This window comes from Pontibacillus yanchengensis (genome assembly GCF_009856295.1).
Lineage (GTDB): Bacteria > Bacillota > Bacilli > Bacillales > BH030062 > Pontibacillus > Pontibacillus yanchengensis_A.
On the sequence record NZ_WMEU01000004.1, the window covers coordinates 57,672 to 115,342 of the forward strand.

Annotated in this window: 48 protein-coding genes, 3 tRNA genes and 3 pseudogenes (1 of these 54 only partly in view); 42 read left to right on the plus strand and 12 right to left on the minus strand. The window is 39.2% G+C overall.

Annotation, left to right across the window (positions count from 1 at the left end):
• From ychF to GLW08_RS13005, 20 genes are all read left to right on the plus strand, one after another.
• A protein-coding gene (ychF, locus tag GLW08_RS12910) for a redox-regulated ATPase YchF (RefSeq protein WP_160849073.1) crosses the window boundary here: on the plus strand, positions 1–417 show its 3' portion. The gene continues 684 nt to the left of window position 1, outside the view; 417 of the gene's 1,101 nt are visible here — the last part of the coding sequence; its start codon lies off the left edge, out of view; the stop codon is at positions 415–417.
• Positions 418–539: 122 nt separating this feature from the next.
• Entirely contained in the window at positions 540–830 is a 291-nt protein-coding gene (rpsF, locus tag GLW08_RS12915) for a 30S ribosomal protein S6 (protein WP_036818149.1), read from the plus strand.
• An 11-nt stretch (positions 831–841) separates the two neighbouring features.
• Positions 842–1,324, plus strand: a complete 483-nt coding sequence (ssb, locus tag GLW08_RS12920) for a single-stranded DNA-binding protein (protein WP_160849074.1) — start codon at positions 842–844, stop codon at positions 1,322–1,324.
• 25 nt (positions 1,325–1,349) lie between these two features.
• Entirely contained in the window at positions 1,350–1,577 is a 228-nt protein-coding gene (rpsR, locus tag GLW08_RS12925; RefSeq protein WP_036818145.1) for a 30S ribosomal protein S18, read from the plus strand.
• Positions 1,578–1,865: 288 nt separating this feature from the next.
• On the plus strand, positions 1,866–2,813 hold the full coding sequence (locus GLW08_RS12930; RefSeq protein WP_160849075.1) for a YybS family protein: 948 nt from the start codon (positions 1,866–1,868) through the stop codon (positions 2,811–2,813).
• A gap of 21 nt (positions 2,814–2,834) precedes the next feature.
• Positions 2,835–4,805, plus strand: coding sequence for a DHH family phosphoesterase (locus GLW08_RS12935; protein WP_160849076.1), 1,971 nt, complete (start codon positions 2,835–2,837; stop codon positions 4,803–4,805).
• On the plus strand, positions 4,805–5,251 hold the full coding sequence (rplI, locus tag GLW08_RS12940) for a 50S ribosomal protein L9 (protein WP_160849077.1): 447 nt from the start codon (positions 4,805–4,807) through the stop codon (positions 5,249–5,251). Before GLW08_RS12935 ends, rplI begins: the two co-directional genes overlap by 1 nt.
• Before the next feature lie 38 nt (positions 5,252–5,289).
• The gene (gene dnaB / locus GLW08_RS12945) at positions 5,290–6,651 is read left to right on the plus strand and encodes a replicative DNA helicase (protein ID WP_160849078.1); all 1,362 of its coding nucleotides are present in this window, start codon (positions 5,290–5,292) and stop codon (positions 6,649–6,651) included.
• Positions 6,652–6,870: 219 nt separating this feature from the next.
• Positions 6,871–8,160 carry an adenylosuccinate synthase gene (locus GLW08_RS12950; RefSeq protein ID WP_160849079.1) on the plus strand — a complete coding sequence of 430 codons (1,290 nt, stop codon included), beginning with the start codon at positions 6,871–6,873 and terminating at the stop codon, positions 8,158–8,160.
• A gap of 398 nt (positions 8,161–8,558) precedes the next feature.
• Positions 8,559–8,630, plus strand: a tRNA-Glu gene (locus GLW08_RS12955).
• 22 nt (positions 8,631–8,652) lie between these two features.
• Positions 8,653–8,729 (plus strand) — tRNA-Asp (locus GLW08_RS12960).
• Positions 8,730–8,794: 65 nt separating this feature from the next.
• Positions 8,795–8,867, plus strand: a tRNA-Phe gene (locus tag GLW08_RS12965).
• Between the two features lie 501 nt (positions 8,868–9,368).
• The gene (locus tag GLW08_RS12970; protein ID WP_237458441.1) at positions 9,369–10,832 is read left to right on the plus strand and encodes a M23 family metallopeptidase; all 1,464 of its coding nucleotides are present in this window, start codon (positions 9,369–9,371) and stop codon (positions 10,830–10,832) included.
• A 311-nt stretch (positions 10,833–11,143) separates the two neighbouring features.
• A complete protein-coding gene (yycF, locus tag GLW08_RS12975; protein WP_160849080.1) occupies positions 11,144–11,848 on the plus strand; it encodes a response regulator YycF in 705 nt (234 codons plus the stop codon).
• Between the two features lie 5 nt (positions 11,849–11,853).
• The gene (gene walK, locus GLW08_RS12980; protein WP_160849081.1) at positions 11,854–13,704 is read left to right on the plus strand and encodes a cell wall metabolism sensor histidine kinase WalK; all 1,851 of its coding nucleotides are present in this window, start codon (positions 11,854–11,856) and stop codon (positions 13,702–13,704) included.
• Positions 13,701–15,014 carry a YycH family regulatory protein gene (locus GLW08_RS12985; protein ID WP_160849082.1) on the plus strand — a complete coding sequence of 438 codons (1,314 nt, stop codon included), beginning with the start codon at positions 13,701–13,703 and terminating at the stop codon, positions 15,012–15,014. Before walK ends, GLW08_RS12985 begins: the two co-directional genes overlap by 4 nt.
• Positions 15,014–15,871 carry a two-component system regulatory protein YycI gene (locus GLW08_RS12990; RefSeq protein WP_160849083.1) on the plus strand — a complete coding sequence of 286 codons (858 nt, stop codon included), beginning with the start codon at positions 15,014–15,016 and terminating at the stop codon, positions 15,869–15,871. The genes GLW08_RS12985 and GLW08_RS12990 overlap by 1 nt, the downstream gene beginning before the upstream one ends.
• 1 nt (position 15,872) lies before the next feature.
• On the plus strand, positions 15,873–16,667 hold the full coding sequence (locus GLW08_RS12995) for an MBL fold metallo-hydrolase (protein ID WP_160849084.1): 795 nt from the start codon (positions 15,873–15,875) through the stop codon (positions 16,665–16,667).
• Between the two features lie 114 nt (positions 16,668–16,781).
• Positions 16,782–18,017, plus strand: coding sequence for a S1C family serine protease (locus GLW08_RS13000; protein ID WP_160849085.1), 1,236 nt, complete (start codon positions 16,782–16,784; stop codon positions 18,015–18,017).
• 102 nt (positions 18,018–18,119) lie between these two features.
• A complete protein-coding gene (locus GLW08_RS13005) occupies positions 18,120–18,299 on the plus strand; it encodes a CxxH/CxxC protein (protein ID WP_160849086.1) in 180 nt (59 codons plus the stop codon).
• 453 nt (positions 18,300–18,752) lie between these two features.
• Here GLW08_RS13005 and GLW08_RS13010 read toward each other — a convergent pair.
• The 3 genes and pseudogenes from GLW08_RS13010 to GLW08_RS13020 form a co-directional block, all read right to left on the minus strand.
• Positions 18,753–18,983: pseudogene (locus GLW08_RS13010) on the minus strand (hypothetical protein); the annotation flags it as partial.
• Positions 18,984–19,498: 515 nt separating this feature from the next.
• A complete protein-coding gene (locus GLW08_RS13015) occupies positions 19,499–20,992 on the minus strand; it encodes a Na+/H+ antiporter NhaC family protein (protein WP_160849087.1) in 1,494 nt (497 codons plus the stop codon).
• 95 nt (positions 20,993–21,087) lie between these two features.
• On the minus strand, positions 21,088–22,485 hold the full coding sequence (locus GLW08_RS13020; RefSeq protein ID WP_237458443.1) for an NAD-dependent malic enzyme: 1,398 nt from the start codon (positions 22,483–22,485) through the stop codon (positions 21,088–21,090).
• Between the two features lie 150 nt (positions 22,486–22,635).
• On the opposite strand from GLW08_RS13020, the gene GLW08_RS13025 reads away from it, so the two are divergent.
• On the plus strand, positions 22,636–23,943 hold the full coding sequence (locus GLW08_RS13025; RefSeq protein ID WP_160849088.1) for a Glu/Leu/Phe/Val family dehydrogenase: 1,308 nt from the start codon (positions 22,636–22,638) through the stop codon (positions 23,941–23,943).
• A 300-nt stretch (positions 23,944–24,243) separates the two neighbouring features.
• Here the strand turns inward: GLW08_RS13025 and GLW08_RS13030 are convergent, their stop codons facing one another.
• The gene (locus GLW08_RS13030; RefSeq protein WP_160849089.1) at positions 24,244–24,696 is read right to left on the minus strand and encodes a DUF2269 family protein; all 453 of its coding nucleotides are present in this window, start codon (positions 24,694–24,696) and stop codon (positions 24,244–24,246) included.
• A gap of 333 nt (positions 24,697–25,029) precedes the next feature.
• Between GLW08_RS13030 and rlmH the strand changes: the two genes are divergently transcribed.
• From rlmH to GLW08_RS13045, 3 genes are all read left to right on the plus strand, one after another.
• On the plus strand, positions 25,030–25,509 hold the full coding sequence (gene rlmH / locus GLW08_RS13035; RefSeq protein ID WP_160849090.1) for a 23S rRNA (pseudouridine(1915)-N(3))-methyltransferase RlmH: 480 nt from the start codon (positions 25,030–25,032) through the stop codon (positions 25,507–25,509).
• Positions 25,510–26,527: 1,018 nt separating this feature from the next.
• Positions 26,528–28,243 (plus strand): diguanylate cyclase, encoded by a 1,716-nt coding sequence (locus GLW08_RS13040; RefSeq protein ID WP_160849091.1) that lies wholly within the window; start codon positions 26,528–26,530, stop codon positions 28,241–28,243.
• Between the two features lie 634 nt (positions 28,244–28,877).
• The gene (locus tag GLW08_RS13045) at positions 28,878–29,816 is read left to right on the plus strand and encodes an aldo/keto reductase (RefSeq protein WP_160849092.1); all 939 of its coding nucleotides are present in this window, start codon (positions 28,878–28,880) and stop codon (positions 29,814–29,816) included.
• Between the two features lie 278 nt (positions 29,817–30,094).
• Here the strand turns inward: GLW08_RS13045 and GLW08_RS13050 are convergent, their stop codons facing one another.
• Entirely contained in the window at positions 30,095–31,093 is a 999-nt protein-coding gene (locus GLW08_RS13050; protein ID WP_160849093.1) for a tRNA dihydrouridine synthase, read from the minus strand.
• A gap of 332 nt (positions 31,094–31,425) precedes the next feature.
• On the opposite strand from GLW08_RS13050, the gene GLW08_RS13055 reads away from it, so the two are divergent.
• Positions 31,426–32,958 (plus strand): malate:quinone oxidoreductase, encoded by a 1,533-nt coding sequence (locus GLW08_RS13055; RefSeq protein WP_272917088.1) that lies wholly within the window; start codon positions 31,426–31,428, stop codon positions 32,956–32,958.
• Between the two features lie 151 nt (positions 32,959–33,109).
• Here GLW08_RS13055 and GLW08_RS13060 read toward each other — a convergent pair whose 3' ends face one another.
• Positions 33,110–33,604, minus strand: coding sequence for a hypothetical protein (locus GLW08_RS13060; protein ID WP_160849095.1), 495 nt, complete (start codon positions 33,602–33,604; stop codon positions 33,110–33,112).
• A gap of 160 nt (positions 33,605–33,764) precedes the next feature.
• On the opposite strand from GLW08_RS13060, the gene GLW08_RS22270 reads away from it, so the two are divergent.
• The 4 genes and pseudogenes from GLW08_RS22270 (at position 33,765) to GLW08_RS13075 (ending at position 37,325) form a co-directional block, all read left to right on the plus strand.
• Positions 33,765–33,899, plus strand: a complete 135-nt coding sequence (locus GLW08_RS22270) for a hypothetical protein (protein ID WP_337193936.1) — start codon at positions 33,765–33,767, stop codon at positions 33,897–33,899.
• A 204-nt stretch (positions 33,900–34,103) separates the two neighbouring features.
• On the plus strand, positions 34,104–34,274 hold the full coding sequence (locus GLW08_RS22275; RefSeq protein WP_337193937.1) for a hypothetical protein: 171 nt from the start codon (positions 34,104–34,106) through the stop codon (positions 34,272–34,274).
• A gap of 210 nt (positions 34,275–34,484) precedes the next feature.
• A pseudogene (locus GLW08_RS13070) lies at positions 34,485–35,662 on the plus strand (lactate 2-monooxygenase).
• 139 nt (positions 35,663–35,801) lie between these two features.
• Complete coding sequence (locus GLW08_RS13075; protein WP_160849096.1) at positions 35,802–37,325, plus strand: glycine betaine uptake BCCT transporter; 1,524 nt, start codon at positions 35,802–35,804, stop codon at positions 37,323–37,325.
• 282 nt (positions 37,326–37,607) lie between these two features.
• Here the strand turns inward: GLW08_RS13075 and GLW08_RS13080 are convergent, their stop codons facing one another.
• The 3 genes from GLW08_RS13080 to GLW08_RS13090 all read right to left on the minus strand — a co-directional run bounded on the left by GLW08_RS13080 (position 37,608) and on the right by GLW08_RS13090 (position 40,557).
• The gene (locus tag GLW08_RS13080) at positions 37,608–38,207 is read right to left on the minus strand and encodes a response regulator transcription factor (protein WP_160849097.1); all 600 of its coding nucleotides are present in this window, start codon (positions 38,205–38,207) and stop codon (positions 37,608–37,610) included.
• Entirely contained in the window at positions 38,204–39,340 is a 1,137-nt protein-coding gene (locus GLW08_RS13085) for a sensor histidine kinase (RefSeq protein ID WP_160849098.1), read from the minus strand. The genes GLW08_RS13080 and GLW08_RS13085 overlap by 4 nt, the downstream gene beginning before the upstream one ends.
• Before the next feature lie 152 nt (positions 39,341–39,492).
• The gene (locus GLW08_RS13090; RefSeq protein WP_160849099.1) at positions 39,493–40,557 is read right to left on the minus strand and encodes a fatty acid desaturase; all 1,065 of its coding nucleotides are present in this window, start codon (positions 40,555–40,557) and stop codon (positions 39,493–39,495) included.
• Between the two features lie 308 nt (positions 40,558–40,865).
• Here GLW08_RS13090 and GLW08_RS13095 point away from each other — a divergent pair, with 308 nt between their 5' ends.
• The 7 genes and pseudogenes from GLW08_RS13095 to arcC all read left to right on the plus strand — a co-directional run bounded on the left by GLW08_RS13095 (position 40,866) and on the right by arcC (position 48,007).
• Positions 40,866–41,570: a Dps family protein gene (locus tag GLW08_RS13095; protein ID WP_160849100.1), complete on the plus strand. Its 705-nt coding sequence runs from the start codon at positions 40,866–40,868 to the stop codon at positions 41,568–41,570.
• A gap of 293 nt (positions 41,571–41,863) precedes the next feature.
• On the plus strand, positions 41,864–43,096 hold the full coding sequence (gene arcA / locus GLW08_RS13100) for an arginine deiminase (RefSeq protein WP_160849101.1): 1,233 nt from the start codon (positions 41,864–41,866) through the stop codon (positions 43,094–43,096).
• 19 nt (positions 43,097–43,115) lie between these two features.
• Positions 43,116–44,153 carry an ornithine carbamoyltransferase gene (gene argF / locus GLW08_RS13105; protein ID WP_160849102.1) on the plus strand — a complete coding sequence of 346 codons (1,038 nt, stop codon included), beginning with the start codon at positions 43,116–43,118 and terminating at the stop codon, positions 44,151–44,153.
• Positions 44,154–44,425: 272 nt separating this feature from the next.
• Positions 44,426–45,040, plus strand: a pseudogene (locus tag GLW08_RS21655) (M20/M25/M40 family metallo-hydrolase); the annotation flags it as partial.
• Positions 45,037–45,468 (plus strand): M20/M25/M40 family metallo-hydrolase, encoded by a 432-nt coding sequence (locus GLW08_RS22165; protein ID WP_202410172.1) that lies wholly within the window; start codon positions 45,037–45,039, stop codon positions 45,466–45,468. The pseudogene GLW08_RS21655 and the gene GLW08_RS22165, both read left to right, overlap by 4 nt.
• A gap of 22 nt (positions 45,469–45,490) precedes the next feature.
• Positions 45,491–46,972 carry a YfcC family protein gene (locus tag GLW08_RS13115; RefSeq protein ID WP_160849103.1) on the plus strand — a complete coding sequence of 494 codons (1,482 nt, stop codon included), beginning with the start codon at positions 45,491–45,493 and terminating at the stop codon, positions 46,970–46,972.
• A gap of 72 nt (positions 46,973–47,044) precedes the next feature.
• The gene (gene arcC, locus GLW08_RS13120; protein WP_160849104.1) at positions 47,045–48,007 is read left to right on the plus strand and encodes a carbamate kinase; all 963 of its coding nucleotides are present in this window, start codon (positions 47,045–47,047) and stop codon (positions 48,005–48,007) included.
• A 33-nt stretch (positions 48,008–48,040) separates the two neighbouring features.
• Here arcC and GLW08_RS13125 read toward each other — a convergent pair whose 3' ends face one another.
• Complete coding sequence (locus tag GLW08_RS13125) at positions 48,041–48,739, minus strand: Crp/Fnr family transcriptional regulator (protein ID WP_160849105.1); 699 nt, start codon at positions 48,737–48,739, stop codon at positions 48,041–48,043.
• Between the two features lie 304 nt (positions 48,740–49,043).
• Here GLW08_RS13125 and GLW08_RS13130 point away from each other — a divergent pair, with 304 nt between their 5' ends.
• The 5 genes from GLW08_RS13130 to GLW08_RS13150 all read left to right on the plus strand — a co-directional run bounded on the left by GLW08_RS13130 (position 49,044) and on the right by GLW08_RS13150 (position 55,279).
• Positions 49,044–51,386, plus strand: coding sequence for an immune inhibitor A domain-containing protein (locus GLW08_RS13130; RefSeq protein WP_160849407.1), 2,343 nt, complete (start codon positions 49,044–49,046; stop codon positions 51,384–51,386).
• 420 nt (positions 51,387–51,806) lie between these two features.
• Entirely contained in the window at positions 51,807–52,121 is a 315-nt protein-coding gene (locus tag GLW08_RS13135; protein ID WP_160849106.1) for a hypothetical protein, read from the plus strand.
• A gap of 492 nt (positions 52,122–52,613) precedes the next feature.
• Positions 52,614–53,786 (plus strand): IS200/IS605 family element RNA-guided endonuclease TnpB, encoded by a 1,173-nt coding sequence (tnpB, locus tag GLW08_RS13140; protein ID WP_160849107.1) that lies wholly within the window; start codon positions 52,614–52,616, stop codon positions 53,784–53,786.
• A 317-nt stretch (positions 53,787–54,103) separates the two neighbouring features.
• A complete protein-coding gene (locus GLW08_RS13145; RefSeq protein WP_160849108.1) occupies positions 54,104–54,697 on the plus strand; it encodes a hypothetical protein in 594 nt (197 codons plus the stop codon).
• An 18-nt stretch (positions 54,698–54,715) separates the two neighbouring features.
• Positions 54,716–55,279, plus strand: a complete 564-nt coding sequence (locus GLW08_RS13150; protein ID WP_160849109.1) for a hypothetical protein — start codon at positions 54,716–54,718, stop codon at positions 55,277–55,279.
• Here GLW08_RS13150 and GLW08_RS13155 read toward each other — a convergent pair.
• Both GLW08_RS13155 and GLW08_RS13160 read right to left on the minus strand, forming a co-directional pair.
• Positions 55,264–55,371, minus strand: coding sequence for a DUF4023 family protein (locus GLW08_RS13155; RefSeq protein WP_160849110.1), 108 nt, complete (start codon positions 55,369–55,371; stop codon positions 55,264–55,266). The two genes, GLW08_RS13150 and GLW08_RS13155, sit on opposite strands and share 16 nt — an antisense overlap.
• 80 nt (positions 55,372–55,451) lie before the next feature.
• Positions 55,452–56,126, minus strand: a complete 675-nt coding sequence (locus tag GLW08_RS13160; protein WP_237458445.1) for a VC0807 family protein — start codon at positions 56,124–56,126, stop codon at positions 55,452–55,454.
• A gap of 161 nt (positions 56,127–56,287) precedes the next feature.
• On the opposite strand from GLW08_RS13160, the gene GLW08_RS13165 reads away from it, so the two are divergent.
• The gene (locus GLW08_RS13165) at positions 56,288–57,640 is read left to right on the plus strand and encodes a dipeptidase (RefSeq protein WP_160849111.1); all 1,353 of its coding nucleotides are present in this window, start codon (positions 56,288–56,290) and stop codon (positions 57,638–57,640) included.
• The last annotated feature ends 31 nt before the right edge of the window (positions 57,641–57,671 follow it).

The following is a 57,671-nucleotide window of genomic DNA, read 5'->3' on the forward strand; positions in this document are numbered from 1 at the left end:
GCTGCAAATGAAGGTGCGCAAGTCATTGTTGTTTGTGCTAAGATTGAATCTGAAATTGCTGAACTTGAAGGAGAAGAAAAGGAAGAATTTCTTGATGATCTAGGCATTGAAGAGTCTGGATTGGATCAGCTTATTAAAGCAACTTATAATCTTCTAGGCTTAGCAACCTATTTCACGGCTGGTGAACAAGAAGTAAGAGCGTGGACATTTAAAGAGGGCATGACCGCCCCTCAAGCCGCTGGAGTTATTCATAGTGATTTCGAACGAGGCTTTATTCGCGCCGAGACCGTAGCGTATGATGATCTAGTAAATGCTGGTAAAATGTCAGTTGCAAAAGAGCAAGGTAATGTTCGATTAGAAGGCAAAGAGTATCTTGTAAAAGATGGAGATGTCATCCATTTCCGATTTAATGTATAGCGTGTACAGGAATCCTATTGTATTTTCTTGTCGAGTTTGATATAATACAACATTGTGAGTAATCGAAATGAATTACTCCTTGCCCTTAGAAGGGCCGTAAGTCCAAAAGGAGGTGAAGACGGATGAGAAATTATGAAATCATGTATATCATCCGCCCAAACATTGATGAGGAATCTCAGAAATCAGTAGTTGAGCGTTTCAATAACGTTCTTACTGAAAATGGTGCGGAGATCAAAGAAACCAAAGACATGGGCAAGCGTCGTCTTGCATACGAAATCAACGATTTCCGTGATGGTTTCTACGTGGTAATTAAATTCCAAGGCGATCGTGAAGCAATCAACGAATTTGACCGCCTAGCTAAGTATTCCGACGATATTATGCGTCATATCGCTGTACGCGAAGATGATCAATAAGGAGTGGTTCTGTGTTAAATCGTGTCGTTCTTGTCGGCAGATTAACTAAGGATCCTGATTTGCGCTATACACCCAACGGAGTTGCCGTTGCGAACTTTACAATTGCTGTAAACAGACCTTTTACAAGTCAACAAGGTGGCAAAGACGCAGACTTCATTAACTGTGTTGTTTGGCGTCGAGCAGCCGAAAACCTTGCAAACTTCATGAAAAAAGGTAGTATGGTAGGCGTTGATGGACGCTTGCAAAGCCGTAGTTTTGATAACTCAGAAGGAAAAAGAGTATTTGTCACAGAAGTTGTCGCTGATAGTGTACAATTCTTAGAAACAAAAGGCTCTTCTTCAGGTGGCGCGGGTTCACAAGGATACCAGTCTAATCAGAACCAAAATTATTCGAACAATAATCAAAACAACCAAAACAACCAATCCAACCAAGAGGACCCATTCTCAGACAATGGGGAACCGATTGATATATCTGATGACGATTTACCGTTTTAATTAAATATAAAGGAGGTCATACCCTATGGCTCGTCGTGGTCGCGCGAAACGTAGAAAAGTGTGTTATTTCACAGCGAATGGAATTACACACATTGATTACAAAGATGTAGAACTTCTAAAGCGTTTTGTTTCTGAACGTGGAAAGATTCTTCCTCGTCGTGTAACAGGAACTTCTGCAAAATATCAACGTAAACTTACAAGAGCGATTAAACGTGCACGTCAAATGGCATTATTGCCTTACGTGAACGATTAATAGATAGCTTGTAAGAATAGGAAAAGCACAGCATTTAGCGCTGTGCTTTTTTCATAACGTCAAAAACCAGTCTCTTACTCATAATGATGAGAGTTTCTTGAAAGAACATAGGCTATCCTATATAAAAATGGAGCCGTGTTCTTTCATCATGTTAAATAGTATGTATGGTACGTATTCTTAACCAAATACCTATTTTCTACTATAGATGAGAATTGAATAGGTAGTTTCCATTTGGTATCTTTAAATCGTAACTGATATGTACGAGTTAGAAGAGGAGAGCAGTGTACAATGAAACAATCAAATGTACTAAAAGATGGAGTTCTATATACAGCTATCTATTTACTGATTTTAATGGTAACGGTATTCATACCTGGAATTGAAATCATTACGCTGTTTTTACTCCCTCTACCGTTTGTACTATTCGCAAGCCGCTATGGTTGGAAGGCTACGTTAGCTTTTTCAGCTGGAGCGGTTATCCTATCTTTGTTTGTAGCTACTATTTATTCGCTACCTCTCACAGCAATAGCTGCATTGGGTGGTGTAGCAGTTGGGCTAGCTATCCATCAAAGAAAATCGCCTTATGAAGCATGGGCTCAAGGGGCAGTTGGCTATGTAATTGGTATATTAATGTTTTACGTTTTATCTCTTTGGTTGTTCAATATCAATTGGATAGAAGAAATAGATGGTTATATACAAGAATCGATACAAACTTCCAAACGAGTAATGGAGTCTGTTGGTAGTTCTGTTTCTGAAGAGCAATTGCAGTTATTAGAAGAACAATTCTCTCAAGTTACTGTCCTATTACCGAGTTTTATGGGAATATTTGCAGTCGGATTAGCCTTTATAACTCTTTGGCTAGGGTTTAAAATGATGAATAAACTATATAAGGAATCATTTTATTTTCCTCCGATTAGAAGCTTGTCTTTACCGAAAGTGTTATTATGGTATTACTTAATAGCTGTAATCGCAACGTGGTTCGATTTCGAACAAGGCACGATATGGAAAGAAGCGGTACAAAATGCGTACACATTTACTGGCTTTTTTATGACGCTTCAAGGGCTATCTTTTATGTTTGCTTATGCCTATGAAAAGAAATTATCAAAGGCATTTCCGATTACTGGTGTAGTGCTCACCCTAATATTACCATTCTTATTACTTTATCCTGTACGAATCTTAGGTATAATTGATTTAGGCTTTTCTTTACGAGAGCGTCTTTCAAATAAGAAAGATCGATAATTAGTTTAGGAGATGACGGTCATGCCGAATTTCTTTAAGAAACCAAAATTGAGCAGTCACTTATGGGTGATTTATACGCTTTCCGTATTATTTCTTGGGCTCATCTTTTACTTCGAGTGGAAGCTCGGTTTAGTTATGACCGCATTTTTGGCTGCATCGATCTATTATAGTGTTCGAACGGAACAATATTTAATCAATGAAACAGAAGAATATATATCGACCCTCTCTCACCGAGTGAAAAAAGTAGGAGAAGAAGCGTTGATGGAGATGCCCATTGGCATTGTGTTATTTAGTGAGGATTTTAAGATTGAATGGGCGAATCCATTTATGAATAAATTTTATCCTCAAGACACGCTTGTAGGTGAGTCTTTAAATGAAATATCGGATAAATTAATCCCAAACATTAAAGAAGAAAAAGATGAAGTTTGGATTTCTGTGGAAAATTACCAACTTCAAACCGTCATCAAAAAAAATGAACGCTTACTTTACCTATTTGATCGCACGAAACAGACAGAAATACAGAGCCTCTATCAAAATGATCGAACCGTATTAGCCATCATCTTTTTAGATAACTATGAAGAAATTACCCAAGCTATGGATGACACAGCAAAAAGTCATATCAATTCTCAGGTAACGTCTATATTAAATCAGTGGTCACAAGAAAATGGTGTTTACTTAAAACGTTCCTCACAGGATAAATTTTTTGCGGTCATGAACCAACAAATACTATCCAAACTAGAACGTTCCAAATTTGATATTTTAGACGAAGTGAGAGAACTTATTTCAGATAAAAATGTTCCTCTTACGTTAAGCTTTGGTATTGGCGTCGGAGAAGCATCTTTACCTGAATTAGGAGAATTAGCTCAATCTAGCCTCGATTTAGCCTTAGGGCGTGGGGGAGACCAAGTAGCCATTAAAGATGAAAATGGTAAGGTTCGCTTCTATGGTGGGAAAACAAATCCAATGGAAAAACGGACAAGAGTACGTGCACGTGTAATCTCACATGCATTGAAGCAGTTGGTTCAAGAAGCGGACAAGGTTCTTGTTATGGGACATAAGAATCCAGATATGGACTCCATTGGTGCCTGTATTGGCATATTAAAAGTAGCTCAAGCGAATGATAAAGATGGTTTTGTTGTATATGATCCTGATGAAATGAACACAGGTGTGCAACGCCTAATGGAAGAAATCCAAGATAATGACCAACTGTATTCATGGTTTGTCTCTCCTGAAGAGGCACATGAGGTCGTCAGTAAAAATACGTTATTAGTCGTAGTTGATACGCATAAGCCTTCTCTTGTTATTGAAGAAAGGCTTTTAAGTCGGACAGAGCACGTCGTTGTCATTGATCACCATAGACGTGCAGAAGAGTTCATTGAAGATCCAACGCTCGTATATATGGAGCCATATGCTTCATCTACTGCTGAATTGGTTACGGAAATGTTAGAATATCAACCAAAGAAACTTAAGTTAAACATGCTAGAGTCAACGGCATTACTTGCTGGTATTATTGTGGATACAAAGAGTTTCACACTTCGGACGGGGTCTAGAACCTTTGATGCGGCAAGTTACTTACGCTCAAAAGGTGCAGATACCGTGCTTGTCCAGAAGTTCATGAAAGAAGATCTGGATGTCTATGTAAGGCGTAGTCGTCTCATAGAACGTGCTCAGGTGTATCGAGAAGGGATTGCCATTTCCAAAGCAGAATCTGGTGAAACATATGGGCCTGTTATCATTGCTCAAGCAGCAGATACACTGCTTACAATGAGCGGTATCGTCGCTTCTTTTGTTATTTCGGAACGCTCAGATGGTAGAATCGGTATTAGTGCACGTTCACTTGGTGATGTGAATGTCCAGGTAATCATGGAAAGCATGAATGGTGGTGGACATTTAACGAACGCCGCCACTCAATTATCTGATTCATCTATAGAAGATGCAGGAGACCAACTAAAAGAAATTCTAGATGACTATTTAGAAGGGGGAACGGAATAATGAAGGTAATCTTTAATCAAGACGTTAAAGGTAAAGGGAAAAAAGGTGAAGTGAAGGATGTTTCTGAAGGATATGCACGTAACTATCTACTAAAGCATAACCTTGCAGTTGAAGCTACAAAAGGGAACTTAAAAGCGTTAGATGCGAAGAAAAAGAAAGAAGAAGAACGTGAGCAAGAAGAAGTAGACGAAGCAAAGCGTCTGAAAGAAACGTTAGCTAATATGACTGTTGAACTTCAAGCTAAATCAGGAGACAAAGGAAGTCTATTTGGCTCCATTACAAGTAAGCATATTGCAGATGAATTGAATAAGACCCACGGTATCAAAATTGACAAACGTAAAATTGAGATGGATTCTCCTATTCGTACGCTTGGTTATACGAATGTTCCTGTTAAGCTTCACCAAGATGTTACAGGTACAATAAAAGTCCATGTTTCAGAAAAATAATAGATCCATCCTCTGAATAGGAAAAGGAGGAAGCGCTCTTGAGCGACTTTATGAACGATCGAACACCGCCTCATAATATTGAAGCCGAGCAGGCGGTGCTCGGTGCTATTTTTTTAGAACCTCAATCAATCGCTACAGCTACAGAAGTTCTAATGCCTGATGACTTCTATAGAGCAAGTCATCAACGGATTTACGAAGCTATGGTGAACTTATCAGAAAAAGGAGAACCTATTGATCTTGTAACGGTCACAACGGCACTTTCAAATATGAAAACGTTGGATGAGATTGGTGGAGTCTCTTATTTAAGTGATTTAGCGAACTCGGTTCCTACGGCTGCTAATATTGAATATTACACAAAGATCGTAGAAGAGAAGTCTATACTAAGGCGTCTAATCAAAACAGCCACGAATATAGTGGCTAGCGGGTTTTCTGATGAGGGTGAAGTAGAAACTGTATTAAATGATGCTGAGAAATCGATTTTAGAGGTAGCTCAACGTAAGGACTCTGGTCGTTTTAAAAACATTAAAGACGTTTTAATCGAAGTTTATGATAACATCGAACAATTACACCACCATGACGAAGAGGTAACAGGTGTTCCGACAGGATTTAGGGATCTAGATGGTATGACGTCAGGATTCCAACGAAATGACCTTATTATCATTGCTGCCCGTCCTTCAGTGGGGAAAACGGCATTTGCGTTAAACATTGCTCAAAACGTAGCAACCCATACTGGTGAAAACGTAGCCATCTTCTCCTTGGAGATGGGAGCAGAGCAACTCGTCATGCGTATGCTTTGTGCTGAGGGTAATATTAATGCCCAAAGTCTTCGTACTGGGCATTTAGAAACAGAGGACTGGGGAAAGCTGACCATGGCAATGGGAAGCTTGTCTAATGCAGGAATCTTCATTGATGATACTCCAGGAATTAGAGTGAATGAGATTCGGTCTAAGTGTCGCAGACTGAAGCAAGAGCATGGTCTTGGAATGATATTAATCGACTATTTGCAACTCATTCAAGGTGATGGAAGCTCTAAAGAAAACAGACAACAAGAGGTTTCTGAGATTTCCAGAGCTTTAAAAGGACTAGCACGTGAACTAAGTGTTCCACTGATAGCTCTTTCTCAGCTATCTCGTGGTGTAGAAAGCCGTCAGGATAAGCGACCAATGATGTCAGATATCCGTGAATCTGGAAGTATCGAGCAGGACGCCGATATTGTAGGTTTCCTATATCGTGATGACTATTATGAGCAAGATTCAGAACGACAGAATATTATTGAAATTATTCTGGCAAAACAACGTAACGGTCCAGTAGGGACAGTTGAGCTTGCCTTTGTAAAAGAGTACAACAAATTCGTGGACTTAGACCATCGCTATGATGAAAGTGATATTCCACCCGCTTAGTAACAATATTATATTGTATGGAAGACTTGTTATACGGGATATAGCAGGTCTTTTTTTTATGAAAACGTGAATAATAGTTTTGGGAATGTTTTATTATCGAACGATAAATGTTTGTTATTATTTATTGTTCGTGTTTCGCATTGACTTTTTTTCCTCATCCTGATAAGCTACAAATGTTGTCAACAAAATGTTAATGTTTCAAAGGCGGAGGTGCCATATATGTCTTCAGTAGTTGTGGTTGGAACGCAATGGGGAGATGAAGGAAAAGGTAAGATTACAGATTTTTTATCACAACAGGCTAATGTCGTGGCTCGTTACCAGGGTGGAGACAATGCCGGTCATACAATCCAGTTCGAAGGAGAAACGTATAAACTACATTTAATTCCTTCTGGGATTTTTTATGATGATAAGCAATGTGTGATGGGGAATGGGATGGTTATCAATCCCAAAGCACTTTTAAAAGAGCTTACCTACTTACATGATCGAAATATATCAACAGATAACTTGCGCATCAGTAACCGTGCTCAAGTCATCTTGCCATATCATATCAAATTAGATGAACTACAAGAGGCACAAAAAGGTGAACAAAAGATTGGAACAACAAAAAAGGGTATTGGCCCTGCTTATATGGATAAAGCAGCTCGTGTCGGCATTCGTATTGCTGATTTACTAGATGCTGATACGTTCCGTGAGAAATTACAACAGAATGTAGCAGAAAAAAATCTATATTTTAAACATATATATAATGATGAAGCAATGTCTGCTGATGAAATTTTCGAAGAATACTATCAATATGGTCAACAACTTGCAAAATATGTTTGTGATGCATCGAAAGTGTTAAATGACGCTATTGATGCTGATAAGCCTGTTTTATTTGAAGGAGCCCAGGGAGTAATGCTTGATATTGACCAGGGTACGTATCCTTTTGTAACATCTTCAAACCCAACGGCTGGAGGCGTAACAGTTGGTGCAGGTGTAGGACCAACAAAAATTCATCAGGTAATGGGTGTGTCTAAAGCCTACACGACCCGTGTGGGAGATGGCCCATTCCCTACTGAACTACATGGTGAGGTTGGAAATCAAATACGTGAAGTAGGCCGTGAATATGGCACAACAACAGGTCGCCCGCGTCGGGTAGGTTGGTTTGATACGGTAGTTGTTCGACATGCACGCCGTGTTAGTGGCATCACAGCGTTATCCTTAAATTCAATTGATGTTCTAACAGGAATTGAAACACTAAAAATCTGTACGGCTTATATGTACAATGGTGAGGTTCTGGAAGAGTTTCCAGCTAATTTGAATGAGTTAGCACAATGTGAACCCGTTTATGAAGAAATGCCAGGGTGGACAGAGGATATTACAAACGTTCGTAAATTTGAGGATCTACCAGAGAATGCTCAACATTACGTGAAACGAGTATCTGAATTAACAGGAATTCCACTTGCAGTTTTTTCTGTTGGACCCGACCGATCCCAAACCAATGTGATGATTGATATTTATCAATCCTAGGACTTTATGAATAACAAGAGGACTACCGTGTTTAATCTTACATGGTAGTCTTTTACGTTATAAAACTTTTAGCTCTTACATGTCTAGCTTCAGCGCCTAGCAAACTTCCTCCTCTCCTTATGATAAGTAAATATCGAATCCCTACCGCTCCCCTTGTTTCATTTCGGCCTACAAGACCGTAGGTTGGTTCGATGTTGCTGCATGATGCAGTGGTTTTAATCAAACTTCCTATAAGCATAATTAGTATAGCTTATACATCGCTAGACGGACGCCCTGATCTTTTGTTCTAAAACTATTTTTGAAAAGAATAATTGTTTTTCTGAAAGAATCTATTGTAAAAAGTAATACAACATGCTAATATTATTATTGCTGTCACTTAATAGAACATTTTCTATTTTGGCCCGTTGGTCAAGTGGTTAAGACACTGCCCTTTCACGGCAGTAACACGGGTTCGAATCCCGTACGGGTCACTTGTTCTCATACATAAACAAAGGTCCGGTAGTTCAGTTGGTTAGAATGCCTGCCTGTCACGCAGGAGGTCGCGGGTTCGAGTCCCGTCCGGACCGCCATTTTTCAAGAAACGTTCGACAAGCTTCTTATTCTCAATAATCGGAAGCGGCATCACTATTATATTGGCTCGGTAGCTCAGTCGGTAGAGCAACGGACTGAAAATCCGTGTGTCGGCGGTTCGATTCCGTCCCGAGCCATCTCCAATAGGAGTCACCTTCATAGGTGATTCCTATTTTTTGTTTTATTGGAGTTAGTTCAACTAGTTGCTATCTAGTTTGGATAGTAGATGTTTACAAAAGATTAAATTAAAAGTAAATCTTAACAAGGAAATTGCAAACAACCATGAAAAACAGAAATATTTGTAGGAAATTAGTGTCAAATAAAGAGGAAAATAGTAGGTATATTGGCACCTAATGGGAAAAAATTGGCGTAATACAAATGTAACAATTTCGCCTATAAACTGTAATGTATCGCTTGCATAAAATGAAAATTTACACTTAAAAAGAGAAAATACAATAGATTATTGGTTCTTTATTGGAAACAATAATACAAGTGTATTACATCGTATCTAAACCTATTTATTTTGATAACAAGATTGTGATAGATTATCTAAGTGACAATAAATTACCAAAATCGTTTTATATAGATAGAGAGAAAAATAAACGTTATAAGGGTAAAAATGGTAGGAGGATATTAGGATGTGGATGAAGAAACAGAAAAGTCCAGACACATCAGCTGATACCAGAAAACCCACTCAAAGCTCCCTTTGGAAAAAGGTAGTATTGACGACTTTATTGGGAATGGGAATTACTATGGGCTCCGTGTACGCCCAAAATTTTGAAAGTCAAATCCCTACTGTGTATCATGTTTATGTCGATGGAGAGCATATCGGAACTGTAGATGATCAAAAGCTAGTTAAATCCTATATTAATGAACAGGTACAAAAAGCTGAAGGAAAGTATGAAGACTTGGACCTAACAATTGGAGAAGACGTTTCCTATGTACCTGAAAAAATGTTTAGACCATCGTTTGATAATAATGGTGTTATGAGCTCATTGGATGATGAACTATCCATAATGGTTGATGCTACTAAATTGGAAGTTGATGGCGAGGCTGTTGGATATACCGAAAATCAACAAGAGGCTGAGGAAGCAATCAAGAAGTTAAAAGCTAAATATGTACCTGAAAGCATTCTTAAAAAGCTAGAAGATCCTACATATCTAAAAGAAAAGGATTTGAAAAATGGGGATTCTACTATATTAGACGTAAAGCTTTCAGGCAAGGTTTCATATTCTAGTCAAAAAGTTAAGCCGACAAAAGTCCTAACCACAGATGAACTTGTAGATTTACTACGAAAAGGAACAAAACAAGATAAGATCCATACTGTGGAAAAGGGAGAAGTGCTAAGTGAAATAGCAAGTGACTACAATTTATCTACCCAAGATATTTTAGAATTAAACGATAATTTAAGTGAAAATGATGTCGTAAGTGTAGGGCAAGAAATAAATGTCACAGATTATCAATCTTACCTTGATGTTATCGTTGTAGAGGAACAGAAAGAAGAGAGTACAATAGAGTTCGAAACAGAAGTGAAAGAATCAGATGATATGTATAAAGGCGAACAAAACGTAAAGCAAGAAGGTCATGATGGAACGAAAGAAACCCAATATAAGATTACCAAAAAAAATGGTGAAGTTGTTCGTGAAGAAGTGTTAAGTGAGACGGTTACGAAAGAATCTCAAAAGAAAATCATTATCAAAGGTACGAAAGTAATTCCATCTCGTGGAACTGGAAATTTTGTCTGGCCTACGGTTGGTGGAGTCATCACTAGTAAACAAGGATGGAGATGGGGATCTCATCACAAAGGTATTGATATTGCAGGTGTGAGTGATCGTACCATAAAAGCATCTGATAATGGTGAAGTCGTTGAAGCTGGTAGAGATGGTGGGTATGGGAATAAAGTGGTCATCAATCACAATAATGGCTATAAAACCATTTATGCTCATATGTCTTCTATTAAAGTAAACGTGGGTCAAACCGTTCGGAAAGGCCAAGCTATCGGTGTAATGGGTTCTACAGGACATTCAACAGGAACTCACTTACATTTTGAAGTGTACAAAAATGGAAGTTTACAAAATCCATTAACATACGTAGGTAAATAATAGAAGTCTCTAGCAACTGCTAGAGGCTTTTTCTTTATAAGTAAAGAAGCATAAATATAAGGTTTGCTTAGCTCTAATGGAGGTGAACAAGGCACTCTGGGTGCTTGCGCCTTTCTTTATACCTAAAGTTATCTATTACTAGGTGGTTAGTAATATTTTTCTAATGAATGCAGCTATAGTAGAATAGAGTAGGTAAGCGAATAGTGATAGGTAGGAAAAAGACATTTATCGTAAAATACGTTAGAATAGAGTATTAGTAATATGGTTTCCGCATTACAATGAAAAAGTCCTTAATAGAGAGAGGGATCTTAATGAATTTTAAAATTTTAGTCGTAGATGATGAAAAACCTATAGCAGATATATTAAAATTTAACTTGGAAAAAGAAGGATATCAAGTTGTTTGTGCCTATGATGGAGATGAAGCAATCGAGCTTGCTTATCAGGAGCAACCAGATCTTATCCTTCTAGACATTATGCTTCCGAATAAGGATGGCATGGAAGTATGCCGTGAAATTCGTAAAAACCACAATATGCCGATAATTATGCTGACCGCTAAAGATTCAGAAATTGATAAGGTGCTAGGTTTGGAACTTGGGGCAGATGATTATGTCACCAAACCGTTTAATAACCGTGAGCTTATCGCTCGAGTGAAAGCAAATTTGAGAAGGCATCAAAATGAGCCTGAAGACCAATCAAAAGCTAGTAATGATATCAGGATTGGAAAGCTTGTCATCCATCCAGATGCTTACACCGTAACAAGAGACGGTGAGCAGATTGAACTAACACACCGTGAGTTTGAATTGCTTCATTATTTAGCAAGAAGTATTGGACAGGTTATGACAAGGGAACATCTTTTAGAAACCGTATGGGGATATGATTACTACGGAGATGTACGTACCGTGGACGTTACGGTTAGAAGACTTCGTGAAAAAATTGAGGAGAACCCAAGTACGCCGATGTGGATTGTTACAAGAAGAGGAGTCGGCTATTATTTAAGGAATCCTGAACAGGAGTAATTTTTATGAAGAAGGTTGGATTCTTTCAGTCCATACGTTTAAAACTTATTATTACGATAATCTTATTGCTCCTGTTTCCCATTCAGATCATAGGAGCTTATTTTTCTCAGCAGCTTGAAGAACAGTTGTTTAGTAATTTCAAAGAATCGATTGTGAAAAACACTCAGTATTTAAACTATCAACTGGAGCAGGCTTTTGCTAAGGAACGAAAAGAAGACGGTCCTACGCTACAAGAGGATATTCAATCGATTTTATCAGAGTTAAATTTTCCTGAGGAAATTACAGAGCTACAAGTCATCAATAATAAAAGTCGTGTAATCGGGACGAATAATCCTCTAGACCAGAGTATAGTAGGAAAACGATCAACACAGGCACGTGTGAATCGAACGTTGTTGATCGGTCGTGCAGACGAAAATGTTGTGTTTAACAAAGACACAGGCGACCGTACGCTTGTAATGACGTTTCCAATCTTCCAACAAAACAATCTAGAGCAAAAAGAAAACATAGTCGGAGTCATCTATCTAGAAGCTACTCTTGAGGGAGTGTATGAACAGCTTCAAGATATCAACCAAATTTTTGCGAATGGAACGTTCCTGGGAATATCCATTTCAGCTTTATTAGGTATCGTGATAGCGAGAACAATCACAAAGCCAATTACTGAAATGAGAAAGCAAGCTAAAATAATGGGGACTGGTGACTTCTCTCAAAAAGTTAATGTCTATGGCAGAGACGAGATTGGTCAATTAGCCATGTCTTTTAACGAACTGAATGACAAATTAAAGCTTTCTCAAGCCACAACAGAAGGGGAGCGGCGTAAGTTAAGCTCCGTTCTCGCCAACATGACAGAAGGTGTTATCGCTACTGATCATCGTGGGACAATTATTCTTATGAATGAGCCGGCATCTCGCCTAATAGGAAAGAGCTTTGAAAAAGTACAAGGTCAATCCTTATTAGATGTGCTACACATCCATGATCGCTTAGACGATATCTCTGAAATTCAGGATACAGGGTCTATCATTATTGACTTTAGTGAAGGCGATCAACAATTGCTGTTAAAAGCTAGCTTTTCGATGGTTCAATATGAAAACGAAGAAATGAATGGTTTTATTACTGTATTAAGTGACGTAACAGAACAAGAAAAACTGGAACGTGAACGACGCGAATTTGTTGCTAACGTTTCTCACGAATTAAGAACACCTTTAACTACCATGAGAAGTTATTTAGAAGCACTCACAGATGGCGCGTGGGAAGATAAAGAGATTGCCCCACGTTTCTTAGATGTAACGCAGAACGAAACAGAAAGAATGATTCGTTTAGTGAATGATTTATTACAGTTATCTAAAATGGATAACAAGGATTACCGCCTGAATAAGGAACAAGTTTATTTTAATAAGTTTTTTAAACATATTATTGATCGATTTGAATTCAATAAAGAAGACCATATTCAGTTTGTAAGAAACTTGCCAGATGAAGATGTTTGGGTATGGGCAGATAAAGATAAGATGACACAAGTAATGGATAATATCATCTCAAATGCCATTAAATATTCGCCAGAGGGTGGCACCATTACGTTTACGGCCGAGGTAAAACCCACTCAGCAAAAGCTTTATATCAAGATCTCGGATGAAGGTATGGGGATTCCGAAAGAAAACACCGAAAAAATCTTTGAGCGCTTCTATCGGGTAGATAAGGCTCGTTCCAGAAAATTAGGAGGGACAGGCTTAGGATTAGCGATTTCCAGGGAAATGATTGAAGCACATGAAGGGAATATTTGGGCAGAAAGTAAAGAAGGAGAAGGCACGACCATTCTGTTCACATTACCGCTCATGAATGACCAGCGGAGGGATGACGAATGACGGTGGAACATATTAAAACAATAGTGTTAAGTTCGCTCATCGCTACGAGTCTGCTACTGACTGTCGCTATTTGGAACTATCAGCCTAATTTAGACGAGCTTGGTGATGAAAATTTTATAGATGCTGCAACGAAGATTAATGGTCAACAGAAAACGATGAAAGAGATTGTGGAGCCGAAGCAGCTGATTTTCCATGAAAACAATCGTACTTTCTCTCTTTCATCCAGAACTGCCTCACTAGATTTATTCGAGGAAATGCGCACATGGCCTATGACAGACTTTGAAACGTTATCGAGTAATCAATTGGAACGGGAATCGAAAGTTGAGGTGATTTTTCCGACTGCTGTTCCATTAAACGTGTTAGCTAACACCTTATCCATCAATGAGGAAGAGGAGCTTCCTGAATATAATGTGAATCGTATGTTTATCGAGATATCAAATAACCAGTCTTCCACCTCTGTTTACTTTGTAACAGATGGAGAAGATCAAGTGATACGAGCTGTCATTCGACGAAATTTCGATGTGTATAAATCTTTGGATCAATATTTAGTGAATTCCTATGACCATGTCGATTATTTAACCATTGATGAGAAACGGGACAATCCTATTTATATCCCTGAGGGAGAAGTGACGTTACCCGTTTACACGTATACGACTACACCTATTAGCGTATCTCCATTAATCAATGTGTTATTTAATGACCCGAATATGGTTCGGCCCAACTCTTCAACATTTGGTCAATCGTATTATACGGATTCCACTAGGCAGTTACGTATTAATCAAGACCAAAAATATATGCGCTTTGTAAATCCATCCATATCAAATATAGACTCCCTTCCGCGTCAGGAAGTTCTAAAACAGAGCCTTGATTTTGTTAATGACCATAATGGATGGACGGATAATTACAAGCTATTTAACATTAACGATAGTGGCAGTACGATAGATTATCGAATCTTTAAGAAAGGCTATCCGGTGTTTGATGACAATAACCTGAGCCTGATTCAACAGACATGGGCAGAGCAAGAACTCTATGCCTACAATCGAGCAATGGTTCAATTTGCGACACTGATCGAAAGCGAGTCTCAACAAGTCACCCTTGCTTCAGGATCGGATGTGCTCGATTATTTGAATAAATCGATGAACCAATTTCCCCTTCTCATAGAGGACATTGCAATTGGATATAAAATGGAGGAAACCAATAAAGTCTCCCTCGTTTTGACACTAAAACCCGTCTGGTATATTAAAACAGTCGGAGGAGACTGGAAGCCGTTGAGTGAGGAAGGATTCAATGATCAAGGAGGCGTTCAATAATGCAATGGGGACAGATTAAAACGTTGTTTATTATTTGCTTCCTAATCTTAGATATCTTTTTAGCTCAACAGTTCATGCAGAAACAAAAACAATCGGAGTATGGTTTACTAGATGATTCCACTATTGAAGAGCAGCTTGAAGCGGAGGATATTACGCTCGGTGACTTGCCTAAGGAAAATGTAAAGCAAGCTTATATTTCTGCAAAGAGGCATACCTTTTCACTTCAAGAGCAAGAGGAACAAAAGGAAAAATTAGAGAATCAAGAATATGAGGTCTTTAATGGTGATATTCTTATCTCTACTTTCAAAGAACCGATTCCAATTGATTTAGAAGCTCCTGAACAAGACCTTGCAAGTAAAGTGAAAAATCAAGTGTTATATGGGGATCGTTACACGTTTTGGAGTTGGAATGAGAAATCACGTACGTTGTTATTTTTCCAAAATTATAAAGAGAAGCCGATTTATTTTAATGAGAATGCCATTATTATCGCGTTCCTAAACGAAGACAATGAATTGATTAGTTACGCTCAAACCATGCTGGACAACATTCATTCGACAGGTGAAGCACAGGAATTAATTAAACCAATTCATGCAGTGGAAACACTATATACACAAAATCAGCTATATAGTGGTGATCGGGTTAACGCTATGAATCTTGGTTATCATACGCTCGTGCCACTTGCCAATGGAGTTCAGGTATTTTCTCCGACATGGAAAATCAACGTAAATGAAAAACGTAATCACTTTGTAAATGGTGTGGAAGGTCAATTGATTTCCACCGATGAAAGTCAATTTGTAAATGAAACGATTAATAAGATATCTGAGCAGATAGAATCAATAAGTTGGAGTGGAGAGTGAAATGAGTTTGCATTTTAGCGTGTTAGCATCAGGAAGTACAGGAAATGCCTTTTATGTAGGTACGGAAAATCAAAAGTTGTTAGTGGATGCGGGCTTATCAGGTAAACAAATGGAACGACTGCTATCAGAGGTACAAATCGATCCTAATGAGCTAGATGGCATCTTAGTCACACATGAACACAGCGATCACATAAAAGGCCTTGGAATCATGGCACGCAGATATCATTTGCCGATTTATGCAAATGAAAAAACGTGGAGGGCTATGGAGGGCTATATAGGGAAGGTTTCATTGGATCAGAAATTTGATTTCCCGATGTCCTCGGTACAAACATTTGGAGATTTGGATATTGAATCATTTGGGGTATCTCATGACGCTGCTGAGCCGATGTTTTTTGTGTTTAGAAATGGAGGCAAAAAAGTAGCCCTAGTAACGGACTTAGGCTATGTTTCTGAACGTATTAAGAAGACTGTGGAAAATGCGGATGCATTTATTTTTGAATCCAATCATGACGTTGAAATGCTTCGTATGGGCCGATACCCATGGAACATCAAACGTAGAATTTTAGGAGATAAAGGTCATGTCTCCAATGAGGATTGTGCAATTGCCCTTACAGATATTATTGGAAATGATACAAAGCGTATTTATTTAGCCCATTTAAGTCAAGATAATAACATGAAAGATCTGGCTAGAATGTCTGTACAGAATATGTTAAAGGATAGAGGTGTACCGATTGGGGAATCGATTCATTTATATGACACAGACCCAACTTCAGCTACACCCATCTATACGCCTTAAGATGTTTTAGTTCGATCTATTCGAGGTAACAGTCAATATAATTCAGTAAGGAGAGAACCCTTTTCTGTTAATAGCGACTGGATTGAAGAATAGAAAGGATTGGTGAGGGAATCAATGGGATATTATGACGATCACGCATCTTCTAGAAATCGACATAAGCGTCCTGGTTGGATTGCACCGACGGTTGTAGGGCTTATACTCGGCTCAGTACTTATTATCTTAGCTTTACCAGCATTAATTCAATCGAATATTTTGCCGTATGACGTTAGCATTCAAAACAACGAAGAGCCTCAAGGGGATGAGGGCCAGAATGTACAAGCGGATGAAGGTACCTCAACTCCTCAAAATGTTAACGTAGATGTCACTACGCAAGTAACAGAAGTCGTGCAGGATGTTCAAGAAACAGTTGTTGGCGTCGTAAACATACAAAGTAGTAGTTCTGATTTCTTTTCACAGCAAGAAGGATCTCAAACAGGAACGGGTTCTGGTGTGATCTATAAAAAAGAAAAAGGTAGTGCCTATGTCGTAACCAATCATCACGTTGTGCAAGGAGCATCAGCAATAGAAATAGCTCTCATTGATGGTTCAAGAATTGAAGCGACGAAACTTGGAAGCGATCCATATACGGATTTAGCTGTCTTGAAGGTTGACGGATCGAAAGTAAACAAAGCCATATCTCTAGGAGACTCCTCTAATGTGAAAGTGGGCGAATCAGCATTGGCGATAGGAAACCCACTAGGACTAATGTTTGCTGGTTCTGTTACGAAAGGCATTATTAGTGGGAAGCAACGGGCTATTCCTCAAGATCTTAATGGAGATGGTCGAATGGATTGGCAAGCAGAGGTTATTCAAACCGATGCAGCTATTAATCCTGGTAATAGTGGCGGTGCTTTAATCAATATTAAAGGACAACTTATCGGGATTAATTCCATGAAAATCGCTAAATCAGCTGTAGAAGGCATTGGATTTGCCATTCCTATTGATTTGGCTAAACCAATCATCGATAACCTTGAAAATGATGGTGAGGTCACTCGTCCATATATGGGTATTGAAGCGTATTCTTTATCTGAATTAACGAGCAACCAATGGAGAAGCACACTAGAACTACCAGAAGAAGTGGAGGCTGGAGTATTTATCAAAGGAATTGAACCAACATCTCCAGCAGATCAAGCGGGATTGGAACAATATGATGTCATCACTAAGCTTGATGATACAAAAGTAACCAATATCGTGGATCTCAGAAAACATCTTTATGAGAAAAAGAAGGTCGGCGAGAAAATGAGTATTACATTCTATCGCAAAGGTGAAAAGAAAGAAACAACTATGGAATTAGCTTCACAAAGTTATTAGAATAAAAGCAGAGGTATATACCTCTGCTTTTTATTATGCGGATAGATAAATATAGAATAGGTAAATAAAGCACTAATCATAGCTAAAAAAGGAGTGATTGAAATGAAACTGTATGTTTGTCAGGAGCATGTGGACAAGGCAATGGATGTTGTTGTAGATGAATATGAAACATTTCCTAGATTAGAACCAGTTGATGAAGAAAAAAGTTTATCCACAGCCTGTGAATATTGTGGGGAGCGTTCTATATATATGGTAGCGAACATTGGTTCTTCTACCATATAAGGAAGTCAGTTTGTGAATATGTGGATAACTTTGTGTATAACCTGTTTACAAAAGCTGAAAAGTTGTGAATACAGCAGTGGTTGAAGTATCTGTGGATAATTGTGTGAATAAATGCATTTTTCTAAATGTAGCAACGATTCAACCTAGTAGATGTGGATAAATGAATTGTTCTTTAATCTTACAAGGAATGGTGTGGAAGAAAGTCTAACTCCATTAAGATTGTATTAAAAGTAATGAAAGGATAAATTATATAAAATACCACAGTCCTTGGTAACTGTGGTATTTGTTTGTATGGAAACAAATAATCTTATAACGTAAATACTCTTGAGGCTACATCCTCAGGGTCTTAAGCCTGTATGAATTTGAGTTATTCATTTTATGTTATTTCAATACTCTAATCTGTTCTGGTAGATCTATGGTATCTAGCTCACGTAAATCCTCATTAACCATATCTTGTTCTCTTATATCTTGGGAATGATGAGGTAACAAGGTTTCCCATACTTTTGGCAAAGGCACCCCCATGATATTACGGTATGTATTAATTGGGGTTTCCGCATCCCATTTTTCTAGTAACCGTAAATAATGAAACGTGTCATCAAGGGATTGTTCTAGAATTTTCTCGATTTGAAATAGTGTTCCATCCATATCAAAGATTACTGTTTGAGGCATTTTATTTTCTCCCTTTTGTTGAAGTACTCCAAAGTTTACCAGAGGCGGGGAGTTAAGGTAACCACTATAATTCATAAAGAAAGTGCTGACCCTGAGGGTCAGCACTTTTTATTTTAGTATAGGAATTTATAAAAATGTTTGTGTATTACTTTATACGTTATAGAGGCCACGTCCAGCTCCAGCGCCCAGCGATTAGTAAACTTCCTGCACCTCCTCCTTACGATAAGTCAACATCCAATCGTTACCGCTCTTCGTGTTTCCTTTATCTCATACGGAGCCGCCAGTTGCCAGTTTTTTCGTCGCTAAACGGGCACTTGCGCTTTTGCCACATCCAGCCCCAGCGCCCAGCGACTAGTAACCTCCTTACAATAAGTCCACATCGGATCGCTTGCGCTCTCTGTGTTTCCTTTATCTCAAAAGTATTTAGAGGAGGTTCGATTAAGACCGCTGCATCACGCAGCAACATCGAACCAACCCACTTCCTGTGGGCAGCAGTTTGTACGTCGCTAAAACGGGCACTTGCGCTTTTGTTATTTCTCCACATCTGATGGTTTTACTTCTTCTCCATTTTTGCCAGTGAAGCGTAGCCCCCAACCTGTTAGGGCTGAAATGAGCATGACCAATAACAAGAACCATCCTTGAAATACATAAGGAACAACTTCTGTTGGGCCTGCGATTGGAAGGAAAGGGAAATCTTCTTTTGCCCCTTTGATTGTTGCCCATGCTAGAAGGACTCCTCCGCTCCATGGGAATATGTATCCGAGTGAAGAGGATACTGTATCAAGGAAGTTTGCTCGTCGGTACGGGTGAATATTGAATTCTTTTCCTAATTTACGGACGAATGGACCTGCTGTAATTTCAGCGGCTGTATTAATCGTAATAAAAATATTTAAAAAAGCAACGATGCTGAAAATCGATAGCTCAGCTCTTTTCACAACACCATTGATAATCTTCATGAAAAAGTCCTTAATGGCCTCCATCGTACCAGCAACTTCCATTAGATGGGCTGCGGCCAGTATGAATAAGATTAATATGGCCATATTGAAATAGCCACCAATCCCATTCATTAGTGCCCCTCCAATAGCAGCTTCCCCAGCATCATTACGATAAATATGAATAACCTTTGTTAGTGGGGTTCCTTTCGCAAAAATAACGATAATTGATGCGACAATGCCTAAGGTCAAGGACGTTAACAAATGTCTGCCCGATAAAGCTAGATACAATACGAGAACAAAAGGAACTAACATAATAAGTCCTGTAGGTGATACTTCACTTTGGAGTTGTTGGAGTGCATCTTGATTCGCAATTCCTTGTCCGCCACCTCCAAAGACAATGAATAATAATAAAGCTGGGATAGCGGCAGAAATGGAATATTTAAACCGTGACTTCACCACTCCAGGTACATCAGCTTCTTGCGTTGTTGCTGAAACAATAGTGGTATCAGAAACAGGCGCTAGGTTATCACCAAAAACAGCACCACTAAGAATGGCTGCTAACAATACAACTGGATCAGCCCCGAGAATAACTCCAGCTGGATACATTAAAATACCGAATGTCGCAACGGTTCCATATCCTGTACCGACTGCTGTAGAAAATACAGCTGCGAGTAAGAAAGTCAGTCCTACAACTAAACCGCCTTCTAGACCAGTTTGGAATCCAAACCAAATCAGTCCATCTACTAAGCCACCTGCAGCTAACAGCTTGGCAAACATACCAGCCCAAAACCAGGCAATGACAGCAATGACGCCAATGGGTTGAGCCATTCCAGCTACTAGTGCTTGTGCGTAGTCCTTCCATAATGATTTACAGAAGAAAAGACCTATGGCAACACCGATAACCATACCTAATACGAGTGCTTCTTCTGTAACAAGCTTCATCACACTTAGTGTTATTGCCCAAATAATAAAGAAAATGAGCGGGAGGGTAGAAGTGAACGATCCTCCGTAAAATTCTAGATGCTTAATTTCTTTTTGTCCGACAGCTTCTGATGCTTCTTTTTGTTGTTGTTTTTCTTGATCGTCCATAAGTTACCTCCTGGCTAATAGTAAATATCTCTTTTGATTAAACAGATACGTTATATTGTAGATTGTTAACCATAGCATTTCAACAAAGAAAAACTTTATTGTTTTCTAGCCACGCCTGATGATTTGGCAGCCTCTATGACAGCATCCCGAATTGCTGGTACTATATTTTCATTAAATACACTAGGGATAATATAATCTTCATTTAACTCTTCCGTATCGATGGTAGAGGCAATGGCTTTTGCTGCGGCTAGTTTCATGTCTTCGTTGATATCGGAAGCCCTACAGTCCAAGGCCCCTCGGAAGATACCGGGAAAACATAGCACGTTGTTTACTTGATTCGGATAATCGGAACGACCCGTTGCCATCACTTTGGCATAAGGTTTCGCTTCGTCTGGTGTAATTTCAGGGTGAGGATTGGCTAATGCAAAAACAATTGGATCTTTTGCCATCTGTTTCACATCGTTTTGAGTTAAGATACCTGGAGCGGAGACACCAATAAATACATCTGCTTTATGAATGACATCATACAATTCCCCTGTTTCATCATGGGGATTCGTTTTTTGGGCTATGGAATTCCAGCTCTCATTGTTATAGGTTTGTTTTCTTGTGAGAGCTCCTTCAATATCTACCCCAATTACATTCTTCCCTCCAGCTTTTAATACCATATTTGTAATGGCAATCCCCGCCGCGCCTATCCCACAAATAACGATTTTGCACTCTTCCATCTTTTTATCGACAAGCTTTAATGCATTTAATAGGCCTGCAAGTGCAACAATCGCTGTACCATGCTGGTCATCATGAAATACCGGAATATTTAATTCCTTTTTCAATTGCTGTTCTATATCAAAACATTGAGGAGAGGCGATGTCCTCTAGATTAATCCCCCCAAATGATGGACTTAAGGCTTTGATTAATTTGATGGTGTCCTCGGCAGATTGGGGTTCTATACATATAGGAAAAGCATCTACATTTGCAAATTGCTTAAATAGCATCGCTTTTCCTTCCATGACTGGCATAGCAGCTTCGGGTTTAATATTTCCAAGTCCTAATACTGCCGTTCCGTCAGAAATGACAGCCACACTATTCTTTTTGATAGTGAATTGGTAAGCTAAGTCAGGGTCTTCATCAATAGCTTCGCATACTCTTGCAACCTCTGGTGTATAGACTCTCGACATCTCTTCTCTATTATCTACTTCTACTTTGGACTTAACATGTATTTTTCCACCTGAGTGAATAAGGAAGGTACGGTCCGACGTATGCTTAATCGTAACACCTGGCAATTGTTCAAGAGAATGGATGATGCGTTGTTGTTTAGTTTCGTCATTCACATTAATGGATATATCACGAACGGTAGTGCTTTTTTCTTCTTTAATGACATCGATGGCTACAATATCTCCTCCTGCATTACTAACAATCGTAGCAATTTCTCCAAATGAGGTTTTCTCTTTTATCATTTCTAAACGAAGAATAATACTCATAGTTGCTTTCGACATAGCGCTAACTTCCTTTCCACTTTTCTCATTCATTACGTTTAGAATCCCACAGCTTGAAAGAAATATGAGCAAAGCTTGTAGTCCGTTACATAAGAAGGGAGAAAAAAACACACATTATGTGTAATAACTTTTTTCTCGGAGGAATGGCTTATGACAGTAGAACAGCATAAGGTGGAAGCAGATATCTCCACTCATGGAAAAAATCCATACGAAATCGTACAAGAACTTTTAAAAGAATCCGTAAGTGGGCTAGGGTTAGACGAAAGCATCTATCAAATCCTAAAAAAACCTATGAGATTGTTAGAGGTGTCAATACCGATTCGAAAAGATAACGGGGATATTGTGAACTATACAGGCTATCGTTCCCAGCATCTTGATATCTTAGGTCCTACAAAAGGGGGCATTCGGTTTCATCCAGATGTTAATATTGATGAGGTGCGAGCATTATCCATATGGATGTCTATGAAATCCGCTATTATTCAATTGCCACTAGGTGGAGGAAAAGGTGGAGTCATCGTAAATCCAAATGATTTAAATGAGCGTGAGCTTGAAGAATTAAGCAGAAGCTATATTCGGAAGATTACCCCGATTATTGGACCAAAAAAAGATATTCCAGCCCCTGATATGAACACTACACCAGAAATCATGGCGTGGATGATCGATGAATATGACAAATTAAATGGCTATAATATCCCTGGTTTGATTACAGGTAAACCAATTATTATTGGAGGATCTCAAGGGAGATTAGAGGCAACGGGAAGAGGTGTAGTGATTACGATACGCGAAGCAGCTAATGCGATTAACCTAGATTTATCACAAGCAACGGCAGCGATACAAGGCTTCGGTAATGTTGGGAGCGCTACGGCACATTTTCTGCATGAAAGTGGTGTGAAGGTTGTTGCAATTACAGATGCATCAGGTGGAATTTATAATGAAAATGGAATAAACATCCCTGAGCTTTCTGAATTTGTAGCAGAAGGAAATGTTATTGCCGATTATGAAAAATGTGAATCTATTTCCAATGAAAAGATGTTTGCCTTGCCCGTTGATATTCTGATTCCGGCAGCCATTGAAAATCAAATTACAAAAGAAACAGCACCTACCATTCAAGCAAAAATTGTAGCAGAAGCAGCTAATGGACCGTCAACCCCTGAAGGCAATGATATTTTAGAGGAAAAAGGAGTCTTTATTATTCCTGATATCCTTTGTAATGCGGGTGGAGTAACCGTTTCTTATTTTGAATGGGTACAGAATACAATGAATTATTACTGGAAAGAAGAAAAAGTAAATAGGGAACTAGAAGAGAAAATGATTGGTGCATTCAAGCGCGTGTATAAAATGAAAGAGGAGAAGAAGAGCGGAATGCGCCAAGCAGCCTATATGGTCGGTATTAAACACCTTGTCCTTGCTCTACAAGCTAGAGGCTGGATTAAAAACGGGGATTTATCGAAAATGTAGAATGAAAGCGGAAGCGCCCGTTTAGTGACGTACAAACTGTACATGAGGTTAGAGGAGGTTCGATTAAAACCGTTGCATAACGCAGCAACATCGAACCAACCTACGTCGTGTAGGTCGAAAGGATACATGGAGAGCGGTGCGATTCGATGTTAACTTATCATAAGGAGGAGTAGAAAGTTTGCTGGGCGTTGGAGCTGGACGTGGATATAAAGCTATATAAAAACAAACATTTCTATAATTTCTAATACAAAACACAAAAAGGAAGCGAAATCAGACGCTTCCTTTTTGTATGGTCTCCTGTTATGGTTTTAGTATCATCAAAATAAAGAGAAGAACACCTAAGGTTGATGCTACATAGAACCACGTGTTGACACTCTTTAAAAGTTGTTCTTGTTTTAAAGGGAGTGCGGTTGCCTGTTTATTTTCCTCCAAGTTGACCCAATAATGTACTCTTCTTGATTTTGGCGTTACCATAGCTATGACGATGATTTGAATGAGAATATAGAGAATGAGGGACCCAACTAACCAAACTTGCATAAACGAGCCATAATCACCAAGCCATATGAGTAATAAGCCTGACACCACAGCGATGGTCCCACCAATCTTAGGGAAGTACTCAAGCTTTTTGCCTAATGCAAGTGACTCGCGCAATTGAGCAGATGTTTGATCAGGATGTACAAGAACGTGCGCAAAAAACGTAGGACCAACACCAACAATGGCAGATAGCACATGAATGAGCACTAATAATGACAAGCGAGTTCCTCCCTTTTAAGAAGTGCAAAAGTATAAGCTTTGGAGCTTACATCCAGCGCCCAGCAACTAGTATGCTTCCTTCGTCTCCGTACGATAAGTCAATATCGAATCACGCATGTTTTCGTGTTTCCTTTATCTCCTACGGAATCAGGTGAAGGAGGTTCGATTAAAGCCGCTGCATCACGCACCAACATTAAACCAACCTACGTCGTGTAGGCCGCAGCATATACGTTCCCCCAGGGCGCTTGCGCCTTTCAAGAGTAATGCACTTCCTATATCTATGAGGGAAAAAGAAAGAAATAACCCACTATACATAAAAAGGAGAACGATTTTATGAAGATTTCTATTATCTCCGTTGGCAAGTTAAAAGAAAAATACTTAAAACAAGGTATTGATGAATACATCAAACGAATGGGCCCATATGCAAAAGTCGATATCCAGGAAGTTTCGGATGAAAAAGCACCAGAAAACCTTAGTGAAGCCCAAATGGAAGAAGTGAAGCAAAAGGAAGGCGAACGCATTTTAAGCAAAATTGGAGCGGATACATACGTCATCACATTAGAGATTGAAGGCAAGAAGATTACATCAGAAAAATTAGCCGAACAACTCGATCAGCTAGCAACATATGGAAACAGTAAAATCGCCTTTGTCATTGGTGGATCCCTTGGCATTAGCGAAGGTGTTCAGAAACGCTCCGATTTTGCATTAAGCTTTTCGAAGATGACGTTCCCCCATCAAATGATGCGGTTGATGTTGTTGGAGCAGGTGTATCGAGCGTTTCGAATTATGCGTGGGGAACCCTACCATAAATAGAGGCGGTTTTTTATCTTGTGTTGGAAAAAGTATTAAATAAAAGGTAAGTATCAAAGATATGGTTCTATATTCTAGCGACAATACCTAAACAAAGCCTTTTCGCCTACAAAGGGCTTTTTTTAAATTTTCTTTAACTAACATTGATGAAGAAACGCTGAAAAAAGATGTTAAAAAGAAAATTGAGATTAACTATGGACCCTTTGAGTATAGTTACTAAAAAAATATATCGTTCAAAATTCCAAAAAACCATTAATGAGTACAGATAACTCACTTATTAGACCATTAGGTGTAAATGTTTCGAAGGTACTAAACTATCTTTCAGAATGAGGATATGTTGATCAAAGGTAGGTTTAAAGGGGATTTCCGTATCCATCTGAAGGAAATGGTCAACGTCATAGAGGATTTACTGAAAAATAAGAAGTTACAAAATAAAGATAGAACAGTATTTTGTAACTAACAATAGATAGATATTTGTTATAGTTTAATAATCACTTAAGTACAAACTAAAAGGTTACTTTATGGATATAGTAGTACTTTATAACCGCTTTCCTTTCAATGCCAAACTGTAAAAATAATTGTTATGAATGTGAAAGCGGTTTATAATTGATGGGAAAAGCGTTACTCCGTGTATTGATTTAAAATGAAAACGGAATATAGGAAATGTTAACTATCGTCCTCTAGATCTTATATTAGAATTCATTCCTCTGTAAGAGTTACTTTAACATGGAGGGACGCTGGAGAGCATTGTGTTATAAATAAAAGCAAGTCTTTTATTTATCCATTGGACATTTGATCTTTTAAAAGGGGAGAAATTGTTATCGAAAATGGCGATTTTTTTCGGAACATTATAGACGAATATCTTCTTAATCAAATAATGTTACATATGCAGTTAATAGTAGCAATATTTAGAATCGATATAATCAAAGTGAAATGAGTAAGTTGAAGGAGAGGTACTATGCGCCGGTTATTGAGACAATTATTAAAGTCATTCACCAGGAATATAAAAGGAGTCATGATAATGGCTTTTTTTTTAATCTTCGTGATGATGGTGCTCATCGGTACCATTTCCTTCACCGGGATGGAACGATTGAGTAGGGTAAATCATATGGCCAGCGCTTCATACAATGTACTCATGCTAATGAATTCGATTGAAGAATCGATCAACAAGGTGGAGCTTGAGATTTGGGATCATTTCTCAGGAAACGGATGGAAAAGCTATGTAGAGACAAGCCATGGGGCTAATGCTAAGTTCAATATGGATGATCAACAGCTTAACGCGTCAATGTACTCTATTGGAACGTTGCCTTGGTCTGTTCAAGTCATGCAAGGTTCTTTTACTCTCAATCAGAAAAAGCATTACAAGCTGATATTTGATGCAAAGTCAACAACGACTCGGCCAATCCAAGTGCTGTTTGAGAACAGTATATACTACAACAAGTATCAAGTTGCCACCGTCAATTTGATGAATGATATGAAGCAATACACCATAAGGTTCCAAATGCAAAACCCTACGGATCAGCTGGTCCATATTGTCTTCGGCTTTGGACAATTACCTGAAATGCAGTTAAATGATAGACATCGCATAATCATTGATAATGTAACGTTAATCGAGGAGGAAACAGGCAAAGAGTTGCTTAATAACGGTGAATTTGCTTCAAAAAATGTACAGTTAATCCTAGAACAAACACAAAATGATTTTAAGCAATCGATTCGTTCCATCCAAGACAGTATATCAGATCGTCCTCCGCAAAAAGAGTTAGTCAATCAGTTGAACAAAACTCTCGATCAATGGCTTCAGGAAAATAACCAGATGATCAAGGAATTGAATATGGCCATGGCATCTAGCGGTAACCTGAATGCCGATCAGGAACTGCAATCGTTCGCATCAATAACGGAGGCAACGAAATCAGAGATAACTCAATTGATTAATCAGATTAATGAAATGGAAAAACAGTATTTGTACAATAAAAAGCAGGAAGTAGTATCAATCAAACGATTGGTGTACGGAAGCTTGGTCATTGTTGTTGGTATCTCAATCATCCTATCATTATTCATCTATCTTTATTTCAATAGAACCATAATTAGACCAATTCGGTGGACGTCGGATTGGCTGAAGCAGATGGCAGAGGATGATGATAGCAATATGACAAGAAGAGATGACTTAAAAGAGAGTAAAGTTCATTTGGCCATCAGTGAAATACGCCAACTTTACTATCATATGATCGATTATCACAAGTTGCTCTCCGATCAGGTTCAAATTGACGGTTTGACAGGGTTAATGAATAGAAGGGCGTTCGATCAAGTGATTGCGGATTGGTTCGACAAAAAATTGCCATTCTCGCTCATCTTGATAGACATCGATCATTTTAAAAACATCAACGATACCTATGGGCATCTCATAGGCGATGAAGTACTCAAACAATTAGCACAGCACTTATGCGCAATCACTAACGATAGAACCTTAAGTTTCCGCTATGGAGGAGAAGAATTCGGGTTATTGATTCGCGAGCAAGATGTGGGGGAAGCGTATGTCATTGCTGAATGCTTGCGACATAAAGTTGCTGAAGTTCAAGGTCCGACAGGGGTTTCTATAACAATCTCGATTGGAATAGCCCAGTATCAAACAGCAGATGATTCTTCGATCCCAATAATCGAACGTACTGACACTGCATTGTATCAATCTAAACTGAATGGGAGAAACCGAACGACCGTGTTTGACTTTGACAAGGATTAGAGAAGCATTTACCCAAATTAAACTTTATCAAGATCACATTCATTATGCTAGTTTGTTTACTAATGGAAAACTAAAAAAATACAACATACCTGATGATAAATGGGTAGAATGGGACATACAAAGAATAAGTTACTAATATTCAAATAATGTAAGTCTTAAATTCACTAACTTAGAAACATCCTATGAAAAGCGAAAAGAAATCCTAAGGGATAAACTGAAATCAGTATTAAATAAGGTCTACGGCATGTATAAGGAATAATGTCTTTATAGAAGGTATTATTCTTTTTTATAAAGACGTATCTCCTGGCTGAAGCGTTCCCCGCGGAAGGCGAGTTTTTGCAACGCCATATTAGCACTCATCTTGTAAAGGAAGTTGAAGACAACCAATATCAGTTACTGCAGAATTTCTCTCAACTACGAAAAAAAAAGCAACAAAAAAGTACACGGAAAGAACCTTTATAAAAAACAGCTAGTATTTTAGGTGCGGGGAGCCGTACCATAAGTAACTGTAAAACATTGAGAAAATTATGTACACAGTTAAGCACGCAGAAAAAAACATCGACTCTATTCATCGGCAACAGAGGACAATTACATGATTTAATAATATAGAATCAAGAAAAGGGGGAAATATTAAATGAAACAACGAAGCTTAGGGAACACCGGAATACAAGTATCGGAGGTTGGGTTTGGTGCTTGGCAATTAGGTAACGAGAAAGACTGGGGAAAGATGACAGAGAATGAAGCGATTTCTTTGGTACATACAGCCATGGATTCTGGATGCAATTTCTTTGATACAGCTCCTAATTATGGAGATGGTAAAAGTGAAGAACTTCTTGGCAAAGCCTTTAAAGGAAAAAGGGACCAGGTGGTCATTAGCAGCAAGTGCGGACACCATCCAAATGATGAACAAAACTTTGAACCTAGCAAATTAATATTATCAGTGGAAGAGAGTCTACGAAGGTTAAATACAGATTATCTTGATAGTCTTCTCCTACATAATCCTCCCTTCTCCACTCTTGATGGAAACAGTCATCAGTTTGAAGTGTTGAGAAAATTGAAAGAGCAGGGGAAAATCAGAGCCTTTGGAGCTTCAGTTGATACTGGCAAAGAGATGTTTGAACTATTAAATCAAACACAAAGTCAGATTATTGAGGTTATGTTTAATCTATTTCATCAAGAACCAGCTGCCGCAATAAAATCAGCGCAAAGCCAAGGGGTTGGAGTTATTGCCAAAGTACCCCTAGACTCAGGGTGGCTTACCGGTAAATATGATGCAAACAGTACATTTAATGGGATTAGAAGCAGGTGGAGTGTAGAAGAAATTGAACGAAGAGGGGAGCTAGTAGAAAAAGTTCGTCGTATTTTAAAAACTGATGATATCTCTATGGTACACGGAGCTCTACAATTTATCCTTTCTTATAGCGAAGTTTCTACCGTTATCCCTGGAGCAAGAGATATACAACAGTTCAACCAAAATAGATCTGCATCGCAAGGCAGATTATCAAAAGAGTTGATAAATGAATTAAAAGGTCTTTGGGAAGAAGAAATTAAGGATAACAAGTTAACATGGTAATTCAATGAAGCAGAATTGGCTGATTGCTAAGGTTGAGTGAAGAATGCTGGAGCAGGTATATCGGGCGTTTTGGATTTTGCAGGGGGGACGTATCATAAATAGAGTCAAAAAATGTTGAAATTAAGCACGGGGAAGGCTCTCTTACTCCACATAAGTAGAAGAACCGTCATACCAGCTTTATTGCATCATTTTTTGCTTATCAAAAAGAGAGAAAAGCCCAAGCAGCTCTTCTCTCCTGTGAAAATCTAAAAGTGATTCAAACGAAACAGGGGTTTTACTTACGTAACAGAAAAACCTTTCTCTTCTTTTACTCCATCTTGCTCTGTAAACTCATCAAGCAGAGCGCGTACTTCATCGGTGGATTCTGTCTCCATCAGTCGATTCCTTAATTGACCCGCTCCATGGAATCCGCGGACATAGATCTTAAAGAAGCGGCGAAGTGGTTTGAAGAGACGCGGCTCTAGTTCTTCAGAATACTTATCATGAAGGTCTAGTTGTAGACGCAGAAGATCGAGCAGTTCTTCACTGGTATGCTCTTTCTTCTCTGTTTCGAAGGCGAACGGATTATGGAAGATTCCTCGTCCAATCATCACACCATCTACGCCATATTTTTCTACGAGTTCAAGCCCCTTTTGACGGTCAGGGATATCCCCATTGATTGTTAGAAGCGTATCAGGAGCCACTTCGTCACGAAGTTTCTTGATCTCCGGAATCAGCTCCCAGTGAGCATCAACGTTACTCATCTCTTTTTTCGTGCGGAGGTGAATGGAAAGATTGACAATATCCTGTTCCAAGAGGTGCTTCAGCCAGTCGTGCCATTCCTCTACTTCCGTATAGCCGAGACGAGTCTTTACGCTTACGGGAAGTCCTCCTGCTTTGGCTGCTTGGATGATATCTGCTGCAACATCTGGACGACGGATTAGCCCACATCCTTTTCCTTTCGTTGCGACATTCGGTGCAGGGCAACCCATATTGATATCGATTCCGCGATATCCCATTTCGGCCATGCCAATACTCATTTGTCGGAAGTATTCCGGTTTATCTCCCCAAATGTGAGCGACAATTGGCTGTTCATCCTCTGTGAACGTCAGACGTCCCCGTAAGCTATCTCTCCCTTTTGGATGGCAGTAGCTTTCCGTATTCGCAAACTCTGTGAAAAACACGTCAGGTCTCGCTGCTTCACTCACGACATGACGAAAAACGACATCCGTCACGGCTTCCATCGGTGCCAGAACAAAAAACGGTCGCGGCAACTCATGCCAAAAATTATCTTTCATAGTATATCTGAACCCTTTCCTTAAGGGAAATCACATTCCCAAAATTAAAAAGAAAAATGTTTTTATTATATCCATCATTAGATGGTCTCGATTTCATCATTATACACTTTAATAGTATTCAACGAAAAGTGCAAGGGAACGATTCTTCTCTCAGTTAAATACATAATTGCCTATAATAGTAAAATTTTATGAAATTATGTTCACAAGTTTTTTTAGTCTATAGAAAAAAATGATACACTAGTAGTAGATTGAAAAATAATTAGAAAAGGTATATCTTTATGGCAATTCTTGTTCAGAGGATGTCTGAATAGGAACACCGTATCTTTTCTGTAATGTATAGGGAGAATGAAGAGCACATGAGTAAAAACTACACGAGAACAGATGCCATTTTAATAGGTGCTGGAATTATGAGTGCAACGTTAGGGTCATTGTTGAAAGAGTTGGCCCCAGATTGGAACATTCGCGTGTTTGAGAAGTTGGATAGTGCAGGCAAGGAAAGCTCGAACGTATGGAATAATGCCGGAACCGGACACGCTGCTCTATGTGAATTGAATTACACACAAGAAAAATCAGATGGATCAATTGATATGAGCAAAGCAATTAAGGTAAATGAGCAGTTCCAGGTATCTCAACAATTTTGGTCTTATTTGGTAAACAATAAGCTTATTGGGTATCCAAGTGACTTTATCATGCCTTTACCTCACATGAGTTTTGTACAAGGGAAGCAAAATGTAGAGTTCTTGAGAAAGCGTTACCAAACGATGTCGAACCACCCTTTGTTTCGAGATATGGAGTTTTCTGATGATCAAGAGCAACTGAAGAAGTGGATTCCGCTTATGATGGAAGACAGAGATCCAAATGAGCCGATTGCGGCAACCAAAGTTGATTCAGGAACCGATGTCAACTTCGGGGACCTTACTAGTAAAATGTTTGATCATCTAGAATATAGTGACGTCGAGGTCAACTACAGACATAGTGTTGAAGATATTAAACAAAAAAGCGATGGAACTTGGGAAGTCAAGGTGCACGACAACGAAAATGGAAAGATTGAATACCATATAACAGATTTCGTATTTATCGGTGGTGGAGGCGGTAGTCTTCATCTTCTGCAAAAAACTGGAATTCCTGACTCGAAACATATCGGCGGATTCCCTGTTAGTGGATTATTTATGGTATGTAACAATCAGGAAGTAATCGACCGACACCATGCGAAGGTGTATGGAAAAGCGAAGGTTGGAGCACCTCCGATGTCTGTACCTCACCTTGATACAAGATTTATTGATCAAAAGAAATCGTTACTGTTTGGGCCGTTTGCCGGCTTTTCACCAAAGTTTTTGAAAACCGGTTCACTTCTTGATTTATTTACATCGGTAAAATCGGATAATGTGTTTACGATGTCAGCCGCAGGTGTAAAAAATGCGTCTCTAACAAAATATTTGATTCAGCAAGTGATATCCTCCAAAGAAAAACGGATGGAAGACTTACGTGAGTTTATTCCAGATGCAAAGAGCGATGATTGGGATTTAGTCACAGCTGGTCAACGTGTACAAGTGATTAAAGATACAGAGAACGGTGGGAAAGGAACGCTTCAATTTGGTACGGAAGTTGTCCATTCGTCGGATGGTTCAGTAGCTGCATTACTAGGGGCATCTCCAGGTGCTTCGACTGCCGTGCAAGTTATGCTTGAGGTAATCGAGAAGTGTTTTCCAGAACACTTGAAGGATTGGGAGCCGAAAATTAAAGAAATGATTCCTTCTTATGGTCTTTCCCTAGCCGAAAACCCAGAGCTTCTTAAAGAGATTCATAAATCTACGTCCCAGACTCTAGGGCTATACGAAAACCAACAAGAAACGGTTTTTAGTTAATGCACCTAAACATTACTAGTAAAAAGTTATAACGCCAAAGAACCTTTAATCTAGTTTAGATTGAAGGTTCTTTTTTGCTTGTATAACCCCCTATCTTTGGGACTGTATGGCATTTAAATTAATAACCAAATACACTTTTCCTTTCCGTTGTTTAAGAACACCAGACGACAATTCGATAAGGGGTCGTTTGGGCGGGAATACTTTTTGTACTAGGCCCGTAGATCACAATGAGATTTCGGTTTGAAGGGTCCTTTGTAAATGGTTGACCATTCGCTAGCATCATTTGTGTATAGGGAGATAAGTTTAATCGTAACTGTCCATCACTACTGACGAGCTGGCTGTTAAAGTAATCTACTTTGACGTTTTGATAAGCACTTTCCTTTACCATAACAAGGGCGCGATATTGAGGTGGGTATATAAGCGGAGTAGGTGCATTTCTATCATAATATCCAGTTACTTGATCACCTACTGAGACAATAGCATGATCTACAAAATAGGTGGTGGGTGAAATCACGAAATTAACCATCGCACCAGCACCGTTATCCACCGATATTAATGTGTAACAACCTTCTCCTTCGCCGTTTTGCCCTGTTATAAAATCATTAATCATGGTGACTGTACCTGAAAATAAGGTGAAGTTTACCACACTCTGGTACCTCCTTCTGTTATAGACTAAGTAAGCACAACTTCTAAAACATCATATGTGTACTTTAATCTAAAATTGTCAGTATTACGTGACATTTCAGGAAGGTAATAGATTGATTTTAGCTAACATAATAAAAGCACATCTTAAGGGAGAGTGACAAATGGATTCCACTATAATCTACTTTGAAAAACTACAATCCAAGGATAAACAAACTCGTTATAAAGCTTTCCAGCGACTTCAAACCATGACAGTGAAAAAGTGGACTGGGCTTATGAAGTGTGGGATTCTTTATTAGAGGATACGACCCACAAAGATAATCACCGACGTGCGATTGCCACGCAGCTACTTTGTAATTTAGCAAAAAGTGATCCGGAAAATAGAATGTTAGAGGACTTCCCAGTTATTGTAGCTGTGACAAAGGATGATAAGTTCGTGACAGCAAGGCATACGCTGCAATCTCTATGGAAGGTAGGGGGGAGTTAGTTCAGGTCATCAAGAATTGGTTTTGAAACATCTTGAAGAGCGTTTTAAACACTGTGTAGATGAAAAGAACTACACCTTCATTCGCTATGACATCATCCAAGGGTTACGAAACCTTTACGATGTAGTAGATGAGGAAGAAATTAAGGAGAAAGCGTTGAAATTAATTGAGTTAGAACAAGATCTATAGAAATATTCCAAAGTATGGAAAGGTTTATAACGCATATTGCAATCGCTTGCAAAAATTATGATACGATGATGGTATATCTGAGAATAGCTCATTTGTAGTAATTGATTTATTAGGGAAAGTACTCTACATGTACAATTTAAGGACTAATGTTGGAAGCACACCCGATGAACAGACTTCATTCAGATAATTCTATCGTGAAGGGGAATCTGTATGTCGAATTACGGAAATCAAGTTCAATTTAAGATGTATCAGACCATGCACAACCCTGATCCAAAAAGGTTGCCGGTGGTTTATGAAGAGTGGGAAGAACAGGCGCGAGATATTTTAGAGGATGGTCCTTATTATTATGTTGCAGGAGGAGCTGGTGGGGAGAAGACTATGTCGTCAAACCTACGCGCTTTTGATCGTTGGAACATTGTTCCGAGAATGCTGCGAAATGTAGAGGACCGAGATTTAACGATTGATCTATTTGGGACAACTTACACTTCTCCTATGATGGTTGCACCTATTGGAGTCCAGTCTATTATACATCCAGATGGAGACATAGCTTCTGCCAAAGCAGCAGCATCGATGAATGTACCGTATATAACGAGTTCTGCCTCTTCAGCTTCAATGGAAGAAATAGCGAAAGCGATGGGCGATTCACCAAGATGGTTTCAACTCTACTGGAACAAGGATCCTGAAGTCACGGCTAGTTTCTTGAGGAGAGCGGAGGCTTCAGGTTATTCTGCCGTGGTTGTAACGTTAGACACACCGATGATGGCCTGGAGAGAGTACGACCTGAAGAATGTTTATCTTCCTTTCTTACTAGGAGAAGGATTAGGAAATTATTTTACAGACCCTGCCTTTTGTTCAAAAATTGAGTCTTCTCCACAAGAAGATCCAACCTCAGCTATTATGCACTGGACGAAAACGTTTGGTAATCCTGGGTTAACATGGAAGGATATTGCCTCTTTTTAAAAGAACATACGAGTTTACCGATCTTATTAAAAGGGATTTTACACCCAGAAGACGCGAAATTAGCGCTAAATTATGGTGTAGATGGTATTATTGTATCCAATCATGGAGGTCGTCAAGTAGATGGGGCAGTGGGAGCTCTAGAAGCGCTTCCTCATATTTGTGACATCGTACAAGGAGAAATCCCCGTGCTAATGGATAGTGGCATCAGAAGAGGAGCAGATGTCGTAAAAGCATTAGCATTAGGCGCTAATGCAGTTCTAGTAGGTCGGCCATGTATGTATGGACTAGCGGTAGCAGGTGAACGAGGTGTAAGGGAAGTGCTACAGAATATGTTGGCAGATACGGACTTAACACTAGCGTTATCTGGTGAAAAAGCTATTCGAGAAGTTGATCGTACGAATGTGATGAAATCCGAAGAGAATGGTTAACGGAAAACATCCCGTTCTATATACGTAGGTCGCGATGTTTTCTTATTACTACTCTGTTGAATAAGAACGTACCTCCTTAAGAATAATAAAGGTAATGTAAAAGACTATTATTCGTCTTAAGGAAGGAGGTCTTTCTGTAATGCTCAACAAATTTACTCCTGTATTCAAAATATCAGCAGGTGTTATGTTAGTTCTTGTTATTATTGGAGTCGTTTGGCCGGATGGATTAGAACGTATTACAACGAATGTTCAAGCCTTTATCGCAAGTAAATTAGGATGGTATTACCTTATTGTGACAACCATCTTTGTTCTTGTTGCATTGGTCTTTTTATTTACTCCAGTTGGAAAAATAAAATTAGGGAAGCCTGGGGAGAAACCTGAATTTTCACGGCCTACCTGGATTGCTATGTTGTTCAGTGCTGGGATGGGGATTGGACTTGTATTTTGGGGGACAGCTGAACCCATTAGTCACTATGCTGTGAGCTCTCCTACGGGTGAAACAGGTACAGATCAAGCCATAAAGGATGCAATGCAGTTTACTTATTTTCATTGGGGGATACACGCCTGGGCGATATATGGAATTGTGGCTCTTGTGTTGGCATACTTTAATTACCGACACGATAAGCCTGGGCTTATTAGTGCCACGCTTGAGCCTATTATTGGGGACAAAGCGAATGGCACGACTGGAAAAGTAATTGATATTTTTGCGGTCATTGCTACTGTTATTGGGGTAGCTACCACACTTGGGTTTGGAGCGGTGCAAATAAATGGAGGTTTGACTTTTTTATTTGATATCCCTAATAACTTTTTGATGCAACTCATCATTATTGTTATTGTTACTGTTCTGTTTATGATTTCAGCATGGACAGGTTTAGGGAAAGGAATCAAGATATTAAGTAATGCAAATATGGGATTAGCGGTGCTATTGTTTCTGCTGATTTTCTCATTAGGACCGACGATGTTCCTGTTAAACCTTTTTACTAATTCAATTGGTACGTATATTCAACAATTACCCGCCATGAGTTTTCGGATTGCTCCACTCAGTGAGGAAACGAGAGAATGGATTAAGTCATGGACTATTTTTTATTGGGCATGGTGGATTGCCTGGTCACCGTTTGTTGGAATCTTTATTGCTCGTGTTTCAAAAGGTCGCAGCATTCGGGAATTCGTGTTCACGGTGTTACTTGTTCCATCTGTTATTGGTTTCTTATGGTTTGCAACGTTTGGAGGCACCGCGATTCATCTTGAACATACTGGTATCGACACCATCTCTAAGCTTGCTACAGAAGAATCACTATTTGGTGTATTCGCAAACTTCCCATTAGGGATTGTGGCTTCCATTGTAGCGATTACGCTTATAAGTACGTTCTTTATTACATCTGCCGATTCGGGTACATTTGTATTAGGCTTAATGACAACTGGAGGAACCGGCGACCCGAGTCAAACGATAAAATTAACCTGGGGAGTACTACTCTCTGCAACAGCACTTGCTCTATTATACACAGGTGGTTTGCAAGCATTACAAAACACCATGATTATTGCAGCCTTTCCTTTCTCGATTATAATGCTACTTATGTCGATGAGTTTTGTGAAGTCGGTTTATCAAGAAGGAAAAAAGCTAGGCATTAGTAAGATTGATCAATCGAAGAAAGAATCGGAATAGAAACAGGAAAATCCCGCATTCAAATGGATGCGGGATTTTTAGAAAAGTAAAGAAGGTATAAATTTCTGGCGCTTACATGTCCAGCTCCAGCGCCCAGCGACTAGGATGCTTCCCCGCCTCTGCGATAAGTTAACATCGAATTACGCATGTTCGTGTTTCCTTTATCTCCTACGGAATTAGGTGAAATTCGATTGAAATCGCTACATCACGTAGCAACATCGAACCAACCTACGTCGTGTAGGCAGCAGCACATACGTCGCTAAACGGGCGCTTGCGCTTTTCTTACTTATTCCAACCTTTTTCTTTAAAACGAGAAATGGCTTCAATACGATTTGTCACTTCTAGTTTATCAAGGATAACAGAGATATAGTTTCGGACTGTTCCCGGGGTGATGTAGAGTTCACTAGAGATATCTTTGGTATTCTTACCGTCAGCCATGAGTTGAATGACCTGCTTTTCCCGTTCTGTTAAAGGATTTTCGTTTCCGAAGGCAAGGTCCATTAATTCGGGAGCAAAGATACGCTGGCCGTTCATTATTTTTTTAATAGAGGTGGCTAATTCTTCACTAGGGCTGTCTTTTAGTAAATACCCACTTACACCGGCTTTTTGGGCCCGTTCAAAGTAACCTGATCGGGCAAAAGTCGTTAAGATAATAATCTTACAAGGATCATCCTTTAACTCTTCTGCTGCATCCAGACCGCTTTTTAGTGGCATTTCAATATCCATAATGCAAACGTCTGGTTCAAGCTGTTTAACGAGCTTACAAGCTTCTTCGCCATTACTTGCATGGCCTACTACTTCCATATCCTCTTCTAAATCAAGTAAGGAACCAAGAGCACCAAGCAACATGCGCTGGTCTTCTGCAATGACGATACGAATCATACAGACTCCTCCTGTTCGGTTTGTTGAATAACATTAGGTACACGAATATTTAATGTTGTTCCATTTTCTGAAATTATTTCTAAATTACCATTCACAAACTCTAAGCGCTCACGCATCCCTTGTAGTCCATGTCCTTGATATGACTGTGTTTCATCTGAAATGCCGATTCCGTCGTCCTTTATTTGAATGTGCACTTCCGTTTCTGATTGTTCAATCAAGACGTTACACTTGGAAGCCCCACTATGCTTAACAATATTCGTAGCAGCTTCCTTCAAGCACATGCTCAACACGTTTTCTACTAATAAAGGCGTGTTTGAGAGAGTTGTATTCCCCTCAAATTGGAATTCCATTTCTGCAGCTTCAATAATTTGTTGAACTCGAGTAATTTCATCCTCAAGCTTGGCACCTCTCATATTTGAAACCATTTCACGGACTTCCTTTAAGGCTGTTCTGGCTGTTTGTCTTATATCGTGAATTTCATTGATTGCAGTATCAGGCTTTACTGAAACCAACTTACCTGCTAAATCACTTTTTAGACCAATCAGCGATAGTTTATGACCGAGTGTGTCATGTAGGTCACGAGCAATACGCTCCCGTTCTTCTAATACCATCAATTGTGAAATCCGTTCATTCGCGTCCTGAAGTTGACCTTCTAATTTGTGTTGCTTATTGCGATAGCGGATCGTGAATGGTAATAAAATAACCCCTATAATGCTAATGATAATAAAAGGTAGCTGTGGAAATAAAGACTCATTTTGTGTGAATAGGACGATAGTTATTGCTGCAATCGTTGTAGTGAGGTGCACGATATATAGTGAAAGAAAACCACCTTTATGATGTATATTACCGATAAAGAAGGCTAGAAAAAGCGAAAAATAGATATAGCCAAACAGCATTGTCATAATTAGGCTAATCGCCATCTCAATACTCACCCATAAATAAACGAGGCCACTATTAGAAATGAAAGAAAGTCGATAAGATAGAAAGAACATTAACGTCATACCAATACCAACTAAAATTTCCGTAACGGATGATGATCGAAATATAAAGAAAAAAGGGAGTAAGCAAAATATAATCCATACATATGAGCTAAGCCCTGTGTTTTTGGGGATAATGTGATACCACGTTTGCATAGGTACTCCTTTCTGACACGTTCTAGTATAGGTATAGCATATCCTATAAGGATAGAACCTGTCACGATTTCATCATTAATGTTTCATATGTAACAAACGAAAAACCCATTCCATGATTACAATAGAATGGGTTCGCGCTTGCGCTTTTAATCTTATTTGTCCTGAAAACTTGGGCGTTTTCCATTAATCATGGATTTTGCTCGAGCAATTGCTTCGGAATTTTTAAGAAGTGGTTTGACTTCTTTGAAGCTGACAAAGGTTTTATTTCTTGTATCATAAAGACGGAATCGAAGGGATTCTAAGCTTGATTTCAATGTGATCGTCGTTACTTTTTGTAACGGTGGTGTTGATTCATGAGCTTCTTCCAAGTTATAGTTCGGTACTCTAGGACTCAAATGGTGCACGTGATGGTAGCCAATACTTCCAGAAACCCACTGAAGGATTTTCGGTAGCTTATAATAGGAACTTCCATCAACAGCTGCTTTTACAAAGTCCCATTCGTCTTCATTTTCAAAATAGGAATCCTCAAATTGGTGCTGTACATAAAACAACCAAATGCCTAAGATGCCAGAAACATAAAGAATAGGCAGTTGAATAATAAGGAATGCTTGCCAGCCGATCGCCCATAAAAGTGCGGAATAGATGGCTATAGCAGAAATAGTCGTTAAATGTGTATTCAAACGTTCTTTTGGTTTTGCATCGCTTTGATTGAAGCGGTTTGCAATTAAGAATAAATACAACGGACCAAGTCCAAACATCACAATGGGATTACGGTAAAGACGATAAGCTAGCTTACCCCAGAAGGAAGCAGCAAGGTATTCGTCAACGGTCATAACCCAAATATCTCCCGTTCCTCGTTTATCAAGGTTTCCGCTTGTAGCATGGTGAATGGAATGCTCTCGTTTCCACTTTTCAAACGGAAACAGTGTAATAATGCCGGTGATTGTCCCAATAATCCGGTTTGCTTTCTTGCTTTTCAGGAACGACTGGTGGGTACAATCATGAAAGATAATAAAGATACGAACAACCAAACCTCCTGCTAGCATAGCTAGAGGAACAGCTATCCATACAGAAATAGCTAGGCTTTGATAAGCAAGATACCAAAGTAGTAAAAAAGGCAATAGGGTATTGACTAACTGTCTTACCCCTGCGGCTGTACTAGGTTTTGCATATGGTGACACACTCTTTTTTAGTTCTTTTTGTTTTTGTTTATCCATATTTATTACTCCTTTACACAGGCATATCTCGACCAACTTATAGTCTTATCATAAATGATATGGTGTTGGTTTATAAGACATAAACGTCAGGTGGCATACATGATATTTGTCATGGTTGTTTGTACTAACGCGCTAAGAAAGTCTTTTTTAGTTTGTAAAACAATGCCTTTTTTATGCGTGATTTTCGTTAGCTGTAAAATCGCAATGCGATAGCTGTAATGTAGAGAGAAGAAATTAGTTCGATATTAATAATATGTATCGTCTCCACCCATACTAAAAATGAACTTTATTTTGAAAGAGGGTAAAACATGCAAACTCATGATAATCAAGGATTTTCCCACGACGAATTTAAGCTAGGTAAATCAGGTTTTGATGCTACAATGCCAGGACACACCTCTCACCATCCAGAGAAGATGATTCTTCGTCAAGAGCCAAGGACGGCTCGTCAGGAAGGCTCTGGAATCAGCCTGCCTTATGAGACTCGTTTAGAGTTAGGGTTGATGCTAGATGAGCATAACTGTGCACTCTCTGTGGCTTTAAATCAATACACGAAGCATCATTGGCTCACAGAAGGTGCAGAGTCATTTGGCAGCTTGCATCATATTTTAGAAGAACACATTACAGTAACACAGGAGCACATTGATAAAATTGGGGAAAGGGTAGCTCGTTTAGGAGTTGTACCTACGGCTCATCCGGTGACCCAGCATGAAATTTCCTACATCAAGCACGAAGTAGAAGGTCGCTATACTATGCGTGATTTTCTTCGTAATGATCTAGAGCATGAGATCAAAGTTCAAGGGATGCTACGGAAGACCATCAACCGTGCTCATCAACTTCATGATTACGGTACAGTTGAAGTATGCGAGCAAGTGCTATTGAAGAGAGAGGATTTCGGCTATCACTTATGGAGTCTTTTAGAAGATGATACTTTAGTGCGAGGCATGTCCCATTTATTAGATGGAAACCTTGATATTGCTACCTCTAGACAATTAAATGATAACCTTCCGCAATAAGGAAAAGGCGAGCGGAGATAGTGCTCGCCTTTTCGTATGGAGTTGCAAATAGTCAGAATATATAAACTTTTCTTTGTGGATAGTATAGTTATAATTCGTTTATTCATTAGGTCAAAAGTAACAATCATATGAAATGTAAAATATGTGGATGTTTATACATAAACCTACATGTTCAACCGGATTTTTTGTGAAATTCATCACAATGGCACTGTCCTGGTCGTCACATCAAGCGCTTTCAAAAACCGATAAGATAAAGGTGTAAACAAGAAAACTTGCTCAAGGAGGGATGAACAATGAAATATCCACTACATGTTACTTCAGAAATAGGTGAACTAAAGACTGTTATTTTACATCGTCCTGGAAAAGAAGTAGAAAATCTAACACCTGAATATTTACAACGTTTACTGTTTGATGACATTCCGTTTCTCCCAGCTATACAAAAAGAGCACGACTACTTTGCCAATGCACTTCGTAATCAGGGTGTTGAAGTGCTTTATTTAGAGAGATTGTTAGAAGAATCCTTGCATTCCATACAATTACAAGAACAATTCGTAGATCAAATTCTTGAAGAAAGTAAATCAAACATAAATGGAGCAAGACACAATGTGAAGGAGTATTTATTACATGGTTCCGTTCAAGATTTAGTAGAAAAAGTCATGTCGGGGGTACTCAAGACAGACATTGAACAAGAGAAAAAAGTTCATCTTTATGAACTAATGGCTGATCATTATCCGTTCTATTTAGATCCTATGCCAAATCTCTATTTTACAAGAGACCCAGCAGCCGTGATTGGAAAAGGAATCTCTATTAATAAGATGAACGAGAGTGCTAGAGAAAGAGAATCAATCTTTATGGATTACATCATGAAGTATCATCCTCGTTTTGCAAAACACAACATACCAAAATGGTTCACCCGTGACTCCAGATTCTCAATGGAGGGTGGAGACCAGCTCATCTTAAATAAGCATACTGTAGCGGTAGGTGTCAGCTCACGCTCTACACCGCAGGCAATTGAAAAAATGGCTATCAATCTATTTAAGGATCAAGAAGACATTACGAAAGTTGTAGCTGTAGAAATACCAAAGTCTAGAGCGTTTATGCACTTAGATACAGTATTTACAATGGTAGATTATGATAAATTTACGATTCATCCTGCGATTGAAGGACCGGATGGAGACATGAGAATTTTCATCCTTGAAAAAGGAGAAGAGGAAAATCGTGTCACAATCAAACAAAGGAATAACCTCGCAGAGACCCTAAAAGAAGTCCTGGAATTAAAGGATATTGTTCTTATCCCATGTGGGGGTGGGGATCCAATCGCAGCAGCTCGAGAGCAGTGGAACGATGGTTCAAATACGTTAGCAATTGCCCCAGGTGTAGTCATGACGTATGACCGTAACTACGTCTCTAACAAGCTATTAAGGCAACACGGATTAGAGGTTATTGAAATCCCGAGCTCTGAACTTTCAAGGGGACGTGGAGGACCAAGATGCATGAGCATGCCAGTGTACCGAGAAGATATCTAACGAAGAGGAGAGGATAGACATGAACTTACTCAATCGTCATTTATTGACCCTTAAGGATTTTACTCCAGAGGAAATAGAATATTTAGTAGATACAGCTATCACTTTTAAACGCCTGAAAAACGAAGGAATTCCACATAGAGTGCTAGATGGAAAAAATATAGCCCTTTTATTTGAAAAACCATCGACCAGAACTCGTTGTGCGTTTGTTGTTGCTTGTGTGGATCTAGGAGCTCACCCTGAGTACCTTGGGAAAAATGATATTCAATTTGGAAAAAAAGAGTCGGTGGAAGATACAGCCATAGTGCTTGGCAGGATGTTTGATGGTATTGAATTTAGAGGCTTTAAGCATGAAACGGTAGAAGGTCTCGCTAAGTTTGCTGGTGTTCCGGTTTGGAATGGGTTAACCGATCTCTATCATCCTACGCAAATATTAGCTGACTTTATGACGATCAAAGAAGAGCTTGGTCATTTAAAAGGAGTGACATTCTCCTATATCGGTGATGCAAGAAATAACATGGGTAATTCCTTACTCATCGGGGCTGCCAAAATGGGGATGAACTTCAGAGCAGTAGCACCGAAAGAGTTATTCCCTTCTGATGATATTGTTACTTATGCACGAACCATTGCGAACGAAACGGGAGCTACTATTACGCTGACAGAAGATGTGCAAGAAGGCGTGAAGGAAGCAGATGTAATTTATACCGACGTATGGGTGTCTATGGGAGAAGAAGATCAATATGAACAGCGTATTCAAATGTTAAAACCTTATCAAGTCAATCAACAAATGATGGAGATGACAGGGAAGGATCATACACTGTTCATGCACTGCTTACCTTCTTTTCATGATTTAGAAACTGTGGTGGGAAGAGAGATGCACGACAAGTTTGGACTAACAGAATTGGAGGTCACCGACGATGTTTTCCGTAGTAAGAATTCTGTTGTCTTCGATGAAGCAGAAAACCGTATGCATACCATAAAAGCGGTCATGGCTGCTACGTTAACGGAAGGTGATGTGAATGACCTTATTAAACGAAGCGCATCTGTTAGCTCAGCTTAAACAAGAAGAGTCGACCGTTTTGAAGGTCTAAAGAAACTTGTACGGATTCCAAGTGTTCTGACAGAAGATCATTCTCCGTATCCATTTAGTGCACCGATACAGGAAGCATTGGAAACGACATTATGTCTTTGTGAAGGTTTAGGTTTTCGAGTTTATCTAGATCCTGATGGGTACTATGGCTATGCGGAAATAGGAGACGGGAAAGAAATGATAGGTGTGCTAGGACATCTAGATGTAGTGCCACCAGGAAGTGTGTTGAGAATTGGGAGGAGGACCCTTTTGAACCTGTCATCAAAGCAGGCAAAATGTATAGCCGTGGTACACAGGACGACAAGGGTCCAACTCTTGCAGCGCTCTTTGCGGCAAGGGTATTAATAAACTTAGGTGTGACGTTTCCTAAACGATTACGATTCATCTTTGGTACCGATGAAGAGACGTTATGGCGTTGCATGAACAAATACAACCAACAAGAAGAAATGCCTTCTTATGGATTTGTTCCAGATTCCTCCTTCCCGCTTACTTACGCAGAAAAGGGTCTTCTACAACTGCATCTTGAAGCGGATAATGAAACAACCTTACGTCTCCGAGGAGGGATTTCCTTTAATGCTGTACCTGATTCCCTCGTATATGAAGGAGAGGATCAGGAACGGTTACTAGAAGCTCTACAGGAGTTGGAGATTCCTTTCGAGAAAAAAGAAAATAGTATCACGGTTCTTGGTAAATCAGCTCATGCCCACGTAACAGAACAAGGAGTAACTGCAATTAGTCTACTAGCCATTGCGCTTCATCATATTGGTATATCAACCAAAGCGATTGATTTTATCGCCAATGAATTGGTGAGGACTCATATGCAACAACCATTTTTGGCAACTGCGAGGATGAAGTGAGCGGGAAGCTCAAATGCAACATCGGGATGATTGATATCGGACAACGTGAAACGATTTCTATCGACATACGGATTCCAGTAACGGTGGAGAAAGAAGACGTTGTTCAAACGTTAATCAGGGTAGCAGAGAACTATTCTTTACACTACAAAGAAGTCGATTGGTTAAAGTCGATTTATATTCCAAAAGATCACTTTATCGTGAAAAATTTAATGAAAGTGTATCAAGAGGAAACAGGGGATATAGCATCAAAACCTATTTCAGCAGGAGGGGCAACTTGTGCACGAGCCATAGGAAATGCGGTTGCATTTGGAGCAGTGTTCCCGAATCCTCCCAAGGTTGAACACCAACCTAATGAGTACATCGACTTAACGGATCTGTTTTCCGCTATGAAACTCTATGCTAAAGCAATCTATCAATTAACCCGATAGTTTACGAAACGGAGGGTTTACGATGAAAAAATTCAAAATGCCTACTGCGTTTACGATTTTGTTTCTCATTATTATAGCGGTTGCGGTTATGACGTGGATTGTACCAGCAGGTCAATACGATTATGTGGATCCTGAGGCATCTACACTTGAGCCAATACCAGGCACATATAGTTCAGCAGAACAAAATCCTCAAGGGTTGTGGGAAGTACTTTACGCTCCGATAAAAGGGTTTTTTGATGCGCAAGACATTGCCTTATTTGTCATTGTGATTGGTGGATTCTTAGGTGTAGTTATGAAAACGGGAGCGATTGATGCTGGAATTGGACATGTCGTCAGGAAGCTAGAAGGTCGAGAAAGAGTCATGATTCCAATTCTTATGATTCTATTTGCTTTAGGTGGTACAACATACGGTATGGCAGAAGAAACGATAGCGTTCTACCCATTAATTATCCCTATTATTATTGCAGCTGGTTACGATGCCTTAACGGCCGTATTGATTATTGCAGTTGGTGCAGGGGTGGGAGTATTAGGTTCAACCGTTAACCCATTTGCTACAGGGATTGCATCAGGATTTGCTGGTGTCTCCATTGGAGATGGCATTATTGTCAGAGTGTTGATCCTAGTCATTTCCTTAGCCATTGCTATCTTCTACGTCATGCGATATGCAGATAAAGTGAAAAATGAACCAAGTAAGTCATTAGTATCTCATCTAGCTATTCAACATAAAGAAGATTTTCTAAAAGGAAACGACACGATTGAAGTTGTCGAGTTGACCAAAAGAAGAAAAGTTGTGCTTTGGATTTTCGGATTAACGTTCTTCATTATGATTCTTGGTGTCATTCCATGGGCTTGGAAATTTAACATTACCCTCTTTGAAGATATCAATAATGCAATACTAGGCATTCCAGGGGTAGGTAGTGTGTTAGGCAATATCCTACCGCTTGGTGATTGGTGGTTTGGAGAGTTGGCTTTATTATTCTTAGTGGCTTCTATCATCATTGGTTTGATTTACAAAATGCCAGAAGAAGAACTTACCGGTTCTTTTGTAGACGGAGCGAAAGATTTATTAGGTGTAGCCTTAATCATTGGTGTTTCCCGAGGCATTACCGTTGTCATGAATGATGGGGGAATGTCAGCAACAGTGCTTCATTGGGGTGAAAATTTACTAGCTGAATTAGGTCCGATCACATTTGCGAATATTTCGTTCCTATTTTTCTTACCATTATCCTTCTTAGTTCCATCTACATCTGGTTTAGCTACATTGTCTATGCCGATTATGGCTCCACTTGCAGATTTTGCTGGAGTAGATCGAGCCATTGTTATCACAGCATATCAATCAGCATCTGGAATTATTAATCTAATCACCCCAACATCTGCTGTTATCATGGGAGCCTTGGCAATCGCTAGAGTTCCATACGATATTTATTTTAAATTCATGTGGAAGTTATTGATTGTTCTTACTCTACTTGTCATGGCTGTGTTGAGTATAACGGTATTTGTATAAACAATCTTACGTGTGAGGCAAGTGATATAAGCTCGCTTCTCACTACCTACTCTTGGAGAGGAGTCACATAAAATGACTAAACAAAAAGTTGTGATTGCTTTAGGTGGAAATGCTATACAAACGGGAAATGGCGCTACAGCAGAGGATCAAAAGAACGCATGCTATCAAACGGCCAAGCAGCTAGCGCACATCTCGAAGCTAGGTCATGATATCGTCATCACCCATGGCAATGGACCACAAGTTGGCAACATCGTCCTTCAACAGCAACTCAATCAAAGTGAGAAGCTACCCGCCATGCCACTAGATACATGCGGAGCGATGAGTCAGGGGATGATTGGCTATTGGTTACAAAATGCATTATATGAAGTATTTCAACAAGAAGGTATTAATCGTACGGCAGCTACTACCGTGACACAAGTGGTTGTTGATCAGAATGACCCAGCTTTTCAACATCCTACTAAACCAATTGGATCTTTTTACGATGAGGCAGAAGCGAAAGAATTAATGGAAATAAAAGGATACACCATGAAAGAAGATGCTGGCCGAGGGTATCGAAGATTAGTCCCATCACCAAAACCATTGGACATCATTGAAAAAGACATGATTCAATTCCTGGTAGATCATAAATTCGTGGTTATTGCAGGTGGGGGAGGCGGAATACCAGTAGCTAAGCACGAAGGAAAACTGATTGGTGTTGAAGCGGTTATTGATAAAGATCTGACAACGGAAAAAATAGCTGAACTGATCGATGCAGACACGCTCCTGATTCTAACCGCTGTTGAAAAAATCTTCCTTCATTTTGGATCGCCACAGCAGCAGGATTTAGAGCAACTAACATATGAGGAAGCCGTAACATATAAAGAACAAGGACATTTTGCTCCAGGAAGTATGTTACCAAAAGTAGAAGCTGCGCTAGCTTTTGTGAATTCGAAACCAGGTAGAAAAGCCATCATTACATCACTAGACAAAGCGTATGATGCTGTTCTAGGAAAAGCAGGAACGACTATTTTGTCCAAAGAAGCTTGTCTATCCTAAGAAGAGGTTCTCTCGAAAGGAGAGAACCTCTTTCTATGCAATAGTAGATAAGAAATGTGTAGGGTCTTTGAGGATAAGATTTTTGTTCTTTTGGATAACAAGTTTCTCCTCTTTTTTGAGAGAGCTAAACACATGACTTACGGTTTCTCGAGAAGTACCTGTTAGCTTCGCTGCCTCGACTGTAGTTATCGGACAAGGAATAACAATTGCTCCGTCTCTTTCTTCTCCAAGATCCTCTGCAAGGTATCCAAGTAATTGAATGATACGTTTACTAGCACTAGAATTTGTCATGCTGAGTAGTCTATGTTCGAGCATAACAATCTTATTCGTTAAGCACCTGACTAAGTTCATTAATAATTTTTTGTTGCGTTTTAACAATCCCTCGAAATAATACGTTGGAATGTAAAGGAGGTCTACATCCGTAAAAGCCTCAGCGCTATAGGAGTAATCCTCATCATAGAACAATCCCTCATATGGGAAGAAAGAAGATGGTTTCAAAAAAGCATCAAAACGAGTCGTTCCACTAGTGTTTGTTTTTTCTAAGCGAACATAACCCTTCACGACCATATAAAATCTTTCTCTGGGATCACCTTCCATAAATAGCAATTGTCCTTTTTTATAATGCCGGAAATATGCATGGGCTTCGATATCCTTTCGTTCCTTGGCCGTTAAAATAGACAAAACATCGGAATGCTGAATTGCTTCTGTAGGGAACTCTTTCTTCACTGTCATGCAGAACACCTCCATCTACATTAAGTGTACTGTACTCTTAGCATGATAACGCTTCAAAATTATTACAAATTATCGAATAATCAGGGCGGGATATAAGGCCTATTTCATGTAAAAAGATAGGTATTTAGAACGTGACACTCATGTCGCTTTAACAAGAACGCACACTTCTTTTGTAGAATCGATTGATTATTCAGAAAATACCAGTATATTAAGAATAACGGCCGATTATTCATCATTTTTTTGAGGGAGGAAACAGATAGTGAAGAAAAGTAAAATTTTGACGTCTGCATTGGCGCTTACATTAATGGTAGGGCCATTAAGTACAAGTGCAATGGAAAAAAAGGTAGAAAGTGTGGAGGACCTACATAAGCATCACTCACATGAGGGTTCACCGTTCGACCTGGCAATTGCCAATGATGAAAAACTAATCGAAATGCTAAAAGAGGACGGTAAGATTGCCAAGGATGCAACACCTGCTGAAGCGGAGAAGGGATTGAATAAGTTTCTGAAAGCGAAGGCTGAAGGTGCTAAGAAAGAAGCGGGTGAGTTGTCTGAGGAAGCTGGAGATTCTAAAGCGAAGTTGAAAGAAGCGATGGAAAACAGTAGCTTAACAAGTGGTGCAGGTAATAAAGTTGGACAAACTAAGCAAACTGAAGTAGAAAGTGTAGAAGCAGAGACATATAATGGCGAAATGCGTACGGATAAAGTACTTGTTTTACTTATTGATTATCCAGACAAGCCACATAATTCCATGAGTGCGGATGAAACAGATATGTATTACGAAGGCGAAGGTGCATACTCTCCTGAGCACTATCAGGATATGTTGTTTGGAAAAGGTGGCTGGACTGGCCCGGACGGTAAAACCTATGTTTCTATGAAACAATATTATGAGCAGCAATCAGGTGGAAGTTATTCGGTTGAAGGGGAGGTTGCTGGATGGTACACAGCAAGTCAACCTGCAGCGGCTTATGGTGGAAACTATCCAACAGAAGATGATAGTGATGTGAATGCTCGTGGTCTTGTGAAGGAGGCATTAGAGGCAGCAGCAAACGATAAGAGTGTAGAGTTAAAAAATTATGATCAATGGGATCGATATGATCTTGATGGTGATGGAAACTATTTAGAGCCTGATGGTCTTATTGATCACTTAATGGTCATTCATTCCGGTGTTGGTGAAGAAGCTGGTGGAGGTTCACTAGGGTCAGATGCTATTTGGTCTCATCGTTGGAATCTCGGCGAAGTATTTAATATAAAACGTACTAAATCAGATGTGAATTATTTTGGGAAAACATTGGCAGCTTACGACTATACTATTGAACCAGAAGATGGCGCGGTTGGTGTAATGGCTCATGAATTCGGACATGATCTTGGTCTTCCGGATGAATATGATACGCAGTACACTGGTGCAGGGGAACCAGTAAGCTACTGGTCGATTATGTCTAGTGGTAGCTGGGCAGGAGACATTCCAGGAACGATGCCTACTGGATTTAGTCCTTACATGAAGGAAATGTTACAGGCTTCAGCTGTAGTGGATAATGAGGGAACGGAAGGGAACTGGCTAACAGGTACTGAGGTTAATCTAGAGGATGTTAATAGTTATGGGGAAGAATTTCTTTTAGATGAAGCAGTAACTAAAGGTACGAATAATGATGTTGTGAAAGTAAATCTTCCTCAAAAAGAAACGGTTATTAATGAACCATATAGTGGGGAATCAGAATATTTTAGTGGTAGTGGTAATAATCTTGATAACTCAATGACAATGTCATTGGACCTTAGGAAGGTAATCAATAATGCTGAGTTAACTTTTAAAGCTTGGTACGACATTGAAGAAGATTGGGATTATGCTTCTGTGAAGGTAAATGGTAAATCTATAAAGGGGGATATTACAACAACGGATAACCCTTATGGTCAAAATCCTGGATTTGGTATTACTAGTAAATCAGACGGATGGATTGATGCTAAATTTGATTTGTCATCATATGCAGGTCAAGAAATTGAATTAGAAATTAATTATTGGACAGATGGTTACGTTGCGAATCCTGGTTTTTATGTTGACGATATCTATGTGTATGTTGATGGAGAGCGAACTTTCTATGATAATGCTGAAGAAACAAGTGAATTTGTTTTTAACGGGTTTGAAAAAACTGATGGAAAAGTCTATTCTGACCACTACTACCTACTAGAATGGCGTAGTCACAACGGCGTAGATGAAGGCCTTGCCAATATTCGTCGTGGAGCAAGCCTAATGACATTCGATGATGGTCTTGTTGTTTGGTATGTCGATAAGAAGTATAGCGAAAATTGGACAGGCATTCATCCTGGTGATGGATTTATCGGTGTCGTAGACGCTGATCAACACACGAATTACTGGAGTGATGGAGCAGTTGCTTCTACTCGCTACCAAGTTCATGATGCAGCCTTTAATTACGATAAATCAGTAGAAATGTTCTTGGATTATACGGACATCTATGGAATTACGTTAAAGGATAATTATACTCAAAGAGGTGCACTATTCGACGATAGTGAAGACTACTCTAATGCAGGTTTAGTAGATGCTGGTCGTAATGTGCCTAAGTACGGTCTTAAGTTCCGTGTAACAGGTCAAAGTGACGATGGAACAGTAGGTAAGGTGCTAATCTTTAAATAATATTGAACGCCTGTAACAAATTATTCTTTAGGTATGGTCACCCCCGACAAAAAACTGAGCGGTAGTAGTTCCCATTTGAACTATTACCGCATTTTTTTACCCTAAATACATCGGATTGCTACCGTTCTCAGTGTTTTCTTTATCTCATGAATGATTTGGGGAAGTTCGATCAAAGTCGCTACATCACGTAGTAATATCGAACCAGCCCACGTCCTGTGGGCAGTAGTTTGTACGTTGCTATACTGGTGCTTGCGCTTTGTGCCCCTTTTTGTAATGCGTTTGTTGTCGGTATGACTGCTTTCTATGTCGTATTACTAGAAGCTTTCACTAGTTTTGTTGAATCGATTGATTTTTCTGAAAATAACAGTATATTAATAGATACAAGCTTTTATTCGTAAAATTTGAAAGGGGAAGTGTCTAATGAAAAAGGGAAACATGTTGTCTGCTATTTTTGCTTTGATGTGTACGATTGTAAGTTTGCAATGGAATGCTGTTGAAAAGTTGGGCAATCGATTTGCTACGCATTTGAATAGAGGCGAGATGTTTATTTTTGGCATTGGCATGGTTCCGAACGTGAATGTAATGGTGAAGAACATCAATAAGAATGATCTGCTTTTTGAATGGAAGAAATGTTTAAGTGCTATGGTTAAAGAACCTGTGACTAAATATAGACAAAATCACTTCAATCGACGAGCCAGGGGGAGTCCGATTTACGTAACACAAAAAATCTATTAAATCATTTTCAATTTTCATATAGATGAATGAATACTACGTATATATACCATGTTGAGCGGTAAAAAAATTGAATGGGAGGTTTTGCGATACGATATACCTTTTTAAAAGTCTAAGGAAAGCTGAGTAAAAGACTTAATTGCAATGTAATTTTCATAGGAGATGGAGGCGATATAGAAAAAGTAAGAACTAGTTTTACCATAATCTCGGGCGAAATAACAAAAGAGGGAGGGGACACCAGGCAAAAACTGATCATAATAGACATTCTTAAGGCATGAGCTCTCATTCGAGCCCATGCCTTCTTTTTATCTGAAATAGGCGAGAAAACCCCCATCTTCAAGGATGTGAAGGGCAAAGCACAATGAGTAAGTGGGGGATGAATCGCCTTCGGACAAGAGATAGATAATGCTATCTCGATTGTTCTACACGAAACCAAACAAATGTTCTTATTTTACTTCCCTTTTGGTATAATGAAATAGAGGTAGGTGAAAAGGAATGAATGTGAAAAAAGCATACAAATTTCGTATCTATCCAACCAAAAAGCAAGGGGAGCTAATCAACAAGACGATTGGATGTTCTCGCTTTGTTTACAACTATTTTGTTGGAAAGCAAAAAAACAAAGACGCTTATTGGTATATCGCCAACGAAATGATGCAAAACGGTCAACTTACTGAAAACAATTGGAAAGGAGAGTTCTTTAACAAGAACCAATCCATTAAAGCGGTTCGAGCATTAAAAAAACACTATCCATTTTTAAAAGAAGTCGATAGTATCGCCCTTCAAAAATCGGTTGAAATCGTGAATGATGCTTATACTCGCTTTTACAAAAAACAAAACAGAGAACCACGTTTCAAATCAAAAAAGAATCCTGTTCAGTCCTATACAACGAAATGGGTAAATGGAAATATCGTTGTTTTGGCTAAACACGTTCAATTACCGAAATTAGGGCTCGTTCGCTTTGCCAAAAGCCGAGAGGTGGAAGGGCGTATCATAAACGCAACGATTAGACGTAATCCTTCGGGAAGATATTTCATTTCGATTGTAGCTGAAACAGAAGTTGAACCATTTGAAAAGACAGGTTCAGCCGTCGGTATTGATGTCGGATTGAAAGACTTTGCCACGCTTTCAGATGAAACGGTATATGCGAACCCAAAGTTCTTTTGTACATTAGAAAAGAAATTGGCAAAAGCCCAACGCATTCTTTCCAGACGAAAAACAGGTTCTTCTAACTGGCAGAAACAAAAGATAAAAGTGGCGCTACTTCATGAAAAGATGGCAAATGCAAGAAAAGATATGTTAGATAAACTCTCTACCGATATCGTCAAAAACCACGACATTATTGGTATTGAAGATTTGGCTGTAAAGAATATTTTAAAGAATCACCATTTTGCCAAAGCCATTAGTGAAGTAGCTTGGGCTCAATTCAGATCAATGCTTGAATATAAGGCAGCATGGTACGGTAAACAGGTTGTGACCGTAGCGAAAAACTATCCTTCCAGTCAGCTTTGTTCCACGTGTGGTCACAAAAATAAAGACGTTAAACATCTTGCTTTGCGTGAATGGGAATGCCCTACGTGCCAAACGCATCATCAAAGAGATATTAACGCAAGTTTAAATCTTCGTAACGAAGCACTACGATTAACCGCAGGAGCTGCGGGGATAGCCTAATCCACAACGAACCGATGGGTTGGTGTTCTTAGGAATCCCCACTTCAATCAGACCTAATGGTCGATAAGTGGCGGGTAGTTCAATACCGGGGAAATACTATATTAATATGATGTTACTTGTTTGCTTTGATTTTAAATGGATTTTTCTTTTGTGTCTGTTTTAAAATTTTTTTAATTTCTTTCTTACTTTTCATTTGTAAAACACCGCCTCTATGAAAAATGTTTCTATTATTTTGACCAAATGAGACTAGTTTTATACATAACTCTAGTAAACCTCTCATATCTTCTAGTAAAACGAGCAAAAGTAGGTGCGATCTTATGAGAGTGTATAGTAAGCACGATGTTCTGGGACAAGTTTTGAATCTTCCAAGAGCATCTAAACATAGTAAGAGTTTCTATCACCAAGTTGTAAGAATGATTTCTTCTTTTTCAACTATGGTAGAGGTGCAAGTTACCGTTCCTTCGTTTGTGTATCTTCGCGCTAAGATACTATGTGAACATATCGAAGAAGAATATGAAATGGCATTTAGATTGAATGATCTTATATGGATTCTGTATAAAGATTTTATGAGGCATTCCTTCCATAAAGCTGATTTATATCAAGTATATAAGACCTTTCAGGAGCGGATGGATGATTCCATTGAGGTGTATCATTATGGTCAGTTAGTTGAGAGATTCCAGCATAAGTCCACTCAAGTTAACAATATAATAGTAATGAAAGTGCCAAAAAAAGAAGTTCGCGATGGGGAAGCATTATTAGCTGAAATGGATACACTATATCCAAATTCACTCATGTTTGAGGATATGGTTTCACAGCTGTTGATTCACTTTATGGAACAATATAAGCATCACTCATCTAAAGATATGGTTCATTCCTTAGTGAAAAAGGCAGAAAGGTACATGGAAAGATAAGGAGAGGTGGGATTGTGTATGAGTGGAGATAAGGCGAAAACGGAGCAAATAGAGAAGCTACTAACTTGTCTTACAAAGGTTCAGGCGGAACAGGAAGAAGTCAATCATGAGCTTAAAGAAAAACAAAACCTTCGTGGCATTACAAGTAAAATTCTGAGAGAAGGTAAGAAATATTTCAATCAGGTGGTAGTTAAAAAATCACTGGTATTAGCCATAATTATAAGCTTATTTGTTTTTGCATCTGCTCCCATTCAAGTGTTGATTGCCTATAGTTATACGTTTCGTATCCCTATTTACATAGTGTCTAGTGTAACGGTTATCTTATATGTGATTGGAAGAGGCGGGGATTGGTATAGGTGGGGCCTGAATGCATGTCTCCCCTTCCTTGTCACAACGATTTTTGCTCAAATGTCTAGTCTTGCACACGACATGTCGTACAAGGAATGGCTCCTTCAAGATACAACAAGTACGGGAAACATGATGGTTGCCTCTCTTGGATATGGGGTTCTTTTACTAGTTACCATATTGTGGTTTCCTAAGCTTTCGAAGCGTATGGTAGTACTACTTCAAAATTTCGTGTGATTCGCTTTACCTTGTCGCTGTTTGTTTTGTTCATCTTGTTTTTGCTTTGCTTGAAAATCCTCTATAAAATCGTGTGTACTCTTCTTATCCATCTTGTTTCCCTCCTTTTTATGCATAGCATTACTGTAACCATTTTGTAGGAAAAGCATGCATAGGAAGGGGGAGAGAGATGCTAACTTTCCTGTGCGATTGATTCTTTTTCTTCTTCTACGGTTTGTGATGCGGATTTCACTAAGTCAGGCGAGTCGTTAATAATTTTTCCAACATATAGATACCCACCTATGATGGGAATCGTCAGTCCCCAGTTTACAACTTGTCTAAGTATAATTCCTTCATCGAACGCTTCTACTCCGTATTTAGTAATGAGCCAGGCTTTAATGCTAGCTAAGATAATATTTTGTAAGGCAAATGCAACTACGATCCAGTTAAAGATGTAGTATATTTTTTTGTGGAAGAAAAGCTTTTTATTGATTTGGCGATCGAAGCCTTGCAGTTCGGTGAAATCTAGAGCAAAATAGAGCGCAATTGGTCTTCTAATGATAATCGTAACTAGAAATAAACCAGCCATAGCATAGGCATAATATACATTATTCCAAAGCAGATTGATTGCTGAACCTGATAACACATCAATAAGCGTACCAACAACAAGGGTGGAAATCATATAAATACCAAACACATTGATTTTTTTCAGTGCCTTGAAACGGTAAATCGTATAGATGATTCCAGGTACAGAGGACAAAAGCATGGCATAATAATCTCCAATAGGATCGCGCAGCATATGCCAGATCACTAAAGGAAAAATGACGTAGCAGATAATATCCAGCAGGGCAAATTTGTTATTGTTCAACGAGTTGTCTCCTTCTCTTTTTTTGTTTAGGAAGATTATATCATTCCATTATACTTAAGGATATTTTCATCTTGAATAATCTTCCTGAGGCATCTTGAAGCAAAATACCATTCTATTCCTTGTTATAATGAAAGTAAGATTTTATATAGGAGGTGCGATGAATGAAACAAACCATCGCTTTACAAAAGGACCGTTACATAGAAGAACTTAAGGATTTTTTGAAAATACCTAGTATATCTGCCTTGAGCGAACATAAGCAGGATGTCCTTTCTGCAGCGAAGTGGCTGGAAGGGTCTCTTCAGAACATAGGCATGGAAAATATCGAAATCATGGAAACAGAGGGACATCCGGTCGTATATGCAGATTGGCTTCACGCAGAAGGGAAGCCTACGGTGTTAATTTATGGTCACTATGATGTACAGCCAGCAGACCCATTAGATTTATGGGAGACACCACCGTTTGAGCCTGTTATTCGTGATGAGAAGCTGTTTGCACGAGGGGCCACAGATGATAAAGGACAGCTGTTTATTCATGTAAAAGCGCTCGAAGCCATCATGAACCAAGATGGAGAGCTGCCTGTAAACGTTAAGTTTTGCATTGAAGGGGAAGAGGAGCTAGCAAGTCCCAATCTCCCACCTTTTATCGATCAGCATCAGGATAAACTTGCTGCAGACGCTGTATTGATCTCAGATACGTCTTTCATTGAACAAGGCCAACCAGCTATCTGCACTTCCTTACGAGGGGCACTCGCTATGGAATTGACGGTAAAAACAGCAAACTCTGATCTTCATTCAGGTGTCTATGGTGGCGGAGTTCCAAACGCTGTGCATAGCCTCGTGCGTTTATTGGATTCTCTTCATTATCAAAATGGACAAGTCGCTGTAGAGGGATTCTATGAAGGGATTCCAGAACCGACCGATGAGCTTAAGCAAGAAGTAGCTCAAGTTCCATTTAATGAAGAAAAAACCAAACAGGACCTTGGACTTGAAGCGCTATATGGAGAAGAAGGTTTCACATTCCAAGAGCGTACAGGTATTCGCCCAACCCTTGAAATCAACGGGATAACAGGAGGATTTCAAGGAGAAGGGATCAAGACCATCGTGCCATCGGAGGCGAGCGCAAAAATAAGCTGCCGACTAGTAGGAGAGCAGAATCCTCAACAGGTGTACGAAGCGATTCAGCAACATATCCACCAGCATCAACCAGTGGGAACGAAAACGGAGATGAAGCAGTTTATTAAAGCCAATCCTGTTTCATTGGATTCTCAAAATGATATGATTCAAAAAGCTGCAGACGCTTATGAAGGCGTATATGGAGTGCGCCCACTATACCCTAAAGAAGGTGGGTCAATCCCCATTGTTGAAGTATTTTCACGCGTATTAAGTGCGCCAGTGGTATTGATGGGCTTTGGTTTGCCGTCGGAAAACTTACATGCACCTAATGAGCATTTTCATTTAGAGAATTTCACAAAAGGTATTGAAACGGTAACAGAATATTTGTATTCGTTAGAGTAATGATTACAAAACACATCTCGCTGAGGTGTGT

Bases quoted from the DNA above. Each gene is read 5' to 3' on its own strand.
- rpsR (WP_036818145.1), top strand. From the start codon at position 1,350: ATGGCTCGTCGTGGTCGCGCGAAACGTAGAAAAGTGTGTTATTTCACA.
- rpsF (WP_036818149.1), top strand. From the start codon at position 540: ATGAGAAATTATGAAATCATGTATATCATCCGCCCAAACATTGATGAG.
- GLW08_RS13115 (WP_160849103.1), top strand. From the start codon at position 45,491: ATGAAAAAATTCAAAATGCCTACTGCGTTTACGATTTTGTTTCTCATT.
- GLW08_RS12950 (WP_160849079.1), top strand. From the start codon at position 6,871: ATGTCTTCAGTAGTTGTGGTTGGAACGCAATGGGGAGATGAAGGAAAA.
- argF (WP_160849102.1), top strand. From the start codon at position 43,116: ATGAACTTACTCAATCGTCATTTATTGACCCTTAAGGATTTTACTCCA.
- GLW08_RS13055 (WP_272917088.1), top strand. From the start codon at position 31,426: ATGTATAGGGAGAATGAAGAGCACATGAGTAAAAACTACACGAGAACA.
- rlmH (WP_160849090.1), top strand. From the start codon at position 25,030: ATGAAGATTTCTATTATCTCCGTTGGCAAGTTAAAAGAAAAATACTTA.
- GLW08_RS13080 (WP_160849097.1), bottom strand. From the start codon at position 38,207: ATGATTCGTATCGTCATTGCAGAAGACCAGCGCATGTTGCTTGGTGCT.
- GLW08_RS13040 (WP_160849091.1), top strand. From the start codon at position 26,528: ATGGCTTTTTTTTTAATCTTCGTGATGATGGTGCTCATCGGTACCATT.
- GLW08_RS13000 (WP_160849085.1), top strand. From the start codon at position 16,782: ATGGGATATTATGACGATCACGCATCTTCTAGAAATCGACATAAGCGT.
- GLW08_RS12970 (WP_237458441.1), top strand. From the start codon at position 9,369: ATGTGGATGAAGAAACAGAAAAGTCCAGACACATCAGCTGATACCAGA.
- GLW08_RS13155 (WP_160849110.1), bottom strand. From the start codon at position 55,371: ATGGATAAGAAGAGTACACACGATTTTATAGAGGATTTTCAAGCAAAG.
- GLW08_RS13145 (WP_160849108.1), top strand. From the start codon at position 54,104: ATGAGAGTGTATAGTAAGCACGATGTTCTGGGACAAGTTTTGAATCTT.
- GLW08_RS13005 (WP_160849086.1), top strand. From the start codon at position 18,120: ATGAAACTGTATGTTTGTCAGGAGCATGTGGACAAGGCAATGGATGTT.
- walK (WP_160849081.1), top strand. From the start codon at position 11,854: ATGAAGAAGGTTGGATTCTTTCAGTCCATACGTTTAAAACTTATTATT.
- GLW08_RS13020 (WP_237458443.1), bottom strand. From the start codon at position 22,485: ATGTCGAAAGCAACTATGAGTATTATTCTTCGTTTAGAAATGATAAAA.
- GLW08_RS13045 (WP_160849092.1), top strand. From the start codon at position 28,878: ATGAAACAACGAAGCTTAGGGAACACCGGAATACAAGTATCGGAGGTT.
- GLW08_RS12930 (WP_160849075.1), top strand. From the start codon at position 1,866: ATGAAACAATCAAATGTACTAAAAGATGGAGTTCTATATACAGCTATC.
- GLW08_RS12985 (WP_160849082.1), top strand. From the start codon at position 13,701: ATGACGGTGGAACATATTAAAACAATAGTGTTAAGTTCGCTCATCGCT.
- tnpB (WP_160849107.1), top strand. From the start codon at position 52,614: ATGAATGTGAAAAAAGCATACAAATTTCGTATCTATCCAACCAAAAAG.
- GLW08_RS13125 (WP_160849105.1), bottom strand. From the start codon at position 48,739: ATGACAGTGAAGAAAGAGTTCCCTACAGAAGCAATTCAGCATTCCGAT.
- GLW08_RS12995 (WP_160849084.1), top strand. From the start codon at position 15,873: ATGAGTTTGCATTTTAGCGTGTTAGCATCAGGAAGTACAGGAAATGCC.
- GLW08_RS13150 (WP_160849109.1), top strand. From the start codon at position 54,716: ATGAGTGGAGATAAGGCGAAAACGGAGCAAATAGAGAAGCTACTAACT.
- GLW08_RS13165 (WP_160849111.1), top strand. From the start codon at position 56,288: ATGAAACAAACCATCGCTTTACAAAAGGACCGTTACATAGAAGAACTT.
- GLW08_RS13085 (WP_160849098.1), bottom strand. From the start codon at position 39,340: ATGCAAACGTGGTATCACATTATCCCCAAAAACACAGGGCTTAGCTCA.
- GLW08_RS13135 (WP_160849106.1), top strand. From the start codon at position 51,807: ATGAAAAAGGGAAACATGTTGTCTGCTATTTTTGCTTTGATGTGTACG.
- GLW08_RS13130 (WP_160849407.1), top strand. From the start codon at position 49,044: ATGGTAGGGCCATTAAGTACAAGTGCAATGGAAAAAAAGGTAGAAAGT.
- GLW08_RS13090 (WP_160849099.1), bottom strand. From the start codon at position 40,557: ATGGATAAACAAAAACAAAAAGAACTAAAAAAGAGTGTGTCACCATAT.
- GLW08_RS13015 (WP_160849087.1), bottom strand. From the start codon at position 20,992: ATGGACGATCAAGAAAAACAACAACAAAAAGAAGCATCAGAAGCTGTC.
- GLW08_RS13075 (WP_160849096.1), top strand. From the start codon at position 35,802: ATGCTCAACAAATTTACTCCTGTATTCAAAATATCAGCAGGTGTTATG.
- GLW08_RS13095 (WP_160849100.1), top strand. From the start codon at position 40,866: ATGCAAACTCATGATAATCAAGGATTTTCCCACGACGAATTTAAGCTA.
- arcA (WP_160849101.1), top strand. From the start codon at position 41,864: ATGAAATATCCACTACATGTTACTTCAGAAATAGGTGAACTAAAGACT.
- arcC (WP_160849104.1), top strand. From the start codon at position 47,045: ATGACTAAACAAAAAGTTGTGATTGCTTTAGGTGGAAATGCTATACAA.
- GLW08_RS12935 (WP_160849076.1), top strand. From the start codon at position 2,835: ATGCCGAATTTCTTTAAGAAACCAAAATTGAGCAGTCACTTATGGGTG.
- rplI (WP_160849077.1), top strand. From the start codon at position 4,805: ATGAAGGTAATCTTTAATCAAGACGTTAAAGGTAAAGGGAAAAAAGGT.
- GLW08_RS22270 (WP_337193936.1), top strand. From the start codon at position 33,765: ATGGATTCCACTATAATCTACTTTGAAAAACTACAATCCAAGGATAAA.
- GLW08_RS13025 (WP_160849088.1), top strand. From the start codon at position 22,636: ATGACAGTAGAACAGCATAAGGTGGAAGCAGATATCTCCACTCATGGA.
- GLW08_RS13050 (WP_160849093.1), bottom strand. From the start codon at position 31,093: ATGAAAGATAATTTTTGGCATGAGTTGCCGCGACCGTTTTTTGTTCTG.
- yycF (WP_160849080.1), top strand. From the start codon at position 11,144: ATGAATTTTAAAATTTTAGTCGTAGATGATGAAAAACCTATAGCAGAT.
- GLW08_RS12990 (WP_160849083.1), top strand. From the start codon at position 15,014: ATGCAATGGGGACAGATTAAAACGTTGTTTATTATTTGCTTCCTAATC.